At 67.9% G+C, this 57,406-nt stretch carries 54 protein-coding genes (2 of these 54 only partly in view); 4 read left to right on the top strand and 50 right to left on the bottom strand.

Annotated features, from left to right (window positions below; genetic code table 11):
* From purN to RDU83_09620, 39 genes are all read right to left on the bottom strand, one after another.
* On the bottom strand, nt 1-586 hold the 5' portion of the coding sequence (purN, locus tag RDU83_09810; GenBank protein ID MDQ7841308.1) for a phosphoribosylglycinamide formyltransferase. The gene continues 62 nt to the left of window position 1, outside the view; the window shows 586 of its 648 coding nt (coding positions 1-586); its start codon is at nt 584-586; its stop codon lies beyond the left edge, outside the window.
* On the bottom strand, nt 583-1,620 hold the full coding sequence (purM, locus tag RDU83_09805) for a phosphoribosylformylglycinamidine cyclo-ligase (GenBank protein ID MDQ7841307.1): 1,038 nt from the start codon (nt 1,618-1,620) through the stop codon (nt 583-585). Before purM ends, purN begins: the two co-directional genes overlap by 4 nt.
* A 24-nt stretch (nt 1,621-1,644) precedes the next feature.
* Complete coding sequence (purF, locus tag RDU83_09800) at nt 1,645-3,099, bottom strand: amidophosphoribosyltransferase (protein ID MDQ7841306.1); 1,455 nt, start codon at nt 3,097-3,099, stop codon at nt 1,645-1,647.
* A 3-nt stretch (nt 3,100-3,102) separates the two neighbouring features.
* Nucleotides 3,103-5,325 carry a phosphoribosylformylglycinamidine synthase subunit PurL gene (purL, locus tag RDU83_09795; protein ID MDQ7841305.1) on the bottom strand — a complete coding sequence of 741 codons (2,223 nt, stop codon included), beginning with the start codon at nt 5,323-5,325 and terminating at the stop codon, nt 3,103-3,105.
* Nucleotides 5,322-6,020, bottom strand: coding sequence for a phosphoribosylformylglycinamidine synthase subunit PurQ (gene purQ, locus RDU83_09790; GenBank protein MDQ7841304.1), 699 nt, complete (start codon nt 6,018-6,020; stop codon nt 5,322-5,324). The genes purL and purQ overlap by 4 nt, the downstream gene beginning before the upstream one ends.
* Nucleotides 6,017-6,262 (bottom strand): phosphoribosylformylglycinamidine synthase subunit PurS, encoded by a 246-nt coding sequence (purS, locus tag RDU83_09785; protein MDQ7841303.1) that lies wholly within the window; start codon nt 6,260-6,262, stop codon nt 6,017-6,019. Before purS ends, purQ begins: the two co-directional genes overlap by 4 nt.
* Nucleotides 6,263-7,189: a phosphoribosylaminoimidazolesuccinocarboxamide synthase gene (locus RDU83_09780; GenBank protein ID MDQ7841302.1), complete on the bottom strand. Its 927-nt coding sequence runs from the start codon at nt 7,187-7,189 to the stop codon at nt 6,263-6,265.
* Nucleotides 7,186-8,478 carry an adenylosuccinate lyase gene (gene purB, locus RDU83_09775; GenBank protein MDQ7841301.1) on the bottom strand — a complete coding sequence of 431 codons (1,293 nt, stop codon included), beginning with the start codon at nt 8,476-8,478 and terminating at the stop codon, nt 7,186-7,188. The genes RDU83_09780 and purB overlap by 4 nt, the downstream gene beginning before the upstream one ends.
* Nucleotides 8,475-9,785, bottom strand: a complete 1,311-nt coding sequence (locus RDU83_09770) for an adenylosuccinate synthase (GenBank protein MDQ7841300.1) — start codon at nt 9,783-9,785, stop codon at nt 8,475-8,477. Before RDU83_09770 ends, purB begins: the two co-directional genes overlap by 4 nt.
* A 6-nt stretch (nt 9,786-9,791) precedes the next feature.
* The gene (gene purD / locus RDU83_09765) at nt 9,792-11,105 is read right to left on the bottom strand and encodes a phosphoribosylamine--glycine ligase (protein MDQ7841299.1); all 1,314 of its coding nucleotides are present in this window, start codon (nt 11,103-11,105) and stop codon (nt 9,792-9,794) included.
* A gap of 98 nt (nt 11,106-11,203) precedes the next feature.
* Nucleotides 11,204-12,142 (bottom strand): dihydrodipicolinate synthase family protein, encoded by a 939-nt coding sequence (locus tag RDU83_09760; protein MDQ7841298.1) that lies wholly within the window; start codon nt 12,140-12,142, stop codon nt 11,204-11,206.
* Nucleotides 12,129-13,148 (bottom strand): LLM class flavin-dependent oxidoreductase, encoded by a 1,020-nt coding sequence (locus tag RDU83_09755; GenBank protein MDQ7841297.1) that lies wholly within the window; start codon nt 13,146-13,148, stop codon nt 12,129-12,131. Before RDU83_09755 ends, RDU83_09760 begins: the two co-directional genes overlap by 14 nt.
* 218 nt (nt 13,149-13,366) lie before the next feature.
* Nucleotides 13,367-14,980 (bottom strand): chaperonin GroEL, encoded by a 1,614-nt coding sequence (groL, locus tag RDU83_09750; protein ID MDQ7841296.1) that lies wholly within the window; start codon nt 14,978-14,980, stop codon nt 13,367-13,369.
* A gap of 12 nt (nt 14,981-14,992) precedes the next feature.
* On the bottom strand, nt 14,993-15,313 hold the full coding sequence (gene groES, locus RDU83_09745) for a co-chaperone GroES (GenBank protein MDQ7841295.1): 321 nt from the start codon (nt 15,311-15,313) through the stop codon (nt 14,993-14,995).
* A gap of 135 nt (nt 15,314-15,448) precedes the next feature.
* Nucleotides 15,449-16,450 (bottom strand): tRNA (adenosine(37)-N6)-threonylcarbamoyltransferase complex transferase subunit TsaD, encoded by a 1,002-nt coding sequence (gene tsaD / locus RDU83_09740; GenBank protein MDQ7841294.1) that lies wholly within the window; start codon nt 16,448-16,450, stop codon nt 15,449-15,451.
* Nucleotides 16,451-16,470: 20 nt separating this feature from the next.
* Nucleotides 16,471-16,986 carry a ribosomal protein S18-alanine N-acetyltransferase gene (gene rimI, locus RDU83_09735; protein MDQ7841293.1) on the bottom strand — a complete coding sequence of 172 codons (516 nt, stop codon included), beginning with the start codon at nt 16,984-16,986 and terminating at the stop codon, nt 16,471-16,473.
* On the bottom strand, nt 16,987-17,727 hold the full coding sequence (gene tsaB, locus RDU83_09730) for a tRNA (adenosine(37)-N6)-threonylcarbamoyltransferase complex dimerization subunit type 1 TsaB (protein ID MDQ7841292.1): 741 nt from the start codon (nt 17,725-17,727) through the stop codon (nt 16,987-16,989). It abuts the gene before it with no gap.
* 5 nt (nt 17,728-17,732) lie between these two features.
* Nucleotides 17,733-18,194: a tRNA (adenosine(37)-N6)-threonylcarbamoyltransferase complex ATPase subunit type 1 TsaE gene (tsaE, locus tag RDU83_09725; protein MDQ7841291.1), complete on the bottom strand. Its 462-nt coding sequence runs from the start codon at nt 18,192-18,194 to the stop codon at nt 17,733-17,735.
* Between the two features lie 31 nt (nt 18,195-18,225).
* Nucleotides 18,226-19,581: a nodulation protein NfeD gene (locus RDU83_09720; protein ID MDQ7841290.1), complete on the bottom strand. Its 1,356-nt coding sequence runs from the start codon at nt 19,579-19,581 to the stop codon at nt 18,226-18,228.
* A complete protein-coding gene (locus tag RDU83_09715; GenBank protein ID MDQ7841289.1) occupies nt 19,578-20,276 on the bottom strand; it encodes a gamma-glutamyl-gamma-aminobutyrate hydrolase family protein in 699 nt (232 codons plus the stop codon). Before RDU83_09715 ends, RDU83_09720 begins: the two co-directional genes overlap by 4 nt.
* The gene (locus tag RDU83_09710) at nt 20,266-20,952 is read right to left on the bottom strand and encodes a hypothetical protein (GenBank protein MDQ7841288.1); all 687 of its coding nucleotides are present in this window, start codon (nt 20,950-20,952) and stop codon (nt 20,266-20,268) included. The genes RDU83_09715 and RDU83_09710 overlap by 11 nt, the downstream gene beginning before the upstream one ends.
* Nucleotides 20,953-21,006: 54 nt before the next feature.
* On the bottom strand, nt 21,007-21,999 hold the full coding sequence (locus tag RDU83_09705) for a D-cysteine desulfhydrase family protein (GenBank protein ID MDQ7841287.1): 993 nt from the start codon (nt 21,997-21,999) through the stop codon (nt 21,007-21,009).
* A 21-nt stretch (nt 22,000-22,020) separates the two neighbouring features.
* Nucleotides 22,021-23,670: a 5-oxoprolinase subunit PxpB gene (gene pxpB, locus RDU83_09700; protein MDQ7841286.1), complete on the bottom strand. Its 1,650-nt coding sequence runs from the start codon at nt 23,668-23,670 to the stop codon at nt 22,021-22,023.
* On the bottom strand, nt 23,667-24,482 hold the full coding sequence (pheA, locus tag RDU83_09695) for a prephenate dehydratase (GenBank protein MDQ7841285.1): 816 nt from the start codon (nt 24,480-24,482) through the stop codon (nt 23,667-23,669). Before pheA ends, pxpB begins: the two co-directional genes overlap by 4 nt.
* Nucleotides 24,479-25,633, bottom strand: coding sequence for an alanine racemase (gene alr, locus RDU83_09690; GenBank protein MDQ7841284.1), 1,155 nt, complete (start codon nt 25,631-25,633; stop codon nt 24,479-24,481). Before alr ends, pheA begins: the two co-directional genes overlap by 4 nt.
* Nucleotides 25,633-27,216, bottom strand: a complete 1,584-nt coding sequence (locus tag RDU83_09685; protein ID MDQ7841283.1) for an NAD(P)H-hydrate dehydratase — start codon at nt 27,214-27,216, stop codon at nt 25,633-25,635. The genes alr and RDU83_09685 overlap by 1 nt, the downstream gene beginning before the upstream one ends.
* Before the next feature lie 320 nt (nt 27,217-27,536).
* Entirely contained in the window at nt 27,537-27,917 is a 381-nt protein-coding gene (gene acpS / locus RDU83_09680; protein ID MDQ7841282.1) for a holo-ACP synthase, read from the bottom strand.
* A complete protein-coding gene (locus RDU83_09675; protein MDQ7841281.1) occupies nt 27,914-28,090 on the bottom strand; it encodes a Trm112 family protein in 177 nt (58 codons plus the stop codon). Before RDU83_09675 ends, acpS begins: the two co-directional genes overlap by 4 nt.
* 48 nt (nt 28,091-28,138) lie before the next feature.
* On the bottom strand, nt 28,139-29,986 hold the full coding sequence (gene glmS, locus RDU83_09670; protein ID MDQ7841280.1) for a glutamine--fructose-6-phosphate transaminase (isomerizing): 1,848 nt from the start codon (nt 29,984-29,986) through the stop codon (nt 28,139-28,141).
* Nucleotides 29,987-30,015: 29 nt separating this feature from the next.
* Complete coding sequence (locus RDU83_09665) at nt 30,016-30,792, bottom strand: WecB/TagA/CpsF family glycosyltransferase (protein ID MDQ7841279.1); 777 nt, start codon at nt 30,790-30,792, stop codon at nt 30,016-30,018.
* Entirely contained in the window at nt 30,789-32,135 is a 1,347-nt protein-coding gene (gene glmM / locus RDU83_09660; GenBank protein MDQ7841278.1) for a phosphoglucosamine mutase, read from the bottom strand. Before glmM ends, RDU83_09665 begins: the two co-directional genes overlap by 4 nt.
* A gap of 6 nt (nt 32,136-32,141) precedes the next feature.
* Nucleotides 32,142-32,543, bottom strand: a complete 402-nt coding sequence (locus tag RDU83_09655; protein MDQ7841277.1) for a hypothetical protein — start codon at nt 32,541-32,543, stop codon at nt 32,142-32,144.
* Nucleotides 32,540-33,346: a diadenylate cyclase CdaA gene (gene cdaA / locus RDU83_09650; GenBank protein MDQ7841276.1), complete on the bottom strand. Its 807-nt coding sequence runs from the start codon at nt 33,344-33,346 to the stop codon at nt 32,540-32,542. The genes RDU83_09655 and cdaA overlap by 4 nt, the downstream gene beginning before the upstream one ends.
* A 128-nt stretch (nt 33,347-33,474) precedes the next feature.
* A complete protein-coding gene (gene rpsI / locus RDU83_09645; GenBank protein MDQ7841275.1) occupies nt 33,475-33,849 on the bottom strand; it encodes a 30S ribosomal protein S9 in 375 nt (124 codons plus the stop codon).
* Nucleotides 33,850-33,895: 46 nt separating this feature from the next.
* Nucleotides 33,896-34,324, bottom strand: coding sequence for a 50S ribosomal protein L13 (gene rplM, locus RDU83_09640; protein MDQ7841274.1), 429 nt, complete (start codon nt 34,322-34,324; stop codon nt 33,896-33,898).
* A 129-nt stretch (nt 34,325-34,453) separates the two neighbouring features.
* A complete protein-coding gene (locus RDU83_09635) occupies nt 34,454-35,209 on the bottom strand; it encodes a glycosyltransferase family 2 protein (GenBank protein MDQ7841273.1) in 756 nt (251 codons plus the stop codon).
* 36 nt (nt 35,210-35,245) lie between these two features.
* The gene (locus tag RDU83_09630) at nt 35,246-35,617 is read right to left on the bottom strand and encodes a nucleotidyltransferase domain-containing protein (protein MDQ7841272.1); all 372 of its coding nucleotides are present in this window, start codon (nt 35,615-35,617) and stop codon (nt 35,246-35,248) included.
* A 331-nt stretch (nt 35,618-35,948) separates the two neighbouring features.
* The gene (locus RDU83_09625; protein MDQ7841271.1) at nt 35,949-37,076 is read right to left on the bottom strand and encodes a glycosyltransferase family 2 protein; all 1,128 of its coding nucleotides are present in this window, start codon (nt 37,074-37,076) and stop codon (nt 35,949-35,951) included.
* A gap of 24 nt (nt 37,077-37,100) precedes the next feature.
* Nucleotides 37,101-37,319 carry a hypothetical protein gene (locus tag RDU83_09620; protein ID MDQ7841270.1) on the bottom strand — a complete coding sequence of 73 codons (219 nt, stop codon included), beginning with the start codon at nt 37,317-37,319 and terminating at the stop codon, nt 37,101-37,103.
* A gap of 95 nt (nt 37,320-37,414) precedes the next feature.
* Between RDU83_09620 and RDU83_09615 the strand changes: the two genes are divergently transcribed.
* Nucleotides 37,415-37,870, top strand: a complete 456-nt coding sequence (locus RDU83_09615; GenBank protein MDQ7841269.1) for a hypothetical protein — start codon at nt 37,415-37,417, stop codon at nt 37,868-37,870.
* On the opposite strand, the gene RDU83_09610 is transcribed toward RDU83_09615, so the two are convergent.
* From RDU83_09610 to RDU83_09570, 9 genes are all read right to left on the bottom strand, one after another.
* Nucleotides 37,855-40,305, bottom strand: a complete 2,451-nt coding sequence (locus RDU83_09610) for a glycosyltransferase family 39 protein (protein MDQ7841268.1) — start codon at nt 40,303-40,305, stop codon at nt 37,855-37,857. The genes RDU83_09615 and RDU83_09610 overlap by 16 nt on opposite strands.
* A gap of 22 nt (nt 40,306-40,327) precedes the next feature.
* A complete protein-coding gene (locus tag RDU83_09605; protein ID MDQ7841267.1) occupies nt 40,328-41,701 on the bottom strand; it encodes a hypothetical protein in 1,374 nt (457 codons plus the stop codon).
* 385 nt (nt 41,702-42,086) lie between these two features.
* On the bottom strand, nt 42,087-42,323 hold the full coding sequence (locus tag RDU83_09600) for a hypothetical protein (protein ID MDQ7841266.1): 237 nt from the start codon (nt 42,321-42,323) through the stop codon (nt 42,087-42,089).
* A 69-nt stretch (nt 42,324-42,392) separates the two neighbouring features.
* Nucleotides 42,393-44,975 carry a glycosyltransferase family 39 protein gene (locus RDU83_09595; GenBank protein MDQ7841265.1) on the bottom strand — a complete coding sequence of 861 codons (2,583 nt, stop codon included), beginning with the start codon at nt 44,973-44,975 and terminating at the stop codon, nt 42,393-42,395.
* A 17-nt stretch (nt 44,976-44,992) separates the two neighbouring features.
* Nucleotides 44,993-45,910 (bottom strand): methyltransferase domain-containing protein, encoded by a 918-nt coding sequence (locus RDU83_09590; GenBank protein ID MDQ7841264.1) that lies wholly within the window; start codon nt 45,908-45,910, stop codon nt 44,993-44,995.
* A complete protein-coding gene (gene rfbD / locus RDU83_09585; GenBank protein MDQ7841263.1) occupies nt 45,907-46,815 on the bottom strand; it encodes a dTDP-4-dehydrorhamnose reductase in 909 nt (302 codons plus the stop codon). The genes RDU83_09590 and rfbD overlap by 4 nt, the downstream gene beginning before the upstream one ends.
* Nucleotides 46,799-47,824 carry an SDR family oxidoreductase gene (locus tag RDU83_09580; protein ID MDQ7841262.1) on the bottom strand — a complete coding sequence of 342 codons (1,026 nt, stop codon included), beginning with the start codon at nt 47,822-47,824 and terminating at the stop codon, nt 46,799-46,801. The genes rfbD and RDU83_09580 overlap by 17 nt, the downstream gene beginning before the upstream one ends.
* 8 nt (nt 47,825-47,832) lie before the next feature.
* A complete protein-coding gene (locus RDU83_09575; GenBank protein ID MDQ7841261.1) occupies nt 47,833-48,324 on the bottom strand; it encodes a dTDP-4-dehydrorhamnose 3,5-epimerase family protein in 492 nt (163 codons plus the stop codon).
* Complete coding sequence (locus RDU83_09570; protein ID MDQ7841260.1) at nt 48,282-49,526, bottom strand: glycosyltransferase family 4 protein; 1,245 nt, start codon at nt 49,524-49,526, stop codon at nt 48,282-48,284. Before RDU83_09570 ends, RDU83_09575 begins: the two co-directional genes overlap by 43 nt.
* A gap of 131 nt (nt 49,527-49,657) precedes the next feature.
* Between RDU83_09570 and RDU83_09565 the strand changes: the two genes are divergently transcribed.
* From RDU83_09565 to RDU83_09555, 3 genes are read left to right on the top strand one after another with little or no spacing between them, the layout of a single operon-like run.
* Nucleotides 49,658-50,602 carry a glycosyltransferase gene (locus RDU83_09565; protein ID MDQ7841259.1) on the top strand — a complete coding sequence of 315 codons (945 nt, stop codon included), beginning with the start codon at nt 49,658-49,660 and terminating at the stop codon, nt 50,600-50,602.
* Nucleotides 50,599-51,627: a polysaccharide pyruvyl transferase family protein gene (locus RDU83_09560; GenBank protein MDQ7841258.1), complete on the top strand. Its 1,029-nt coding sequence runs from the start codon at nt 50,599-50,601 to the stop codon at nt 51,625-51,627. The genes RDU83_09565 and RDU83_09560 overlap by 4 nt, the downstream gene beginning before the upstream one ends.
* 20 nt (nt 51,628-51,647) lie before the next feature.
* Complete coding sequence (locus RDU83_09555) at nt 51,648-52,796, top strand: hypothetical protein (protein MDQ7841257.1); 1,149 nt, start codon at nt 51,648-51,650, stop codon at nt 52,794-52,796.
* 18 nt (nt 52,797-52,814) lie between these two features.
* Here the strand turns inward: RDU83_09555 and RDU83_09550 are convergent, their stop codons facing one another.
* Together RDU83_09550 and RDU83_09545 are read right to left on the bottom strand one after the other, a co-directional pair.
* Entirely contained in the window at nt 52,815-56,678 is a 3,864-nt protein-coding gene (locus RDU83_09550; protein ID MDQ7841256.1) for a glycosyltransferase, read from the bottom strand.
* Nucleotides 56,675-57,406, bottom strand: the final stretch of a protein-coding gene (locus tag RDU83_09545) for an alkaline phosphatase family protein (protein ID MDQ7841255.1). Its footprint extends 1,203 nt past the window's final position; 732 of the gene's 1,935 nt are visible here — the last part of the coding sequence; the start codon falls outside the window, past its right edge — the gene reads right to left on this strand; its stop codon occupies nt 56,675-56,677. The genes RDU83_09550 and RDU83_09545 overlap by 4 nt, the downstream gene beginning before the upstream one ends.

Genomic DNA, 57,406 nt, shown 5'->3' with positions numbered 1-57,406 from the left:
CCTGTGGGTAGAGCGCGCGCTCCTCGGCCTGCACGCGCGCCGCCAGCGTGGCAGGCGTGTCTCCATCGAGCACCGGTACCGCGATCTGTGCCAAGATCGGCCCTCCGTCCGGAACCTCGTCCACGAGATGTATGGTGCACCCGCTTGCCGCTGCGCGCGCCGCGAGCACTTCCTTGTGCACCCTCTCGCCGTGCATCCCCTTCCCGCCGAAAGCCGGCAGAAGCGCCGGATGCACGTTCAGTATGCGCCCGGCGTGGTGTGCGATGAACGCCGGGGACAGGATGCGCAGGAATCCTGCCAGGCAGATCAGGTCGGCCCCGTGCTCGCGGATGACGCCGGCAAGTTCGGTCTCGAAAGATTCCCGGCTCCTCCCGCGGTGATCTACAAGCACGGTAGGAATGCCGGCTCGATGCCCACGATCTAGGGACTGTGCGCCCGGGGTGTTCACAACGACAACCGCGACCGTGGCGCCGGGCCGAGCCGGGTCGCCCTCGGCGCCGGCGGATACCCCTCCGCCGGGAAACGCATCCAGCAGCGCCTGCAGCGTGGTGCCGCTGCCCGAGGCCAGTACTGCCAGACGCGTCATGCCGGATCCACGCCCCTGGGGCCCTCGATGATCTCGCCGATCTGCAGAGCCGGAATACCGGCGGCCTCGAAGTGCCGCACCGTTCGCGCGGCATCCTGGGCCGCGGTCACCACCACCATGCCGATCCCAAGGTTGAACGCCCTCACCATCTCCTCTTCGGAGATCCGGCCTGCCTGCTGGAGCCAGCGGAAGATCGGCGGCTCGGGCCAGTCCCGCAACACCCTGGCGCGGCAGCCGTCGGGCAAAACGCGCACCAGGTTGTCCACCAGGCCGCCGCCGGTAATGTGCGCTGCAGCGCGAATCTGGACGCTCCCAAGGAGGGACAGCAATCCCTCCGCATAGCACAGGTGGGGCGCTAGCAGCGCCTCCCCCAGCGAAGTGCCCAGATCCTCTAGGTGCTCGTGCAGCGAGGCGCCCGCGGCCTCCACGACGCGTCGCGCCAGCGTGTAGCCGTTGGTGTGCAACCCGCTGGAACCCAGACCGACCAATCGGTCCCCGGGTATGGTTCCTGCCCCGGTTAGGAGACCGTCCGGGGGCGCCCGGCCGATCATGGTTCCCACAACCTCATAGGCGTCGCAGGTGTAGACGTCGGGCATCTCCGCGGTCTCGCCGCCGATCAGCGGCACCCCAAGCAGCGCGCAGGCGCGCGCCATCGCCTCGACCAGAACCCTGATCAGCGGCGGATCCAGCCGCCCCATGGCGACGTAGTCGAGAAAGGCGATGGGCCTGGCCCCGCAGGATACGAGGTCGTTGGCGCAGTGGGCGACGATGTCCCACCCGATTACGTCATCGCGCCCCATCTGCCGCGCGATGAGCGTCTTCGTCCCGACGCCGTCCACCGTGGCCAGGAGAAAGCCGGCACCCGGAGGCGCTAGACGTACCGCGCCGGCAAAGGCTCCGAGTCCGGCACCGACGGCGTCGGTGTAGGTGGAAGCAATCGCCGGCGCGATTGCTTCCAGCAGGCGCGCCTTGGCGCCGACGTCAACGCCGGCTCCCCGATAAGTGAGCCCAGGGGGAGTCTCGCCGGATCTCACACCGGGTTCCTCACAACGTAGCACTCACGGCGGGGTGCTCCCGGCCGCCACGGCCGCCAGTTCGTCGAGGGCCGTACGCCCTGCTTCGGCCTCGGTCGGCACCCGGGTCGGATACCAGCCATCCAGACAGGCCATGCACAGAGTCTCCTGCGGCAGCGCCACGGCCTCCACGAGCCCGGCCTGGCTCAGGTAGCCGAGCGAATCGGCGCCGATGGACCGCCTGATCTCCTCGACATCCAGGCGGGATGCCACCAGCTCCCCCCTGGTGCTGGTATCAATGCCGTAGTAGCAGGCATGCCGGATCATCGGGGATGAGATGCGCACGTGCACCTCACGCGCACCGGAGCTCCTCAGCAGGCCGACTATGCGTCCCGAGGTAGTGCCGCGGACGATCGAGTCGTCCACCAGGACGACGCGCCTTCCGGCGATCACGTCCAGGTTGGGGTTCAACTTGAGGCGGATGCCGAAGTCGCGCGAGGCCTGGTCGGGCTGGATGAAGGTGCGGCCGATGTAGCGGTTCTTGATCAGACCGATCTCGAAAGGCAGGCCGGCCCGTTCGGCGTAGCCCATGGCCGCCGAGGTGCCCGAGTCCGGCACCGCAATCACGATGTCGGCGCGGGCCGGGTGCTCGTGCGCCAGCACCCGGCCCATGCGGCGCCGGGACTGGTGGACGTTCCTATCGTAGAGCACCGTGTCCGGCCTTGCGAAGTAGATGTACTCGAAGACGCAGTGGGCGCGCCGGTCAACCGTAAGGATCTGCCGCCTGTGCATGCCCTGCTCGTCAAACGCCACCAGCTCTCCGGGCTCCACCTCGCATACCGCCTGGGCGCCGGTATGGTCAAACGCGCACGTCTCCGAAGCGATCGCCCAGAACCCCGGCCCACGTCCGATCGCCATCGGCCGGATCCCGTGCGCGTCGCGAAACCCGAACAGCCGGCCCCCTACCAGGGCCGCGACCGTGTAGGCGCCCTCGAGACGGCGCATGCACCAGGCGACCGCGTCGTCCGGAGTGGACGCCGGCGCCCGCGCGATCAGGTGTGCGATCACCTCGCTGTCGGTGGTCGCGCCGAACCCGACCCCCTGCGTCTCCAGTTCGCGCCGGAGCGCCGGCGCATTGATCAGGTTGCCGTTGTGGCTGATCGCCACCGGGCCCCATGGCGACGGCACTATGAAGGGCTGCGCATTCTCGATGCGGGCCGAACCCATCGTGGCGTACCGGACGTGCCCCACCGCGGCCGGACCCGGCAGCGAAGCGACCCGGTCGTCATCGAAGACGCGGGACACCAGCCCCATCCCCCTATGATGCCGCATCACGGCGCCGTTGAACGCTGCGATGCCTGCGCTCTCCTGTCCACGGTGCTGCAGCGCGTAGAGCGCCACGTGAACGATCGGCGCCGCGTCATGCCCGCCGGTGCATAGGACACCGCTGACGCCGCACTCCTCTTTCCAGACCCCGATGCCCCACGTCTCACTCACCATGCGCTAAACCTCCAGGCCCTCCCAGGCCTCGGTCATCTTTGCCAGGGGCAGTTCGATCGGGTCGGTGGGCCCGGCATCACCCGCCTGGGCCAGGCGCAGGGCCGGGCCGCCGACATGGCCGAGAACGCGGACCGACACGCCGTGCCTGCGGGCCAACTCGTCCAGCGAGTCCAGGCGCTCGGGAGGGAGCGACGCGACGAACCGCGCCGGACCTTCCCCGAACCAGACCTCCGCGACAGGACCATCCGGCAGCGTTACCGAGGCGCCTGTTTCGCCCGCCATGCACGCCTCGGCCAGTGCCACGGCGATCCCGCCGTCGCCGGCGTCATGAACCGACGACACCACTCCGGCGCGCACCGCCTCGCGTGCGCAGGCGATCGCGCGCGCCGAGCGCTCCAGTTCAGGATTAGCCGGCCGGCCCCTGACCTCGCCCCCGAACGCGCACTGGTACAGGCTCGCCCCGAGGGTCCCTCCGGGGTCGCCCAACAGGACAACCAGGTCGCCTTCCCGGGCGAAACCCATCCGCCCCGCGCGTGCCACGTCGTCGAGCAGCCCGACCATGGCCACCACCGGCGTCGGGAAGATCGCACGGCCGGGACCCTCCCCGCCCTCTGCCTCGTTGTAGAAAGAAACGTTGCCGCCTATCACCGGAACCCCGAGGCCCTCGCACGCCTCCGCGATGCCCTCGATCGTTTCGCGGAAGGCCCAGAACACCTCGGGCCGCTCCGGGCTGCCGAAGTTGAGGCAGTCGGTGACCGCCAGCGGCTCCGCGCCCACACACGCAAGGTTGGCCGCCGCCTCCAGCACCGACAGCGCTGCTCCGCGCCGTGGGTCGGACGCGCACCACCGGCCGTTGCCGTCGGAGGTCAGCGCAAGCCCCAGCGGCGGCGCGGTGATAAGGCGCAGCACCGCGGCGTCGGCCCCGGGCGGGGTAACGGTCCTGACCCCCACCATGTGGTCGTACTGTTCGTAGATCCCCCGCTTGCTCGCCACGTCGGGATGGCGCAGGAGAACGAGCAGCGCCTCCACTGGGTCGTGGACAGGAACAGCCGCGGGATCGAGCCTCCACCGCGCCTCCAGTTCGGCCGGCACCGAGGCCTGGGGATCATAGATCGGGGCGTCCGCCAGACTCTCGGGAGGAAGGTCCACTATGGTCTGCCCGCCGGCGGTCACGCGCAGGCGCGCTTCGGCGGTAACCTGTCCTATCACCTCCGCGGCCAGCCCCCACCGGCGGTAGGCCGCGGCGGCGCGTTCCACCTCTTCCGCGCGCACCACCAGGAGCATCCGCTCCTGCGACTCGCTCAGCAATATCTCCTCGGGCCGCATCCCGGCCTCGCGCAGCGGCACCCGGTCCAGGTCTATCGCCATGCCCACGCGGCCTCGCGCCGCCATCTCGCTTGTCGCGCAGGTGAGCCCGGCCGCGCCCATGTCCTGTATGGCCAGCACGGCGCCCGTGGCAAGGGCCTCCAGCGTGGCCTCTATCAGCAGCTTGCCCGTGAACGGATCGCCCATCTGCACCGAAGCCCGATCCGCCTGCGCGCGTCCCTCGTCCAGCTCGGTCGAGGCGAACGCCGCACCGCCGATTCCGTCACGGCCGGTGCGCGCGCCGGCGTACAGGACCGCGCTGCCAGCCCCCTCTGCCGCGGATCGGGCCACCTGGTCCGCGCGCACCATGCCCAGACAGGCGACGTTCACCAGCGGGTTGTCCCGGTAGCACGCGGCGGTCAGCAGCTCCCCGCCCACCGTCGGCACGCCCACCGCGTTGCCGTAGCCGGCAATCCCGGCAACCACCCCGCTGCAGATCCTCCTGGCCCTGGGCTCGTCCAGAGGACCGAACCGCAGCGAGTTGAGCAGCGCCACCGGCCGCGCGCCCATGGCCAGCACGTCCCGGATAATGCCGCCAATGCCGGTGGCGGCGCCGTTGTATGGGTCAACGGCGCTGGGATGGTTGTGGCTCTCCATCTTGAACGCCAGGGCCCATCCCCTGCCGATGGAGACCACGCCGGCGTTCTCACCAGGACCGGTCAGCACGCGCGGTGAGGATGTGGGCAGCCGGCGCAGGGCTGCCCGGGAGTGCTTGTAGCCGCAGTGCTCCGACCACATCACGCCGTACATCCGCGCCTCTACCGGGTTGGGATCGCGGCCCAACCGCCGGCAGATCTCGCGGTAGTCCGAGGCCGGGAGCCCGCAGAGGGCGGCGGCGTCAACCGCAGCGGCCCGCGTCATCCCGCACCCACCAGCGCGCCGACCACGGATTCAAACAGCCGGCGACCGTCTATCGAACCCAGCAGCGCTTCCGAGGCGCGCTCCGGGTGCGGCATCAGACCGACCACGTTGCCCGCGTCAGAGGCCACGCCCGCGATCCCTGCCACCGAGCCGTTGGGATTGGCCTGGGGCGTGACCCAGCCCAGGGGATCGCAGTAGCGAAAGACCACGCGCCCCGCTTCCTCCAGCGCCGCCACCTCGGCCGGCGGCGCGAAGTACGCGCCCTCGCCGTGCGCCACCGGCATCCGCAGCACCGTCCCGGGCCGCATGCCCGCGGTGAACGGCGTCCGATCGGACTCCACGCGCACCCACGCCGGGTGGCACCGGAACCGCAGCGAGGCGTTGTGAAGCAGGGTGCCTGGAAGCAGGCCTGCCTCGGTCAGGATCTGAAAGCCGTTGCAGATTCCCAGCACCGGCGCGCCGCGTGCCGCGATCTCGCGCACGGCCCGCATCACGGGCGCGGTCGCGGCGATCGCCCCGGACCGCAGGTAGTCGCCGTAGGAGAACCCTCCCGGAAGGACCAGCGCGTCTATCCCCTCCAGCGACCGGTCCTCGTGCCAGACTTCCTCGACATGCTGGCCCAGCACCGACCGGAGCACGTGCACGCAGTCCCTGTCGCAGTTGGAGCCGGGGAAGAACACCACGCCCCAGGTCACGGACCCGACCCCCCTGGGATCTCCTCGATCGTCCAGGTCTCGATCAGCGGGTTGGCCAGGAACCGTGCGCACATCTCGTCCACACCCGCACGCTCTTCGTCGGGAAGGATCATCTCGACCACCTTGCCCATGCGCACCTGCTCCACTCGATAGCCCAGCGCATCCAGTCCGCGCTCGACCGCCTGGCCGGGCGCGTCCAGCACGCCGGGCTTCAGCATGATGGTGACTCGAAACGAGCGCATCTACGCAATCTCCTCCCCGGTCAGACGCCGGTACGTTTCCAGGTAGCGCTGGCGCGTGGCCTCTACCACCTCAGACGGCAGGGCCGGCGCCGGTGACTCACGGTTCCATCCGGCGCGCGTCAGGTAATCGCGCACTATCTGCTTGTCAAATGACGCCAGTCTTCCGGCCGCGTACTCCGCGGCGTCCCAGTAGCGCGATGAGTCCGGGGTGAGCGCCTCGTCAATCAGCATCAACGCGTCGCCCGCCGCATCGCCCGGCGCGCCGCGGGCCAACCCGAACTCGAACTTGGTATCGGCGAGCACAAGGCCGCGGCCCTCCGCGTGCACGGCGGCGTGGAGGTAGAGCGCCAGACTGAGATCGCGCAGGCGCTCCGCCAACGCCCCGCCCACCATGCGCACGACCTCCTCGAACGCGATGTTCTGATCGTGCCCTGAGGCGGCCTTGGTCGCCGGCGTGAAGATCGGGTGTGGCAGGCGGGCGCCGTCTGCAAGACCATCCGGCAGCCGCACGCCGCAGACCGCGCCGTCCCGGCGGTATTCCTGCCAACCGGATCCCGTCAGGTATCCCCGCACCACGCACTCCACGTCAATCCGGTTGGCCCGCCTCACAAGCATGGCCCGGCCGTCCAGGAGCCGAACCTGCTCAGCGACCGCCGGCGGCAGGCGCATCTGGTCCTCGTCCGTGGTCATAAGGTGATTCGGGACAATGGATCGGGTTCGCGCGAACCAGAACGCCGAGAGCCGCGTCAGGATGCGGCCTTTTCCGGGCACCGGTGAGGGCAGCACGTGGTCGAATGCGGACAGGCGGTCGGTGGCCACGATGAGAAGGTGCTCACCCAGATCGTAGACGTCGCGCACCTTGCCCCGCGCAAACACCGGCAGGGGAAGATCGGTGGTGACGACGGCCGGCGCGTCCGAGAGGCTCATCGCGGGATACCGGCGCGCTCCAGAATCACGTCCACGTGGCGCAGGTAGGGCGCCGGATCGAAGCATGCGTCCCGTTCCTCCGGCGCGAGCACTCCGCGGGCCACCAGCAGATCCCCAAACCTGCCCCCGCCTTCCAGCGCCGCGGTCGCCGTCTCCTGCACGATCCGGTAGGCCTCATCGCGGCTGTGGCCTCTCTCCATCAGCGCCAGCAGCACCCGGTGGCTAAAGACAAGGCCCCCTGAGGCCTCGAGGTTGCGCCGCATGGCCTGTGGGTGGACGCGCAGCCCGGAGAGCACACGGTGGAGGATTCCCAACATGTAGTGCACCAGCCCGGTCGCCTGCGGCAGGATCAGCCGCTCGGCCGAAGAGTGACTGATGTCGCGCTCGCCCCACAGCGCCTGGTTCTCCAGCGCAACGGGCACCGCGCCGCGCACGGCGCGCGCCAGCCCCACCAGCCGCTCGCACAGGATAGGATTGCGCTTGTGGGGCATCGCAGACGATCCTGTCTGGCGCTCCCCAAAGGGCTCTTCGACCTCTCCCACCTCGGTGCGCTGCAGAGAGCGGATCTCGGTGGCGATCTTCTCGATGCTCCCGGCCAGTATGGCCAGGGCCCCCACGTACTCGGCGTGACGGTCGCGCTGCAGGATCTGGCTGCTCACCGGCGCCGGCTCCAGGCCCAGGCCCGCGCACACCGCGGCCTCTATCTCGGGAGGACTGTGGATGAAGGTCCCCACCTCGCCCGAGAGCTTGCCCACGCGCACCGCCTCTCGGGCCGCGCGCAGCCGGGCCTCGGCCCGGCCCAGCTCCGCGTGCCAAAGCGCCACCTTGACCCCGAAGGTAATGGGCTCGGCCTGCATCCCGTGCGTCCGGCCGGCCATGAGCGTGTAGCGGTGACCGGAAGCGATCGCGGCGGTGACCCGGCGCACCCCGGCCAACGCTTCCAGAATCAGATCGGCCGCGCGCACCAGCAGCACCGACTGGGCTGTGTCCACCACGTCCGACGAGCCCAACCCCCGGTGGAGGTGTGAGGCGTCGGGGCCGGTCAACTCGGCCACCGAGCGCAGGAAAGCGACTACGTCGTGCTGGGTTTCCGTGCGCTCGATCTCGTCAATGCGCGCGGGGGTCCCGCATCTTGCCGTGCGGCGCAGCCGCGCCGCGACCTCGTGGGGAACCAGTCCGTGGGCGGCCTGGGCCTCCACCGCCAGCAACTCGATCTCCAGCCACACCGCGAACTTGGTCTCGGGAGCCCACAGCGCCCTCATCTCGCTGGTGGAGTAGCGCTCTATCACCGCCGGCCCTCTGATCCGGCCGGGGTCCCAAAGCGCAGCAGGGCCTCGCGTTCCCTGCCCACGCCGACCATCGTCACCGGCACCTCCACCAGGGCAACCAGGCGGTCCAGGAACAGGCGGGCTTCCACCGGAAGATCGCAGGGAGCCTCAATCCGCTTGGGAAGCCGCCAGCCGGGAAGCGTCTCGTAGACGGGCTCGACCTCCTGCAGCGCCACCGTGTCCGGCATGCCGTCCAGCAAGACGCCGCGCAGACGGTAGCCCGAGCAGATCCTGACATGGTCCATGCCCGACAGCACGTCTAGTTTCATCACAGCCAGTTCGGTGAAACCTGCCAGCTCGGCCGCAAACCGTGCGGCCACCGCGTCAAACCACCCGCACCGCCGCGGCCGGCCGGTGGTCGTGCCGAACTCCTGCCCTGCCTCGCGAATGAAGTCCGCGGTGGCGTCTTGGATCTCGGTCGGCATGGGCCCGGCACCCACCGCGGTTGTATAGGCCTTGACCACCCCTACCACGCGCGTGATGCTGGATGCGGGAATGCCGGCGCCGGCGGCTGCTCCGCCCGGCAGGCAGGTGGATGAGGTCACATAGGGGTAGATCCCCCAGTCCAGGTCGCGCATCACCCCCAGGTGCCCCTCCACCAGGATGCGCGCCCCTGCGCGCAGGGCACGCTGCACCATTCCGTGGCTGTCCACGATGCGGGGAGCCAACGCCTCGCGCCATCTGGCACAGCGCTCCAGCAGATCATCCGCGTCCACGGCACCGCCGCCCACGGTCCCGCCGTTTCCGGTCCCGGCCAGCACACGGTTCGTCCTGGCCACCTGGTACCGGACCGCTTCATCCAGATATGCGGGATGCAGGAGATCGCCCACGCGGACGCCTACGCGGGCAACCTTGTCCGCATATGCCGGCCAGATCCCCTGCTTCGTGGTGCCGTGACTACTGCTGCCGCGAAGCGCTTCTTCGCGCACGTCCAGCATCAGGTGGTGGGGCATCACAATGTGCGCCCTGTTGGATACAAACACGTTGTGCGTGGAGACCCCGCTGGCTTTGAGCATCGCCAGCTCCTCGATCAGCGCGTCCGGGTTGACCACCACGCCTGGGCCGATCAGGCAAACAGCCGACGGGTAGAGCACGCCCGAGGGCACGAGATGCAGCCGGAAGATGCCGTAATCGCTGACAATCGTGTGCCCGGCGTTGGTTCCACCGTTGTAGCGGATGACGAGATCCGCCTCGGCGGCCAGGGCGTCCACGATCTTGCCCTTGCCCTCGTCGCCCCAGTGACCTCCGACGACCGCGGTTACCGACACCTGACTCTACCTCCTGCCCGCGGGCACGACGGCGCTTCGGGCCTGGGCTGCGGCTTCCAACCTGGCGCCTATGTCCCGCCGGTAGTGCATCCCATCGAACCGTATCCAGTCGGTGGCGCGGTAGGCGCGTGCACGCGCCTCACGCAGCGTCCCGCCCTGCCCGACCACCGTCAGAACGCGGCCGCCGCCGGTTGCAACGATTCCATCTCGGAAGCTCGTGCCGCTGTGAAAGACGAGAGCCTCTTCGGCGGCCCGTTCGAGGCCGGAGATGGGAACTCCGGTCTCATACCGCTCAGGGTAACCGCGGGACGCCATCACGACCCCGACCGCCGCGCCGCGCGTTTCCGAGAGGCCGCCGGAAACCAACCGGCCTTCCCGCAGCGAGGCGAACGCCTCCGGCAGCGCGGTCCCCAGGAGCGGCAGGATCACCTGTGCCTCCGGATCTCCCAGCCGGCAGTTGAACTCCAGCACCCTGGGACCGTGGCGGGTCAGCATCAGCCCAGCGAAGAGGATGCCGCGATACGGGCGGCCTTCCGCGCACATCGCGCGCGCGGTGGGTTCGATGATCTCGGACAGGACGCGCTGGCGCAACTCCCGGTCCAGAGGAACCGGCGCAGCCGCGCCCATACCTCCTGTGTTGGGCCCCTGGTCGCCGTCGTACGCGCGTTTGTGATCCTGCGCCGCCGGTAGCAGCGCAACGGCCTCGCCGTCCACCAGGGCGAAGATGCTTACCTCGTCGCCCTCCAGACGTTCTTCTATGACGATCTGCCGGCCGGCGTCGCCAAAGGCACGATCCACCAGCATCGTCTCCACGGCGCTCCGGGCCTGAGCGAAATCGTCGCAGACGATGACGCCCTTGCCCGCGGCCAAACCGTCGGCCTTCACAACCACCTGGCCGGGAAAGTCCTCAAGATACCTGAGCGCGGAAAACGGATCGTCAAACGAGGCGTGTTCCGCGGTTGGAATCCCATGGCGCTGCATGAGGTCCTTGGCGAATACCTTGCTGCCTTCCAGCGCAGCAGCCGGCGCGGTCGGGCCAATGATGTTGAGGCCGCGCGTCTCGAAGAGGTCCACTATGCCCGCAACAAGCGGCGCCTCAGGACCGACTATCGTCAGGTCAATCTCGAGCGATGAAGCAGCGTCCGCGAGCGATGCCAGGTCGGTGACGGAGATCGGCAGGCAGGTGGCGAGTCCGGAGATACCCGGGTTTCCTGGAGCGCAATAGAGGACGGCGTCAGGGTAATGCCGACGCAGGTGCCAGGCGAGCGCGTGTTCTCGCCCTCCACCTCCAATAACGAACATTCGCAACAGGTTTGGCATCTAATGTTCGGGTTTTCGACCTGCTATCGGTGCTATTTGAGGCTTCCCGCCCAAACGCTACCACAAATATCGCACAATGGCAAGCGGGATGGGCGGTTTCATCCAGCACGGCCGGGCTCCAACAGCCCCGCGCGCTCCAGGGCCAGCCGGATCCGCCCGCGTTCGTCGTCGCCCACGGGAAGAAGCGGAGGCCGCACCGCGGCGCTGCCGATCACGCCGAGCATGCGCAGCGCCTCCTTGGTCCGAACGCGGTAGTTGGGAACCGGCGGGGCAAAGATCGCGTCGGCCAGCGGCTGCACTATGCCGGAAAGCCGAAACGCCTCGTCCCAGTCGCGGCGGCGGGCGGCCTCGATCATCTCCACCTGCATCTGCACGGCCAGCGTCCCAAAGCCGATCAGCGCGCCCTCGGCGCCCAGCACGAACGAGTGGCAGATGAAGTTGTCGTTGCCGGTCAGGAGCGTGATCCGCCGCTGCGCCTGGTCCAGGATCGAGCGCATCTGAACGAACTTCATGGCATCGAAGGAGGCCTCCTTGATCGCCACGACGGTATCAATCTCCAACAGGCGCGCCATCGCCTCGGCCGTGAACTCCACACCACCGAGGGCGGGCTGCAGTTGGAACAGGATCATGGGTAGATCCACGGCACGGGCGATGGCCCGGTGGTACTCGTACGGGATCTCCGGATAGAGAGGGCGGCCGAAGAAGGCCGGGATGGGAAAGACCAACAGGGCGTCCGCTCCCGCGGCCTTCGCATCGCGCGCCTGCGCAACGGCCTCCTCGGTATACGGGCCGCCGATCCCTGCAATAACCAGCGTGCGGCCCGCCACCGCCGCCACCGCGGCCTCGAGCACCGCCCGCTTCTCGCCCCGCGACAGGTGCGGGCCCTCGCCGGTATCGGCGTTGATGGCCAGTCCCACCGGTCCCTGGCGGACCACCCAGTCGAGGTAATGCGTCAGGGTTTCCAGATCGGGCCGGGCGTCGCCCGCCATGGGCAGGACCGTGGCCGGAATCAGACCGTTGAGGTTAGGTGTCATCATGAGCCACCTCCAGATCGCCGGTCGCGAAGGCCGGCATCACTTCCTTCGCCAGAAGTCTCAGTTCGTTCATGATGTGCTCGTGAGGCATGCCCGGGAAATACGTCCGGAAGATCAGGTGGTCCACGCCAAAGGTCTCCCGGAACCGCTCGATCTGCCGCACCACCTGGTCGGGCGTCCCGATGAGGAATCGGTCGCGGCCCAGGTCATCCAGTCTGTCCACCGGGGTTCCGTCCTCCCGACCGATCAGCGGGTGCGACCAGTCCTTGCCGTACTCGTCGCGGTAGTTGACGAGCAGGTGGCGTTCGGCCAGCTCGCGCGCCCGCGCTTCGGTCTCCGCGATGACCAGCTCGCGGGTAAGGGGCGTGGGAACCCCGCCCGGATCGCGCCCGAACTTGACCAAGTGGCGCCGGTAGGTGGCCTGGGCGTCGAGCAGCTTCTCGAGGCGGGCCGTGGGTCCTGGAATCCAGGCATCGCCCAGTTCAGCCGCGCGTCGCAGAGAAAGATCCCCCCACCCTCCTATCCAGATCGGCACCGGGCGAAGGGGCCGCGGTTCGATCCGCGCGTCCGAGACAGCATAGTGCCGGCCGGTGAAGGTCACAGACTCTTCCGTCCAGAGGCGCTGCATCAGCCGGATCGCCTCGGACAGTCGGGCTCCACGGTTCTCCAACTGCGCTCCGTATAGGGCGAACTCCTGCGGGCGGTAACCGATCGCCACGCCGAAGATTGCGCGGCCGCCCGAGATGATGTCCAACATGGCCACGTCCTCAGCGGCACGCACCGGGTGGTAGAAAGGCAGGACCGCGATGTTGGTCCCCAGCAGAATCCTTGAAGTCCGCGTCGCAAAACCGGCCAGGACTACCAAAGGTGAAGGCCAGTAGTGGTTGGTGACGCCGTGGTGCTCCTCCATCCACGCCGAATGGAAGCCCAGCTCCTCGCCCAGCAGTACCTCGCGCAGCGCCTGCGCGAAGAAGTGGCCGCCTTCGGTCGGAATGAACCCGAATCTCATGATTGGCTCCTTGGACGCACTCGTGGTGGTTGTGCGGTCGAACGGCGAACGATGGTACAGGCGGTGTCCCCTGCTGCCCGGGATTCGTCTCGCGGAAAGCGCTTTCCTCCAACGCGCCGGCCGGCCTTGTCCGCCAAGCAAGAAGGGGAAGCCGCTGGCTCCCCCTCTTGTGTAACTCTTGCCGAAATTCCGTGCGGCCGGAGGCCGCGCAGAGATGCCTACATCATCGGCATCTGCGGCGCCGCGGGCCCCTGCTTCTCCTCCTCCGGCTTCTCCACAACCATGGCCTCGGTGGTCAGCAGCAGCCCGGAGATGCTGGCCGCGTTCTGCAGCGCGGAGCGCACCACCTTGGCGGGATCCACGATGCCTGCCTTGAACATGTCCACGAACTCGTTGCTCATGACATCGTAGCCCCAATCCGGCTTCTGTTCCCTGAGGTGCTCTACGATGATGGACCCCTCCTGCCCGGCGTTGATGGCGAGCTGCCGCGCGGGCTCGGTCAGAGCACGGGCTACGATCGAGGCGCCGACCTTCTCGTCGCCTTTCAGCCCCAACGACTTGATGGCCTTGCTGGCCACCACCAGCGCGGCGCCGCCGCCGGCCACGATGCCTTCCTCGACGGCCGAGCGCGTCGCGCGCAGAGCGTCCTCGGTGCGGGTCTTGCGGTACTTCAACTCCGCCTCGCTGGGCGCCCCGACCTTAACCACTGCCACGCCTCCGGCCAGCTTGCCGAGCCGCTCCTGCAGCTTCTCACGGTCGTAGTCGGACTCGGTTTCCTCGATCTGCTTGCGCAGCTGCTGTACGCGCTTCTGAATCTGCTTCTTCTCGCCTGCGCCCTTGATGATGATCGTCTCATCCTTGCGGATCTTCACCTGCCCGGCGCGGCCCAGGTGGATCATCTCGGTGTTCTCCAGTTTGAGGCCCACCTCTTCGCTGATGACCTGACCGCCTGTGAGAATCGCGATGTCCTCGAGGATCGCCTTGCGCCGCTCGCCGAATGCGGGGGCCTTGACGGCAACCGCCTGCAGCGTTCCTCGGAGTTTGTTGACTACCAAGGTGGCCAGTGCCTCGCCTTCGAGGTCCTCGGTGATGAGCAGCAACGGCCGGCCCAACTGCACGACCCGCTCCAGGACCGGCAGCAGGTCCTTGATCGCGCTGATCTTCTTGTCGGTCAGCAGGATGACCGCGTCGTCGAGAACCGCCTCCATCTTCTCGGGGTCGGTGATGAAGTACGGCGAGATGTAGCCCTTGTCGAACATCATCCCCTCGACGACCTCTACGGTCGTCTCGATCCCCTTGGACTCCTCGACGGTGATGACCCCGTCCTTGCCGACCTTGTCCATCGCGTCACCGATGAGCTGGCCGATTAGGGCGTCGTTGGCGGCAATGCTGGCGACCTGCTCGATCGCCTCTTTGGTCTCTACCGGCCTGGCCGCCTTGTGAATCTCGGCGACTACCGCGGCGACCGCCTTGTCAATGCCCCGCTTGAGCGCCATGGGGTTGGAGCCGGCGGAGACCATCTTGAGTCCGGCGCGCATGATCGCCTGAGCAAGGATGGTAGCCGTTGTCGTGCCGTCGCCGGCCACGTCCTCGGTCTTGGTGGCCACCTCTCGCACGAGCTGCGCCCCCGCGTTCTCGAAGGGGTCCTCCAGCTCGATCTCCTTGGCCACCGTTACGCCGTCGTGCGTGATGGTGGGCGAGCCGAACTTCTTCTCGAGCACCACGTTGCGCCCCTTGGGGCCCAGCGTGATCTTCACGGCCTCGGCCAGCTTGTTGACCCCGCGCTCCATCGCGCGCCGGGCATCCTCGTTGTAAGCCAGAATCTTCGGCATCGTTGGTCTCCCTTATCCCTTGGCCTTGGTCTTGACCGAAAACTTCTCGACGATGGCCAGCACGTCGCTGGCGCGGAGGATCAGCAGGTCACCGTCGTCGGTCTTGACCTCGGTACCCGCGTACTTGGCGTACAGCACCCGATCGCCCGGCTTCACATCCAGGGGGATGCGCTTCTTGCCGTCCTCATCCCACTCGCCCGGTCCCACGGCGATTACCTCGCCGTGCTGCGGCTTCTCCTTGGCGGTATCCGGCAGGACGATGCCTCCCTTTGTCCGCTCCTCCTCTTCCAGGGGCTTCACGACCACGCGGTCGCCCAGTGGCTTGAGCTTCATCGTTTGCGTCCCTCCTTGCGGGGTGTTTGTGGATTTGGCACTCTAGGTAGCCGAGTGCTAACCACCCTCTATCTTATTCCGAAGGACCGCCGCGGGCAAGACCCTGGGGAAAGATCGTTCCGCAGCGCCGGGAGGTCAGCCCTGCAGGGGCAGGTCCGCGGCCGCGCCCAGGTCCCAGGAGTCCCGCTCCCCTCGGGCCAGGCGGGAGGCGCCGCAGGCCGCAACCATGGCCGCGTTGTCGGTGCAGAGTTCCATCCGCGGGATGAGCAGGGGAATGCCGAGACGGCCGGATTCGTCCTCCAGGCGCGCGCGCAGCACCGAGTTGGCCGCCACGCCACCCGCCAGCAACAGGGCCCGCGGCCGGTGCTCGCGGGCTGCGCGCGCCGTCTTGGTCGCCAGCGCCTCGGCAACGACGCGCTGAAGAGATGCCGCGAGGCCGGCGATGAACGCCGGGGAGGGCGACGGTTCTGCCGCCAGCGCCCGGAGCGCGGCGGTCTTCACGCCGCTGAAGCTGAAGTCAAGACCGCCGCCGAGAAACGGTACGGGTAGCGGCACGGCCGAAGCATCGCCGGTGCGGCCCAGCCGGTCCAGGGCAGGACCCCCGGGATAGCCCAGACCCATGGCGCGCGCCACCTTGTCAAATGCCTCGCCGGCGGCATCGTCGCGCGTCCGTCCCAGCATCACATAGCGGTGGTGACCCTCTATCAGCACCAAATCCGTGTGGGCGCCCGAAACGATAAGCGCCAGGGAGGGCACTGGCAGCGGACCCCGGTCCAACACGTTGGCGAACAAGTGCGCTTCCAGGTGGTTGACGCCCACGAGCGGCAACCCGTGCACATAGGCGAAGGACTTGGCAGCGGCCACGCCGACCGCCAGCGCTCCGAGCAGGCCCGGTCCGCGCGTAACGGCTATGCCGCCGAGGTCGGACCAGCACACTCCGGCCTGCTCCAGCGCCAGGTCCACAACCGGGAGAATCCGCTCGAGGTGCCTGCGCGAGGCCAATTCCGGAACGACCCCGCCATACATCCGGTGGAGATCCTCCTGTGAGGCGATGACGTTGCTCTGGATCCGCACACCGCCGGCGACTACAGCCGCGGCGGTCTCGTCGCAGGAGGTCTCGATACCCAGCACCAGCACGGCGACCGGAACGGTATCCCCTACTCCCCCAGGCTGAGCCGCAGCGCATCGAGCCGGGCCTGCGCTTCGGGATCCCTGAGGTTGCCGGTCCACATCACAACCGCGTCTTCTCCGTTGTCGCTGTAGTACCGCCGGCGCAGGGCTACGTCGCGGAGGCCGAACTTGCGGTACAGCGCGAGGGCATCCACGTTCGACGGCCGGACCTCCAGCGTCAGCCAGCGCGCCCCGCGCGCCAGGGCCGCTTCAACGAGGGCCAGCAGCAGCCGGCTGCCGATGCCCTCACGGCGGCGGTGAGGGTCCACGGCCAGCGTTGTTATGTGCGCTTCATCAAAGATCATCCACATGCCGGCGAAACCCACGACCGAACCCATCTCGTCTCTGGCCACCACGTAGAAAGCGGACTTGTTGTGCTGCAGCTCGGAGCGATAGGCGTCCTTGGGCCACGGTAGCGCGAACGCGTCCTGCTCGATCGCGCACACGCGCGGCAGGTCTGCCAGCACCATGGGTTCGACGCGCACCCGCGTTATCTGCTTCATTTACGCGTCACCTTTCTCGACCACGGAAGACCGTTCCTCCCACGCCCGCGCCTCGGGCCCGCGCGCGTAGATCGGCACCAACTGCATGGGGTCGTGGCGCTCCCCACGCAGTAGCCGCGCCCGGCCGATCGCCCCGAGCACCGATGCACGGGGCCACCGGCGATCGGGCGAATCCTGGGAGGCCCACGGATGAAGGGCCTCCAGGATCGCCGGCGCGTGTAGCCGGAGCCCATCGCCCGCCACAACGATGGGCTCGTCAATCGGGGGCAACAGGTCGCGGATCGCGCTCGGAGCCACCAGCAGGTCGGGGGTCAACCTCACGAGATCCGCGGACCCTGTCCCGCACCGGTAGAGCGCCGCGGCCACCTCGCCGCGCCGGGCATCGGCGACGGACAGCACCAGGCCGGCAGAACTGGAGCCCGCGTCCGCAACGGCGCCCGCGGCGATCACATCGAGTGTCGGGACCCCGACCAGCGGGCGGCCGGTTGCATGGGCCCAGGCCGCGGCGGTGGCCACGCCGATGCGCAGCCCGACGAAGCCGCCCGGTCCCAGCGACACGGACAGCGCGTCCACGTCCCCGGACCCCATGTGGGCATCGCCCAGGACCGCGGTAACTGCGCCCAGCAGCCACTCGAGGTGGGCACCGGGCACGTCCGCCGACCGCTCGGAGATGGTCCCCTGTGGGCCCACGACCGCCACGCTCCCGCGCGGCGTACTGACCTCGATGGCGAGCACGCGCATCGCGCTCACTTCTCCGCCGCGAAGGCGACTCGGTCTGCCATCCCAATGGGCGCGCTCAGGACGAACGTGCGGTAGGTGTCGGATTCACCGAAGGCGCACTCAATCCAAAGGTGATCCGCCGGCAGGATCCACGGAGCACGGTCGGCCCATTCCACGATGACGATGCCGTCCCCGTCCATCAGATCCTCCAGGCCCAGGTGAACCAGATCGCCGGGGTGCTCCAGGCGGTAGAGATCGGCGTGGTAGACGCGCACCGGACCGGCGTACTCGCGGATTACCACAAAGGAGGGGCTGGCCATGTGCCCGGTCGCCCCGGCGCCGAGCGCCAGGCCTCGGGCCAACACGGTCTTGCCGGACCCCAGCGGGCCCACCAGCGCCACCGTATCCCCCGGGCGCAGCTGCGCGCCGATGCGTCGCCCCAGGGACTCGGTGGCCTCGGGTGAGGAGGTCTCGACGGCTACGCGCATGGAACCAGGGTATGCCGGAGCAGGCGCGGCGTTATCCCGGAGGATCGGGCTCGGGCTTGACGCGCACGCGCAGGCCGTCCAGCTCGACCACGCGCACCCGCCGGCCGTCCTCAATGGGACCCGCGACGGACACTGCGCTCCACATCTCGCCCTGCACGTGTACCTGGCCCTCGGGATCCAACCGCGACCGGGCTACGCCTATCGCATTGACCAGGCTCTCCTGGCCGCTGCGCGGCTTGGCCCGCTGCGCGCGGATCCCCGCGCCCACGGCGAACAGGAAGAACGCGGCCAGCAGCGCGGCGATGGTCAGAATCAGCCGCAGCGAGATCTGCAGGAACGGCGCCTGATGCTCGGTGAGCAGAACTGCGCCGATGATGAAGGCGATGACGCCGCCGGCGGTCAGCACGCCGTGCCCCGGCACCTTGAGGTCGGCGATGAAGAGCAGCATGGCGAACGCGATCAGCGCCAGACCGGCGACGTTCACCTGCACGATGGCGAACGAGGCCAATCCCAGGATCAGCGCGATGCCTCCGACCACCCCGGGCAGTATTGCCCCGGGGTTGTAGAGCTCGACCATGATGCCCAAAATCCCGATGTTCATGAGGATGAATCCCACGTTGGGGTCGCTGAGCGTGGACAGGAACCTCTCGGTCAGGTCCATCCTGTGATCCACTATCCGCGCCCCTGCGGTGCGCAGCTTCTTCGGACCGAGGTCGGTCTCGACGGTCCGACCGTCGAGCTTGCGCAGCAGGTCGTGTATGTCTGAAGCCACCAGATCCACTACCCGCTCCGCTACGGCCTCCTCATCGGTGATGGAAACCGCCTGCCGTACCGCCTTCTCTGCCCATTCGGCGTTGCGGCCCCGGCGCCGGGCCATGGCGCGCAGGTTGGCCACCGCATCGTTGGTGACCTTCGCCATCATGGCCTTGTCCGGTTCCTTACCCTCGCCGGTCCCGACGGCCACCGGGGTTGCGGCGCCGATGTGGGTGGCCGGGGCCATGGCCGCGACGTGCGCCGCGTAGGTGATGAACACCCCCGCTGAAGCCGCCCGCGCGCCGTGGGGCGCTATGTAGACGACCACCGGCACCCTGGCGTTCAGGATGGACTTGGTGATCTCGTCCATGGAGCGCATGAGACCGCCTGGGGTGTCCATCTGAACAACCAGAGCCTCGACGCGCGCAGGGTCGGCATCGCGCACGACGCGCAGGATAAACCGCGCCGTGGCCGGTCCGATAACGCCGTCCACGGTGATGCGGTGCACCTCGGTGCCGCCCTCAACCGCTACGGGCGGCGCGACCTTCACGGGCGAGGCGTCCGCAGTCACGAACGCCGCCAGAATCGCAGCGAGCAGGACAATTACGGTCAACCGCGGGCGCGGGCGCCTCATGAGCGACGGGCCTCCTCCACCAGATGCGTGAAGAGCTTCAGGTGAACCGGGTGGTGTCGCACAAGACGCTCAGGATGCCACTGGATGACCATCACCCACCGGTGCCTTTGACTCTCCAAGCTCTCTATCGTGCCGTCGAGGGCGCGGGAGGTGATCGCGAACCCGGGCGCGGCTTCCGCGACCGCCTGGTGGTGATAGGAGTTCACGGGCAGGGGACCCGCGCCCAGGATCGCGGCCAGACGGTTCCCAGGCTCCACGATAACCTCGTGAGATGTCTCCCAGTAATCCCCGCCGCTCTGGTAGTGCGTTGAGGAAGGAATCCCTGCCAGGGAGAGATCCTGCCACAGCGTGCCACCGGCTGCCACGTTCATAACCTGTGCGCCCCGGCAGATGCAGAGCACCGGCAGATCGGCCCGAAGCGCGGCGTGCGCCAGGTCCAGCTCCATCAGATCGCGCGCCTCATCGATCTTCACCGTCTCCGCCACAGGAGCGGCGATCTCCTGTCCGTAGTGCCTCGGATGCACATCCTCGCCGCCGGAGAGCAGAAGCCCGTCGAACGCCCGGGGAAGCGGATCGCCGGGGCCGACCACGCTGGGATCCCCGCCGGCGAGACGGACCGCGTCCACGTACCGATGGGGCACGCTCCCCTGCTTCGCCGTTATCAGTATAAGGGGTAACCTGCTCTCAGGGTGCATAGGCCGGCTGCTGCCCTCCTCCGTACCCCGGCCCCGCGCCTTCGCCCTGACTGCTGATCGTCAGTGACTGCGCGTCCAGCCGAACCGAACGGATCTTGAAGGTCACCGGCCAGAGACGCTGGTGCATTACCGGATTCAACTGCCGTTCGAGGTCGCGGATGGCGGCCGAGGGCACCGGCAGCGCGCCGGCGTGGAGCGTGTCGAAGTAGAAGAAGATCTCCGTGGTGCCGGACACCGCAAAGAACCCCTTCATGCGCAGCCTCGTCGGCTGGCCGCGTAACAGCACCGTCCCGGAGCCCAGCAGATAGCCGTCCTCTGCCCTGAGTCGTATGTCGTCGAAGGCGTTGCCGGCATTGAAGTAGTCCTGAAGGCTGCGCAGCAGCACCCTGACTTGAAGGGCGCTGTCGCGGACGTCCAGGACCTTCAGCGTGCCGGAGCGGAGCGCGGCAGGCTCGAGGCTTACGCCGACCAGCCGGATCATCGCTTCATCAACGCGCAGGCCCTCGTTCAACAAGAGGCGCCGGCCGACCGCGGTGATGCGGGCGTACCCTCCATCGTACAGGTCGGGAATCGCCTCAATCCGCATCTCCTCCGCGGACTGGAGAAAGGCGCCAAACGCGCGGCGAAGCAGCGCCTCGTCCGCAACTGCCGGCAGCGCCGCAAGCGCAGCGGTCACGAACGCCACGGCGAGGACAACGGGTGCGGCCCGGCCGGACAGCGGAGTTTCCCCCTATCCCTCGGCGAGCCACCCGGCGTACGCGAAGAGCGCTGGCTGGCCGCCGGTGTGCCAGAACACAATAGTCTGGTCCGGCCCGAACTGCCCGCGCCGGACCATGTCAACAAGCCCTGCCATGGCCTTGCCCGTGTAGACCGGGTCCAGCAGTATCCCCTCGGTCCTGGCCACCAGGCGGATCGCGTCGAGGCCCGCGGGTGTGGGTACCGCGTACCGCTCGCCCACGTATTCGTCCGTGACCACGATGTCGTCTGGGTGAGGCCTCCAGTCGAGGCGCAGGAGCTTGACCAGTTCCTCGGCCAGGCCGCGGACACGGTTTGTTACGACCTCTCGTGTCGGCCCGACGCTGATGCCCTGCACGCGTATCCCGGACTGCGTGACCTTCATCGCGGTGTAGAGTCCGGCCTGTGTACCGCCCGAGCCGCTGGCGTGCACGATGGCATCGGCGCGGATCCCCCGGCCGTTGAGCTGCTCCAGCAGCTCGAGCCCGGCGTTGGCAAACGCCGCCGCGCCCAGCGGGGTCGAGCCCCCAAGTGGAATGATGTAGGGAGTGCGTCCCTGCCTACGAAGGTCACGCGCGATGTCTTCCACCACTCCCATGAGGACGTAGTTGTCATCGGTGTTGATGATGCGTACGTCCGCCCCGAGGATCACATCAAGCAGCAGGTTGCCCTGCCGCTCCGGCGGCTCCTCGCCGCTCAGCACGACGATTGCGTCCAGCCCCAGGCGGCGTGCTGCGGCCGCGATGGCCCGGGCGTGGTTCGACTGCACCGCGCCCACGGTGATCACCACGTCGCAGCCGCGGTCCACCGCCTCGCCCATCAGGTACTCGGCCTTTCGGGCCTTGTTTCCGCCGAACGCCAGCCCGGTGATGTCATCGCGCTTGAACAGGATGCGCGGTCCCCCCAGGTAGGCCGAGAGCGACGGCGCTTCCTCCAGTGGCGTGGGTAGTGAGGTCAGCTTGATGCGTGGCAGGCGTCCTAGCTGCACTGGGTCCCCCTTTCTATCTCGCTATCGCGTGCGGCACGCCACCCCTGCGTGCTCTCTGATCACGGCGTGAGCCGCCTCAACCGCAACGGCCTCGAAGCGAAGCTCGGTTCCCGGCCCGGCCTGAGCGAGGCGGCACAGATCGGGTTCAATCACCCAAGCTATCTTCGGATAACCGCCCGTCGTCGGGCCGTCGGCGAGGATCACCAGCGGCCGGCCGTCTGCCGGAACCTGGACGGCGCCGGGAAGAAGACCATCGGACATTATCTCGGCGCCGGCCCGGTGTCCCAGGATCGAACCTGCCAGCCGCGTTCCGCTGCGGTCGCGCTGCGCGGTGGCCGTGTACGCCCGGCCCAGGAAGGCCGCCTGCGCCTCGGCCGTGAAGGCACCGGACTGGGGACCGAGAACCACCCGGACCGGACCATTCCTTGTTGTCAAGGGATCGCCGGGCCGTCGGGCCCTGCGCCGGGCGTTGCATGTTTCTCCCAGCCCGAGAACATCTCCTGCCCTGAGCGCGCGTCCCAGCGGAGCGCCCGGACCACCCCGGGCGTAGGCAGAACGGCTGCCCAACAGCGGCGGCACCTCCACTCCGCCGGCCACCCCCAGGTAGAGCCACTGGCCCTGCCGCGGCGGTTCGAACTCGAGCAGATCGCTGGGACGCACACGAACCGGCTCCCCCGGGTCAAGCGCGGTCCGGTTGACCAGGGCGGTGAGGTCGGCACCGGCGACGGCGATCTCGGCCTCGGAGAGAACGCGCAGCCTCGGGCCGGGAAACGTCAACTCAAGAGCCGCGGCTCCCGGCAGGTTGCCCAGCACGCCGTTGACCGCGTCCAGCGCCGGGAGATCCAGCGCCCCGGACGAGGGAACTCCAAACCTCCGCCACCCCATCCTGCCGCGGTCCTGCACGGTCGTCATCAGCCCGCTCTCCAGCACCTCGAAGACCGGTCGGCCGGAGGGGCTGATGGGCGTCACGCCGCTGGATTTCGCGTCCGGTGCGGTCGCCTCCCATGCTGCGGAACCGTTGGGAACCGGCACGAACCGCACCCGGTCGCCCGGCTGCAGCAGGCACGGCTGAGCCCTGCTGGGATCGAACAGGCGCAGCAGGGTACGACCCAGGAGGTGCCAGCCGCCCGCGGTATCATGGGGGTAGATGCCGCTGAACGCGTCGGCGACGGCCACGCTGCCGGCAGGCACGCGGATACGGGGTGTCGGGCGGCGCGGCATGCGCAGTTGCGGCGCCAGGAGCCCCAGATATGGAAAGCCGGGGGCGAACCCGAGCATGTAGACCAAGTAGTCCGTCCCACTGTGCAGCTCGATGGCCTCGGACTGCCTGACCCCGCAGGCCAGCGCAACCGCCTCCAGGTCCGGCCCTGCGGTGCCGCCGTAGATGACCGGGATCTCCACCAGGGCCCCTTCCGTGGCAGGCACCGGCTGCGCCGCCCGGGCAGCGGCTTCGGCGCGCCCGGCGATCTCGTCAAAGGAGACCGCCGACGGATCGTATACCACCAGCACCGACCGGAGCCCTGGGACCGTCTCCACCACGCCGGGCAGATCTCCCAGGAGGCGGTGGGCGCAGTGGACCCGTGCGATCACATCCGGCGGGAGCTCAGGGGCAAACTCCACAAGGAGCCCGCGGTCTCCGGCAGGCGCCACGCGAGGCCAGGCGGCGCTCAACCCTCTGCCCTTGGGTAGGATCCCAGCACGCGGAGGAACGCGGACACGCGGGCCAGGTCGTCCAGCGCGGCGCGGCCCTCGGGCGAATCACGGTGCGTCTCGATGTCCACGTAGAATAGGTACTCCCATGGGCGGTCACGCCGCGGACGCGATTCGAGTTTCGTCAGGTTGATGCCGCGCTCGGCAAACGCCCCGAGCGCACGATAGAGCGCGCCGGGCACATTGGCCGTGGAGAACACGACCGATGTCTTGGCGCGGCCGACAGGAGGCGTGGGCGTGAGAGAGAGCGCCAGGAACCTAGTGTAGTTGAGGGGGCTGGTCTCGATGCCCTCGGCCAGCACCTCCAGACCGTAGATCTCGGCCGCGTGCCGGCCGGCGATCGCGGCCACACCGGTGCGGCGATCCACGGCCACGAGCTGCGCGCTCCCCGCCGTGTCATAGGTGGCCACGGTCTCCCACCCACCGCGAGCCAGGAACGCGTCGCACTGAGCCAGCGCCTGCGGGTGCGAGAGCACGGTGCGAATCGAGTCCAGCGTCTCGCCTGGCAGGGCCAGCAGGCAGTGCTCTATACGCTGGTTGTGCTCGCCCACTATGTGCAGGGGATGACGCACCAGCAGATCGTAGGTGTCGTTGATGCTGCCTGCCTGGGAGTTCTCGACAGGCACCATTCCCCGAACCGCGGTGCCGCGCTCCACCGCGTCGAAAACCGCGGCGAGCGTCCGGCAGGGCAGGGGTTCCAGCGGTCCGAAATGGGCGATTGCCGCCGCCTCGCTGTAGGCGCCGCGCTCCCCTTGGAACGCCACGCGCATCATCCTGCCTCCATACCGGCCACCGCCACCGGCCGCCCATTGCGTAGGTAGACGCGCGGCACGCGGCGGCTCACGCGGCAGAACAGCTCGTGGGGGATCGTGCCCGCGGCCGCGGAAACCTCGTCCACCGGCAGCCCCGGGCCGAAAACGATGACCTCGTCGCCCTCCCGGACCGGCGCGCCGCCCGCGTCCAGCATCGTGTAGTCCATGCACACGCGGCCGGCCACCGGCAGGCGGCGGCCACCCACGAGCATTTGACCTACGTTGCCCAGCAGCCGGGGGTAGCCGTCGGCGTAGCCCAGCCCAACCGTGGCGATCGTGGTGGTACCAGGGGTTCGATAATTACCGCAGTAGGACACCGGGGTCCCCTCAGGAACGCGCCGCGTGCGGGTCACGCGCGAAGAGAGCGTCATGACGGGTCGTAGCTCGGGAGCGGTCAGGTGCGGGGCAGGCGCAATGCCATAGAGGGAGATGCCGATGCGCACCATGTCCAGATGGGCCTCTGGATAGGCGAAGGTGGCGGCGCTGGCCGCGGCGTGCGCGATCGCCAGAGGGAACCGCTCCCGGACGAGCGCAACCGCCCGCTCAAAGGCGGCGAGCTGTGCTTGGGTCGGCGCGGGGTCGGGCGCATTGGCACAGGCCATGTGCGTGAGAATGCCTTCCACCTCCACCTTCGAGGAATCCACGCGGTTGAGCAGGCCGGCCAGTTCCTCCACGGTGACGCCCATCCGGGTCATGCCGGTGTCCACCTTGATGTGAACGCGGAACCTGGCCTTCCCGGCGAGCGACTGCACGGCCTCCAACGCGGGGATCGTGCCCACCGTCAGCCTGCACTCAGAGTCCGCGAAGCGCGGCAGCCAGCCGGATGAGACCGGTCCGAGGATCAGGATGCGTGCGCGCACGCCGGCGGCGAGCAGCTCGGCCGCTTCGCCGGGAGTCATCACACCCACCCAGGACGCACCGGATGAGAGCGCGGCCTCGGCGACCGGGACGAGCCCGTGGCCGTATGCGTCCGCCTTGACCACCGCCATGAACGCGGTCTTCCCCGGGAGCAGAGAGCGGATTGCGCGCACGTTGTGCGCCACGGCGTCCAGGTCCACCGTGACCCACGTTCGCGACCGTGCCCGGGACAGGGCAGAGTCGAGCTCGTCCATCAGCCGGCCAATCCCAGCCGGGTAACCACCTCGGTTACCGACCCTGAACGGACGGCTGCCAGAGAGCCGGGCAGTTCGTCCGCCACCTCGCGCGCCATCACTCCCACAGGACCTCGGGAGGCCGCGGCCCGGTCCCCGGCCAGGCCATGCAGGTACGACCCTGCCCAGGCCGCGGCAGCGGCCGGAAGACCTTGACCCACCAGCGCGGCGATTACCCCGCAGAGCACATCGCCCATGCCCCCTGCGGCCATGGACGGATTGCCGGTCGGAATCACGAACGCGGCCCCGGTGGGATCGGCGACGACGGTGCGGGCCCCCTTCAGGACAACCACTGCCCGGAACCGTCCGGCTGCCGCGCGCGCCGCCTGCAGCCGGTGTCGCTGGATCTCGTCCACGGTGCACTGCAGCAACCGCGCCAGCTCGCCGGGATGCGGTGTCAGGATGCGCGCGGCCCTGCCGGCGGGCAGCTCCCCGGGGAGACCCGCCAGGATGGTCAGGGCGTCGGCATCCAGGACCAACGGAAGAGGACATTCCGCGATCAGGCGTTGCACAACGGCCGCCGGCCCGGGGAGTCGCGAGATGCCCGGCCCGCACGCCACGACATCGGCCGAACCCGCCAGGTCCATGACCTGGCCGGCGGCCTCGGCTGCCAGCGCGCCGTCGCAGTCGGTAAGCGGCAGCGGCATCCCCTCGATGATCGCCGGGCCCACAATCGGGTAGATCGCGCCGGGCACGCCCAGCGTCACCAGCCCGGCGCCTGCCCGCAGCGCCCCGAGCACCGTCAGGACCGCGGCGCCGCTGTGCCCGATAGAGCCGGCAACCACCAGGACCCGCCCGGCGTCGCCCTTGTGCGCGTCGAGGCGGCGCAGGGGAATCGCCGCATCCACCATGCCGCGGGTGACCAGGGCGGTTAGGATCCCGGGATCGTTGATCAGGCGCTGCGGGTGACCTACGTCGGCCACCCAGATGCGTCCGGCGTGGACGGCGCCCGGGACAAGAACGAGCCCTGCCTTGGGGAGTCCCATCGTCACGGTTGCGGTGGCGCGCACGGCGTGGCCGTCCACGGCGCCGGTGTCACCGTTCACTCCGGAAGGGATGTCTATTGCCAGAACCGGCCGGCCGCAGGCGTTGATAGCCTCGATCGTCTTGGCGGCGAGGCCGATCGCCGGGCCGCGAAACCCGGTCCCGAAAAGACCGTCGATAATCAAGTCCGCACCTGCGAGCACCGCCCGCAGGCCGGGCATCGCGGTGCTGTCGAGGTTGGTGATCTCCACACCGGAGCGGCGCGCGACCTGGAGGTTCACCGCGGCGTCGCCGCTGACCTCGGCATCACGGGCGAGCAGCACCACAAGGATCCGCCACCCGGCCGCCTGCAGGACTCTGGCGGCGACCAGCCCGTCACCACCGTTGTTGCCTTTCCCCGCGACCACGACGGCCCGCTCGCCGCCGCGTCCTGCCAGCCGCGCGGCCGCCTGGGCCACGGCGCGGCCCGCCGCCTCCATGAGGAGCAGAGTCGGCACACCGAACTCCTCGGCCGCCCGTCGGTCGAGCGCGGCCATCTCTTCGCTCGTTGGTAGTCTCAAGCGTCGCCTCCGGCTATACCGCTGCGTGGTTTCTTGCCGCTGCCGCCGGTTTCCTCTCGGATCTTGTCCACATTATCCACAGCCCGGGAACGGCCGTTGGGGATTGACGGACCTGGATGCCGGTGGTAGATTCCCGGCTAGAGGAGCGCAAGCCCAACGGCAAAGTAGCCGAGTCAAACGTCGCGCACGTGGACTCAGAAAGCCGGACGGTCTTCTCAGGAGGTAACTCCCGAGAATAGCCTACCGAGCGGTACGAACCGGCGACGCGACTGAAGACGGTGAAAAGTCGGAAGAAGCGAGCGCTCCTCTTCTATTTCCCCTCAGTTACCCAGCGCCACCGCGCTGGCCACGGCGTGGTCGTGCGTGTGGGAGAGCGTGACCAACACGCTGACCACGCCCTGCTGGTCGGCAATACGCTGTGCGCCGCCGTGCAGGCACACAAGCGGCCGTCCTTGATCGTCGTTTAGGATCTCTATCTCGCGCCACGCCATCCCCCGCCGGCCGACGCCGAGGGCCTTCATCACCGCCTCCTTGGCCGCGAAGCGCGCGGCCAGCCGCGGCCCGCGGACCAGCAGGGGCCGCGCGCGTTCTATCTCCGCCGTAGTGTAGATGCGACAGACGAACGCTTCACCCCAGCGGGCAACCGCGCGCTCGATTCGATCCACCTCGACCATGTCGGTCCCGAGTCCGAGCACCCTCACCCCGGCAGCTCCGCCTCGTCGGCCAGCATGATGGGGATCTCCGCGCCCTCAATCTGCCGGATCGGATACCGGCGCCCACAGGCGGTGCAGACGATGCGATCGCCGTCGCGCACTACAGCAGCGTGATCCACCGGACACGCCAGTACCTGCAGGAACTCCTGGTCAATCGCCATCTTCGCACCCCCACGGGGGGACCGGTTCGGCCCGGCACCCCTTCCTCCCTACTCGACCGTCACGCTCTTTGCCAGGTTCCTTGGCTGGTCAACGTCGTGGCCGCGCAGCACGGCCACGTGGTAGGCAAACAACTGGAGCGGAATGATCGCCAGCGCCGGCGCCAGTATCTCATCTACGGAAGGGATGCGCAGCACGGTGTCGGCGTACCGGCCTATCTCCTGGTCGTCGTCGAAGGCGACGGCGATCACCTCCGCGCCGCGGGCACGCACCTCCTGGATGTTCGAGACCGTCTTCTCGAACACCGCGCGCTGCGTCACGAGCGCGAAGACCGGGGTCTGTGATGTGACCAGCGCCAACGTGCCGTGCTTGAGCTCGCCTGCGGCCAGCGCTTCGCTGTGCAGGTAAGAGATCTCCTTGAGCTTGAGCGAACCCTCCATGGCCACCGCGTAGTCGAGCCCCCTGCCGATGAAGAACGCGTGCTCGGCCCCAGCGAGGCGTTGGGCCAGGGCTTCAATCTGGGTTGTGTTGGAAAGGATCTCCTGCGCCAGCACCGGAAGATGGCGCAGCCCGGCGATCAGCGCCGACGCCCGCGCGGGCGAGAGCGTCCCCCGGCGGACGCCCAGGTCAACGACCAGCATCTGCAGCGCCGCCAGCATTGTGGTGTAGGCCTTCGTGGACGCAACCGCGATTTCCGGCCCGGCGCGGACGAAAAGCACGTCGTCGGCTTCGCGTGCCAGGGTGCTGCCCACCACGTTGGTTACCGCCAGCACGCGGCTGCCGCGGGCGCGCGCCTCGCGCGACGCCGCCAGCGTGTCGGCCGTCTCCCCGGACTGGCTGATGGCCACGGCCAGCGTGGTTCCCTCGATCAGCGGATCGCGGTAGCGCAGTTCAGATGCCAGGTCCGCCTCAACCGGCACCCGGGCCAGGTGTTCGATCGTCCACCGGCCCACAAGCCCGGCGTGAAAGGCGGTGCCGCAGGCAACGATCCAGATCTTGTCCAGGCGCTCGACGAAGCCCTCGGGAAACGACACCCCATCCAGCTCGACCCGGTCGTCAAGGTCCAGCCGGCCCATGACCGTCTCGTGTAGGGCGCGCGGTTGCTCGTAGATCTCCTTGAGCATGAAGTGCGCGAACCCGCCCTTCTCGGCCATCGTCGCGTCCCAGGTTATGCGCTGAACCGGGCGTGCTACAGTCCGTCCCTCCAGGTCGGAGATCGCCATACCATCCGACCTGATAACGGCCAGCTCGCCGTCTCCGATCACGACCACGTCGCGCGTGTACGGGAGCAGGGCCGGGATGTCAGAGGCCAGCAGCATCTCGCCGTCCCCGACACCAATGATGAGCGGGCTGACCATCCGGACAGCCACGATGTGATCGGGATGGTCGGCGCTCAATACGACGACCGCGTAGGCCCCCCTCGCCTGGTGCAAAGCCTCCCTGACGGCGGCTTCCAGCCGGTCCGGCCGGTCGGCCGCCAGATGCGCATGCGCGGACTCGATCAGGTGTGCGAGCACCTCGGTATCGGTGTCCGACCGGAACCGGTGTCCCTCCGCCTCCAGCCGCTCCTTGAGAGGCAGGTAGTTCTCGATGATGCCGTTGTGGATAACAACGTGCCGCCCGGTGCAGTCGCCGTGGGGGTGAGCGTTGGCATGGCTTGGGATACCGTGGGTCGCCCAGCGCGTGTGGCCGATGCCGACGCGGCCGGCGGGTGGATCGGCCTCCAGCGCCGCCTCGAGCACGCCGAGCTTGCCGGCGGCCTTGCGCACTGCGATGCGGCCGCCGTCAAGCAGGGCCACGCCGGCGGAGTCGTATCCCCGGTACTCCAGCCGCCGCAGCCCGTCCAACAGGATCGGCAACGCCGGATGCGGTCCAACATAGCCCATGATGCCACACATAGCCTGCCTCCAAATAGGCGGCCTTTGCCTCAGATGTGCGGATCCCGTGCGCGCCGCCATCGTTCGCGAATCGCCATCAAGAACAACGGCGGTATCGTGCGCACGACGCTCCACCTCCGCGGCTCGCGCAGAGTTCTGTAAAGCCATTCTAGACCGACCCGCTGCATCCACCGGGGTGCGCGCGGCACCCGCCCGGCCAGCACATCGAAGGAGCCCCCCACCCCGATCGAAACCGGAACGCTCAAATCCGCGCTGTGGAGCTGCATCCAGCGCTCCTGCCGCGGCGCGCCCAGCGCCACCAGCAGGAGATCTGGACGCGCCTGCCGGATCTGCGAGCGCACCGCCTCTTCCTCCTGGTAATCGAAGAACCCGTGGTGAGTCCCGACGATCTGCAACGCCGGATGGTGCCGTCGCAACGCCACGGCAGCGGCCTCAGCCACGCCCGGCGCGCCCCCTAGCAGGAAGACACGGTGCCCGGCGGCGGCGGCGCCGGCGCAGAGGGCAAGCGCCAGGTCAATCCCTGCCAGGCGCCCGGAAAGCGGCACTCCCAGAATCCGTGCCGCAAGAATCACCCCGATCCCGTCCGCGGTAACAAGCGCGGCGCCGTTTACCAGCGCACGGAGCGCCGGATCGCGGGCCGCCTGCACCAGCAGCGAGCCGTTGAGCGTCACCACGTAGCCCGGTTGGCGCGAGGCGATGCGATCGCGCGCCCACCGCAGCGCCGCTTCCAACCCCACGTCGTGCGCCTGGGTCCCAAACAGATCCCGCCGTGAAGCCGCGATGTCTACGAGAACCGGAACCGTCACGACGGCACGCCGAGCCGGCCGGCAATAACCGCCGCGACCTCTTCTGCAACTGCACGGGCTTCCTCGTGACTGGCGGCCTCGACCATGACACGGACCAGGGGCTCAGTACCCGACGGCCTCACCAGGATACGGCCGCGCGAAGCGAGCCTGGCCTCGGCCGCAGCCACGGCCTCCTCCACCTCCGGCGCGTCAATCAAGCCGTTGCGCGCGCGCACGCGCACGTTCACCAGCACTTGGGGAAGACGCGGGATCCCCGCCCGCAGCTCGGAGAGCCGGCGCCCGGTCGCGGACATCACATTGGTCAGCGCGATCGCGGTCACCAGGCCATCCCCGGTTGTGGCCTGATCAAGGAAGATCAGGTGCCCGCTCTGCTCGCCCCCAAGGGTGGCGCCGGTCTCCACCATGCGCTCCAACACATAGCGGTCGCCCACCGGGGCCCGCTCCAGCCGGATCCCCTCCTGCGCCAGGCGTTGCTCCAGGCCCAGGTTGCTCATCACGGTGGCCACCACGATCCCGCCGGCCAGAGTGCCCAGGCGGTGGCGGTCCAGCGCGCAGATACCCATCAGCGCGTCCCCGTCCACGTCTTCGCCCAGTTCGTCCACCGCCAGCACACGGTCGGCGTCGCCGTCGTGCGCGAACCCAACGTCGGCGCCGCAAGCCAGCACGGCCTGCCTCAACGGACCCAGATCTGTGGAGCCACATGCGACGTTGATCCGGGAACCGTCGGGCTCGCCGTGGAGGATCACTACGTCGGCGCCCAGCATCTCCCACAATCGCGGTGCCACGCGCACCGCGGCCCCAAAGGCGCAGTCCACCACGATCTTCATCCCGTCCAGCCCGCCGGTGGAGAGGTCGGCCAGGTGACGCATGTAGCGGTCCACGCCGTCCGGGATCGCCCCGATCGTTCCCATGGCGGTGCCGGTCGGGCGGGGCAGGTCGTCGCGGTCGAGAAGGGCTTCGATGGCGGCCTCGCGCGCGTCCGGCAGCTTGAAACCGTCACCGCCAAAGAGCTTGATGCCGTTGTCCTCAACCGGGTTGTGCGATGCGGAGATAACCACGCCACACGCGGCGCCCAGGTCGCGGGTCAGGTAGGCCACCGCCGGCGTGGTCAGAATGCCGCCCAGTCCAACGTGAACGCCCACGGAGCAGAGCCCGGCTGCGAGGGCGGCTTCCAGCATCGGGCCGGATAGGCGGGTGTCGCGGCCCAGGACGAACGTTGCGTCCGCCCCACCCAACTCGGCGCCGGCCGCACGGCCCACGCGGAACGCCAGTTCCGGAGTGAGATCGGCGTTGGCAACCCCGCGGATCCCGTCCGTTCCAAAGAGCCGCCGCAACTGTGCCATGCCTTTCTAGGGCCGCGCGATCGTGACCATCACGACCGGAGGAGACGCCTGAGCCAGGGTGACCCCGGGTGGCACCGGCACATTGATCGTCACGCGGTACATCCCGGGGTCCATGGCACCCACAGGCGCGATCGCGCGCACGTCGGAGGGCTTCACCGACAGCACGGCAGGGGTCGGTCCGCGGATCTCCAGGTCCACGGTTCGCGGTTGCGCCGTTGCCACAAGATCGGGAGGCAGCTCCGTGAAGGTCACCTCCACGTTGCGGACGACCAGCGAGGCCACCATTGCAGGCTCGGGCCTGGGGCCCTGCGCGCTTCCCACGTAGTGCCACATCGCGGTCGCGATCGCCAGCGACAGCAGCAGCAGCCGCGTGCGCTCGGAAAGCAGGGCGGCGAGGCGGGCTTTCACGAGTCCGCCTGGGTCCGGCGCCAAGGCCACAGGGCCGGCCCGCGCGGCCCACCATGGGCCAGCAATCCCAGGAGCGTCACCTTCAACTCCTCTTCGGACAGAGGGGGACTCAAAGCGCCGGAGCGCGCCAACGAGATCAAGCCGGTCTCTTCGGAAACGACCACCGCCACGGCATCGGTGACCTCGCTGATCCCCACAGCCGCGCGGTGCCTGGTACCCATGGTCCGACTGAGGAGCGGGCTCTCGCTGAGGGGGAGCAGGCAGCCGGCCGCCATCAGCCGGTTACCGCGGATCACGACGGCCCCGTCGTGTAGCGGCGTGTTGTGAAAGAACGTCGTGATCAACAACTGCACCGACGCCAGCCCGTCAATCTTGATTCCCGACTCGATGACGTCGTTGAGACCCGTGCGCCTCTCCAGTACGATCAGCGCGCCCGTCTTGCGGCTCGCCAGAACGCGGCACGCCCTCGCCACGTCGTTCACGAGCCGGATCGTCTCCTCGCGTCCCAACCCCGGGCCCAGCCCCGAAACGAACACCCCGCCGCGGCCGAGCTGCTCCAGCATGCGCCGCAACTCCGGTTGGAAGATCACGAGAACGGCGATCGGGATGACCACGCCCAGGTAGGAAAGCACCCACTGCAGCGTGTTCAGCTTGAGGAGCCTGCTGGCGGTGTAGACCACGAAGAGCACCGCCAGCCCGGTCGAGAGCTGCACCGCCCGCGTCCCGCGCACGAGCCAAAGGACCTGATAGATCAGCGCCGTCACGATGGCGATGTCCAGCAGGTCCAGGGCTCGTATCGGCATTGGTGGCGACTCGCGGCGCTCTCTATATAGTCAGTACCATCAGGGCTTTCTGTGCAGAACCGCCACGCCCGCGGGCCGGGGGCCGAAGCCCACCGCCGGCACCGGTGGTCGTGGCGGCCTTGACGTCTCTAGCGCTTGCTGTACTGACCGGCCTTGCGCGCGCGCTTGAGTCCGTACTTCTTGCGTTCCTTCTCGCGCGGGTCCCGCGTCAGGAACCCTCCCTGACGCATCGCCGGGCGCAGCGTCTCGTCCGCCTTCAGCAGTGCCCGTGCTATGCCGTGGCGTACCGCCCCGGCCTGCCCGGAGAAACCGCCACCGGCCACGCTCACGATCACGTCGAAACGGTCCTCGGCCTTTGCCGACAGCAGCGGCTGGCGGACCATCACCTGCAGCGGGGAGGTCGGGAAGTAGGCGTTCAGCTCCTTGCCGTTGATCGTGACCTTGCCTGCGCCGGGGATCAGGCGCACCCGTGCGACCGCCGTCTTCCGGCTGCCTGACGTCATCGCGACTACCTGCACACCTGCCACGTGGACTCCCTCGCTCCCTCTGCTACCAGGCCAGCGGCGCCGGCTTCTGGGCCTGCTGTCGGTGCTGCGGGCCTCGGTAGACCTTGAGCTTCTTGATCAGTTGGCGCCCCTGCCGGGTCTTGGGCAGCATCCCGCGGACCGCCTCGGTGATCGCCCGCTCGGGACGCGTCTTCATCAGTACCTCGTAGGTAATCTCCTTGAGGCCGCCCGGATAGCCCGAGTGCCGGTACTGACGCTTCTGCTGCAGCTTGCGCCCGGTCAGGCGCACGCCTGCGGCGTTCACAACCACGACGAAGTCGCCGACGTCAATATGCGGCGTGAATGTGGGCTTGTGCTTACCGCGCAGCAGCGTAGCGACGCGCGTGGCCAGCCGGCCCAGCACCCTACCGTCGGCATCTATCAGGTGCCAACGGCGGTCAATCTCGGCAGCGGTCGGGATGACGGTCTTCATGCAACCCTCTCTAGTCCGGTCTCTGCGCGGTCTCTGCTCGATCCGGGGGCGCGTCAATAACGCCGGGGACCGCGACGGTCACCCGGCGAGCGAGCCACGGCCTAGTCTAATATGGGCGGAAGAAGGGTGTCAAGCGCGCGGACCGCGCAGTCGCGCATCGCCGCCGGCCCGGGTGAACCGCACGCGCAGAAGCCCCTTGACGTCCTCCCAGGCCGTGCGAGCGATCCGGACCCGGCTGTCACGACCTTCTATCCAGACAACCGGCACCTCGTGGATACGATAGCCGAACTGCTCTGCACGCAACAGCAGCTCGGTGTCGAAGAACCAGGCGTTGTCCCGAACCAAGGGGACTAGTTGCTGCGCCGCCTGCTGGCTGAGCGCCTTGAACCCGCACTGGGCATCGGAGAACCGGCGCCGTGGGAACAGCAGGCGGATCATCAGGTTGTAGCCGCGGGAGAGCACCTCGCGCAGGGGGCTCCGCTCGATGCTGCTCCCGGGATGCAGCCGCGTCCCGGTGGCCACATGGGCGCGGCCCTCCAGCAGTGGCTCGACCAGGGGCGGGAGCGCGGTCAGGTCGGTGGAGAGGTCCACATCCATGTAGGCCACGACCTGCACCTCGGATGCCAGCCATGCCGCGCGCAGGGCGCGACCGCGCCCCTTCTCCGGGATGCAGAGGCACCGCACCTGGGGCCACCGCGCGGAGAGGCCTTCAGCGACCTCGGCGGTCCGGTCGGTGGAGCCGTTATCGGCCACCACCACGTGGTACGCGCCGGGATAGCGGGCGTCGAGAAATGGCACCAGCGCCGCCAGGCAGGCCTCGATCTTGGCCTCCTCGTTGTAGACAGGGATGACGACGTCGAGGCGAACCGTGCTCTCGGAAAGCAATGCTACCCCCTCACACGCCCGCTCTGAGCGTTCGCGTCAATCCGGGCGCTCGGCCAGCAGCAGCCCTCGCTCCATCGCGCGCCTGGCCACGGGATTCGCCTCGGCCTCTTCCACCGTGTAGCAGAGCAACTCAACCGGCAGCCCCAGGCCCTCGAAGTACGACGAGTAGTCGAGCGGACGGTCCAGCCACCGCCGGTCGGATCGCTCGAGCAGGATCAGGAGGTCGGCGTCGCTTCCGGGCACGGCCCGGCCCTCGGCAAGGGAGCCGAACAGGTGGATCGCCAGCACCTCGGGACGAGCGGTGATGGCCTTGCCGGCCGCCTCGCGCAGCCGCCGCAGCGCCTCGGCCCTATCCAGCCAGAAGACCGTGACAGAACCGTAGGATCGCTTCTCCACAATGGAGCGCATGCTCCGCGTCCTCCCTCAAGCCTGCCAGCGGGCGCTCTGAAGGTCACGTTCGGCCTGGCCCAGCCAGTCCTCATGCCGGGACGCCATGTCCCGATCCCCTCCCGGTGGAGCGACAGATCGAGGTGCACGGAATACGATACCAGATACCCGGCTCAGCCGCCACACGACCAGTGCCGGCAGATGCCGCGGGAAGTACCAACCAGGGTGTAGGTTGGCCGTTCATCCGTGGCACTGGGACGCCAGCCGTTCCCCCATGCGCCCTATGGGATCTGGGCATTCAGGCTGCTGTGGGGCCGGTGGTGTCGGCGCCACGCCGATCACCCCCATGCAATCACTCATCTCTGCTGCGCAGCTCCTCCGCGAATATTACGATGAACCCGGCCGAAAGCAGAAGCTGGAACCCGAAGATCACCAGGAACGACACGAGCTCGGCTTCCTGCGTACGGACGAAGTCGCCGAAGCCGCCCTGCACCCAGTCCATGACCAGCCGGAACCCGTAGGCGATGCCGGCACCAACCGAGAGCAGCCCCGACGCCGCCAGCGCCTTCCGCACTCCGGGACGCATGGCCAGATCGGTCACCAGATCGCCCATCGTGAACTTGTGCGCCAGAGCATACAGCTTCACGGCCACCCCAAAGACGATCGCCTGGGAGCCAACCAGCCCGAGCATGACGGCTATCAGGGTGGTGTGCATGCCGAAGGCGATCCGGCCGAGCTCCACCGGCCCCAGGAGGAGCACCCCCATCAACGCCACGCCCAACACGAGACATGCCAGGCCCGGAAGGATGAACGTCACGGTTGGGTTGTAGAGCATTATGAAGCCGAGAATCGTCCTCAGGATCCTGTACCCATCCCGCAGGGGGTGGAGCTTGGCCCTGCCGATGCGCCCGCGGTACTCTATGGGCAGGTCGAGAATCCTCAGCCCCATGCGGGCCGCCTTGATGGCGATCTCGGACTCGACGCCGAACCCGGTCTCGCCGAGCCGCATCCGTTCCATGGGACCCTTCCTGATGCCGTAGAGTCCCGTGAGCGGATCGTGCCCCTTGAAGCCGTAGAGCAGGCGGATCGCCGCCCGGAACAGGAAGCCGCCGATCCGGTTGAACGTCGGGATGTGCTGCTGGCCCAGGCTCCGCGAGCCGACTACCAGGTCGTACTCATCCAGCGCCTTGGCAATGCCGGGAACCACTTCCGTGGGGTAGGTCCCGTCCGCATCAATGAGGACGATCTTCTCACCCCTGGCGTGGGCCACGCCGGTTCGTATGGCAGCGCCCTTGCCCCGGTTCCGGGCGTGCGCAACCAGGCGGCACCGGAACCCGCGCGCCACCTCGGCCGTCCTGTCGGTGGACCCGTCGTCTACAACGACGATCTCGAACGTATCGGCCGGCAGTGCCTGCAGCCCCTCCAGCACGACGGACAGGCCCTCTTCCTCGTTGTAGGCGGGGATGATGATCGTGGTCATGGTACCCGGCTCAGGTGCCATCTGTCAGCGACCCCGCACGGAGTGCCCGGGGAGGATGCGAGAAGGCTGAGCCACCGCCACCAGCGACAGCCCAAAGGGCGGGGGCAGAATGCGCTCGATGATCTTCAAAGCCGGCACGATCCGGTCGAACACCCCCAGCGGCCCCGGGCGGTGCACGCGGCGCCGCAGTACCTTCCCTTCCCACCACCAGCCGATCAGTCCCACCATGTTCATGTACCGCATCTCCAGGATCTCGTAGCCTGCATTCTTAAGCGCCGACGCCAGCCTGGGGCGCGAGTAACGGCGGCAATGACCGTCCGCCTCATCCAGAGACCCGAATGCGGTCTCGCCGCCGGCACGATGAGGAGCAGCCGGCCGGCCTCATCGAGCATCCGCCGCGCGTTCTGGAGGGCACCGATATCGTCCTGGATGTGCTCCAGTACATTGACACAGACGACGGCATCGAACCGCTCGGCCATGCTCGCGCGGGCAAGATCGTCCGCCACGGTCCGCACGCCCGGCACCCTCGCCGCGAGTTCCCTGAGGCTGCCTTCGTTGACGTCCGTGCACGTGACGTCATACCCGCCTCGGAGGAGGTGCACCGTGAGGTTCCAAACACCCGCCCCCACCTCGAGGACCCGGTGGCCGCGAAGGTGCGGCCTGAGCTGCTCATAGATCCACGCGTGGTACCGGTGCGCCCCGGACATCAGGCGAAGGTTCATCTCTTCATCACTGCAACCCGCGGAGTTCATCACATCTCGCATGTGGCTCGTATGGCTTACCGCAGCGTGTAGAACTGCGCTTTGCTGAATTCTACCTCGCTTCCCTGATCCGCGATCAACCTGACCTGGGCGCTGCGTGCGGTGCGCGGGGCCGTGCAGGCCATGGCGTAGCGTTTCCAGCCGGGACCAACCGTCACCCGCCGCCAGGTGGCGTAGTCCAGCACTTTGCCGCCCTCGCCGAACCACTGGATGAAGAGCCGGGCGGTAGCCGAAGAGCCCGCCGACCGGATCCCAGCCTCCAAGGCGTGCAGCGTGTCAGGGGTAGCGGCGACTCGCTGCACTAGGTAGGCTCCAGAACCAAGCCATACGCGCATGCCCGCCCCTTCCGGGCCGCCGGCTGCCTGCGCAAGACGTACCGTACCATGACGGTCCCATCCCGCCGGTGCACCCGCGGGACCGGGCGCCATCTCCGGATTTCGAAGCAGCTCCTTGCCGCGCCGTACTTCGGTTCCACGCGGCGCGGATAACTGGAAGAGGTAGTACTCGCCGTGAGCGTGCTCAAGCCGCGGGCCATCTTCCCACAACGCCTCTCTGGCCAGCCACCCGTCCGGGTGGCGCCATTGGGCAATCACCGGGTAGTCCCGGTTCAGCACAAGGTGGCTGAACCCGGCTTGCCTCAGGATGGTCTGGATCTCGTAGCCCGTGCGGGCGCCGAGTACCGCGTCCGGAAGCGCTGGGTCGAAGAGCCGTCCGAGCCACGAGATGGGCACGAAGAAGCGCTCGTAGTAGAACGCCATGTCCTCGCCCGCGCCAAAGATCCGCGCTGACTGCGGAAGCGAGCGTCTGGCATACTCCGCGACCCGAAAGCCTGCGACGTGCGCCGCCGCATAATCGGACCTGGCGATGCTGCCACGCGCAACGGCGATCGGGAAGTCGGGAGGTCCGGAGGTGACCCAGGTGGCGGCTGTCACCATGACGGCCGCCGCCAGAACAAGACCTGCACGGAAAGCGGTGCTGCCGGGCGTGGCCTTTCCCAGCAGCCCAGTTGATCCAATGATCGCTGCGAGGGGAAGCAAAGGCAGTAGATACCGGAGGTACTGCGCGTTGAAGAACCACAGCAGCCCGCCAGTCAGAAGTATCCCCCATGCCCACGGAGCGACTAGCCTGCGAACGATCGCCCACAGCGCAAACGGGAGCAGGACCAGGTAGATCAGTCCGATGCTTCCATCCTCGACGAAGCGGTTGGGATGCAGACTGAGGTTCCACAGCAGACGCACGAGATCCCACACCGACGTGCCCATGCCAAAGAGGTGCATGTTGAACCTGGTGTTCTCTGCGGGCCAGTAGGGGCTCTTGAAGACGGCGTTGAGCATCGGGAACACAGGGTTTCCAGTCAACACCCATGCCCGCCCATACCAGAAAGAGCCGGCCACCACCGCCCCGAGCGTGAACGCTCCGAGCAGGCTCAGACGCACCTTCAGCCGCGGGAACGACAGGCCCCCGATGAGGGGCAGCGCCACCGCAACGGGGATGGCGACTACCATGCTGATCAGCTTGAATCCGACGGCAGTGCCTGCCAGCAGCCCTGTTACGAGGGCCCGCCTATGGTTTGGGCGAGAGGCGAAGCAGGCCAAACCGGCTAGGGCCGCGGTGGCGAAGAGCACCGACCATAGGTCGGTGTAGGCGGTTCCCCCGGTCCAGTAGACGAGGGGTGTGCTCGCGAAGATCGCCGCGGACGCCAGGCCGACCCAGGGTGTTGACAATCTGGCCCCCAGACCGTACGCCAGCAGGCTGACGTGCACGCCCGCTGCGTAGTGCATGAGCTTGGGCGCCGCTTCGCCCGGAACAAAGAGCATGCCAGCGGAATAGAGGACGTGCGCGTTCAAGGGGAAGTAGCTCTGGATCTGCTGCCGCATCTCCACAATCGCCCGCTGCACGGCGAACTCGCGAGCAATGGGGAGGTGCATTCCCAGAGCGTCATGGCGCACCTCGGGCGCCACGGCGCCGACCATACCTATCAGCATCAGCACTGCCAGGCCCCACCACCAGACTGCAGCAGGCGAGCCCGCGGTGTCCAGCATCGCGGGCCGGTTAAGCGCAGGCAACCGCTGCGCGTAGAGAACGGCCAGGACGACTCCGGGCAGGAAGATGGCGGTGATCGCCGCCCGATTCAGCGCGTCTGCAACGCCGGAGAGGGTCACGAGCAGGACCAAGACCGCCAGTCCCACGGCGGCAACAAGCGGAATGCTCTCCCACGAACTGCGCACATCCTCGAGATCCAGCCACCCGGCCGCCAGCGCGCCGTACCCGTATGCCGCGACCCAAAGCAGGATCGTGACAACCAGTGCTCCAAGGACACCCGCCGAGGCGGTGAGGAACAGGGTACAGGCTGATGCCAGCAACACAAGGCCCGACAGGGCAGCACCATGTCCACAGCGGCGCTGCAGACCCCAGATCGCTGCCCCGGGCATCCCAAACGTGACCAAGATGATCAGGATCTGCGCCACACCGGTCCTCAAGCTGGAACCATCAGGGCTCCGACAGTCGCCGCCCGTGCACGTGTCGAATCGTCCAAGCCATCCATGTGTTGGCCAGGCGAGAGCCTGGGCCTCGAGCCGGAGCGAGGAACATGTCCCTGAGCCGATTTACCGTCCACAGCACAGCAAAGATGAGACACACGTCAATCAGCACATTGAACAGGTGGAGTTGCCTTCCGGTGTCAAGCTGGCCGTCACCCATGAACTTCGTAACGTACTGCACAGCCGCCATGAGACCGAGAATGACGAAGAGCTCCGCCAGCAATCGTGAGGTTGTGCTGGCAGACCGCCTTTGGACCACCACCCCCGCCCCAAGTTGGACAACGAAGAAGCCGACAAGAAATCCCAAGTTGACTGGACAGCGTGCCTTCAGATTGCTCCAGACAGCAAACCGTTGACTTCGGGCCCGAGGCGGATAGCCGCTTTCCTTCAGGAAGTTACCATGTCCCCGTGGCCTGGTGAGAAAGGCGTAGCGAGCCTGGCGGGCCGCCGCTCGCTGGAGTCGGCCGGGATGGGTTACGTAGAACCGGACGATGCTACTCTGCCTTACCGACCCGAAGAAAGCGCCTGCGAACTCGGAATCCCGAATGGGTGAACCGGGCTGGAAGGCGTTCGTGTTCGCCAGAATGGCCAACCGACGGTCGAGCCCCAGCGCCGACAGGTCTTCCTCCGGCGAGGGCGACTTCCTCAAGATCCCAGAGAAGACGGCGTTGTACAGGTACGCCTCGCGGATGTAGGTAGGTGTAGCGAGGTAGTGCCAATAGGAGAAGGCGACCAAAGCAGTGGCCGCAGATAGGACCCCAAGGCGCCATGACGGTTTGGGCCAGCGCCAGAACAAGCGCACTCCCCAAAGAGCCAATAGCCACCCGAGCGTGCTGTTGTGAGTTCTCGCGCTGATGAAGAGGGCGGCGGCCACCGAGTAGAACGCCAGAAGGCAGAGGCTCGGTCGCAAGGACGTTATGGCGAGAAGCGATGCTGCAAGGGTCAGAACGAAGAAGATGAGACTCGCGGGCTCGCTGTAGATGGAATTGAAGTAGGCCACGTATCCAACGTCCGTGAAGATCAGTGCCACAAGTCCGAGGAGTACAGCCCGCGAAGCAATCGAGAGGGACCGACTGGCGTGAAGGGCAAGCCACACACTCCCCAGGAAGAACACAGCGTTCACGGCGCCTATGACTCGCAGATCCAAGAACCCGTCCTTCGAGAGCACCCGGTTGACCGCCAGCGCGACTTCCAGGAGGGGTTGTTGCGACGAAATCACCCCGCTGTCCCACCACGGCTCCCCTACCTTGAACCTGCCGTTGATGTAGCTGAAGTACTTGTCGTTATAGTCCCGCACAGTGTACTGGAGACCGACGCGCCCCATGAGGCGCTCAAAGTCCCCATTGTCGGCCAAGCCAACGATGGGTGGGAGGAGAAGCTGGTAGCCAATCGCGCAAGCCATGAGCAACACAACGATGGCGTCCCATCGGGAGCACAAGGGGGTCTCGCGCAGAGCGGGCGTGTTGCTAGTAGGCTGGAGCGCTACGGTTGACGGCATCCTCATCGTTGTCGTCGGTCGGAGAGGGTGTCCTCATTCAAGTTGAGACCCAGAGAGCAACCCCTGGTATTCATTCGAAGGCCGCGCTCGGCTGGTAGATGGCTGATTCCATTCGCCCCATCGCACCACCCGTCCTCCCGATATCGGTCAAGTTCTGAACTGCATGCAAAAGCGATCACGGCCAGAGCCCCTCAGGCAGCCACTTCCCTAATCAAGTCCTTCCGCGCCGCCGCTCCAGGCGCGCCAACAGAGCACCCGGCACGCCGACAACCAGCACGGTCGCCAGCAACATCAGCCCCAGTAACTCCGGGACCGACCGTACCTTCAGGACAACCGCAGCATAGTGCCAGACCAGGAACACCGCCCAGGCCAGCAGGAACCAGCCCAGCACTATCTGGCCCTGACTGCGGTCCTCCCCTAAGTGGTCGCCTGACTTCGCCCCAGGCATCTGTTGGTGATCCTCACTCATGAGGACTCTCTAGTACGAATCCGCGTGATCTCCGCAACGGCCCTAGGCTCACCGCAGTTCATAGAAGGCCGCGTTGTCGAATTCCACATCGCCTCCCTCCGCGGCGATCAACCAGACCTGGGCGCTGCGTGCCGTGCGCGGGGCCGCGCAGGCCATGGCGTAGCGTGTCCAACCGGGCCCGACCGTCACCTGTCGCCACGTGGTGTAATCCATCACCCTGCCACCCTTGTCGAACCACTGGATGAACAGCCTGGCGGACGTGGACGAAGAGGCCCCGCGTATTTCCGCCTCAAGCACATACAACCGATCCGGCGTCACCGTGAGCCGTTGCACGATGTATCCGCTTGGGGCGATGCGCGCGTGCGTCCCGGCGATTCCGGGCCCTGCCGGCTCCAGGCTCACGGGCCCATGCCTGTCCCATCCGGCCGGCGGGGCACCCACCTCGCCCGACATGCCGCCGTTCTGCAGCAAGTCACGTCCCCGAACGCGAGGACCGCCCCCGGAGTCCGAACCCAGACCGAAGAGGTAGTACTCCCTGTACGCGAACTCCAGCCGCGGGCCTTCCTCCCAGAACGCTTCTCTAGAAGCCCAACTACCGGTTGTGCGCCGCCGCACGACCGAATCGTGCTCTCGGTTCACGACCGCGTGCGTATAGCCGAACTCAGACAGGATCCGCTCTGCTTCCGCCCCCGAGCGGGCACGCAGGACGCGCCCTCGAAGCGCAGGGCTGATCATTCGACCGAGCAACGCACTGGAAACGAAGTAACGATCGTAGTAAAACGGCTGCGGTACGCCCACGCCGTAGATACGGGCTGATCTGGGAAGCGAGTGCTGCGCGTACTCGGCCACACTGTATCCGGCGACACGCACAGCGACATGCGCAGTCCGTGAGATGCGTCCCAGCGCCACTTCAATCGGAAAACGAGACGGGCCCGCTGCTATCCACCCTCCTATGCCAACGGTGACTCCCAAGGCCAGAGACGCAACCAGCAGCTTCCACCGGCCGAGAGATCCTCGATCAGCCAGCAGCCCCGCGGCTCCGGCAAGTGCGGCAAACGGCAGGACCAGGAGGAAGTACCGGACGTACTGGTTGATCAGAAACCACAACAACCCCGCGGCAAGAACGCCTCCCCACATCCAGACCGGAACCTGCCGGCGCGCCGCGGCAAGCATGGCCACCGGCAGCAGGAACAGATAGGCCACTCCGATGTCTCCGCTCTCGACGAACCGTTGCGGGTGGAAGGTTATCCTCCATGGGAGCAGCAGAGCATCTCGCAGCCCGGTGCCCATGCCGAACACGTCCATGTTGAATCTGAAGTTTGTTGCATCCCAGTAGGGACTCTTGAACACCGCGTTCAGCATGGGGAACACCGGGTTGCCTGTCAGCAACCATGCACGGCAATACCAGAACGAGCCACCCAACAGGAACCCGAGGCCAAGAGGGACGACCACGCGCCACCGGCCGGCACGCGAGGATTCCGCTGGTCTCATGAGGACAAGTGCCGCCATAGGGAGTACTACAACGAATGCCGTGACCTTGACCCCCACGGCTGCACCTGCCAGCAACCCCGCTATCATCGCCCACTTCTGTGAGAGGGGGTGAAGGCGCAGCAGAGACCCCGCGGCACCTAGCACAAACAGAACGATCCAGAGATCGGTGTAGCTGCTCCCTCCGACCCACAGCATCAACGGGGTGGAGGCCACCACCGCCGCCGCTGCCAGTCCCACCCTCGGCTGCCAGAGCCGCGCACCGAGATCATACGTCAGCAGACCGCTGAGCACACCCGCCGAGAAGTGCAGGAGCTTCGGGACCGCCTCCCCGGCTACCAGCGTCATCCCAAGGGCATATAGGATCGTCCCGTTGAGTGGGAAGTAACTCCCCATGTTCTGCCGCATCTCAACGATCGCCCCGCGGACGGCGAACTCGCGGGCGATCGGCAGATGGGCCGCCAGGGCGTCGTGGCGGATCTCAGGGGCGACGGCCCCCACCAGGCCGATTAGCACCAGCACGATCCAACCCCACCACCACTGCATCCCCACCGGCTCCGGCTCCGGCGGAGATTCGGCGCCGCAGCTTGCTGTCAGTCGCCGCAGCCCCACGCCCGCCAGGATGATCCCAAAGGCGCCGACCGCCACGGTCACGGGCCTCACCAGCACCCCAGCCCCACCGGCCCAAATCGCCAGGACGACAAGCACCGCCAGCCCGACTGTCACCGCCAGTGGCGCGCCCTGCCAGCCCCGCTGCCTTTCGTCAAGCCCTGCCCAGCCGGCCACCGCCGTCCCAAAGCCGTAGGCCGCGGCCAGCAGGAAGAGCGTCGCGGCAGCGGCCTCGGCCACGCCGGACGCCGCCGCCAGGTACGCCGCCGGTGCGCCTCCCAGCACCAGCAGGACCGAAAGCGCGATGCGGCGGCCACGGCGTCGCTCCAGGTGCGCCAACAGAGCACCTGGCACCCCGACAACCAGCACGGTCGCCAGCAACGTAAGCCCAAGGAACTCGGGGACCGAGCGGACCTTCAGGACGGTCGAGGCATAGTGCCAGACCAGGAACACCGCCCAGACCAGCAGGAACCAGGCCAGGGCTGTAACAAACCGGTCCGAAGACCTGCTTACCGATCCGCGCTCAAACAGCATACACCGCGCCCCTGCACCTATGTCCGACGAAGACCCAGGACGCGCCTCGTCAGACGATCCAGCCAGCCGCTGCGGCCCCTGGGATCCGGCGGTCGAAGACTAGTCGCACCGCGTTTATGGGGATGCGCGCTCAAGAGCCCCTGCGCCTCCGCTTCGAGGCGGTCCAGATCGTCCAGACGAGGGGGCCTGGGTTCCCAGGTCCGTCCGCAGCTACGGCACTCCCAGCCAGGGCCGGCCTCGCCAGCCGGAAGCTCCTCCACCCCGCCGCTGCCACAGTAAGTGCAGACCCTGGCGACGGTCCGGTAGCCGATCCCCTCCATCTTGCGGAACGCCATCATGAAGTTCGATCGGAGCGCCAGGTCGGCCCTGCCCGACCGGCGCAGTGCTGCCACCAGGGCCAGCGTGAACTGGCGTAGGCCTTCCCGGCCCTCGAAGAAAGTGAAACCCGCCGGCCAGTCGGCAAACGCCATCAGCTTAAGCCCGGTGTGCGCGTACACCTTCCGCAAGATCCCCGGCAGCCCAAACCTCTGGAGGTGGCCGCCGCCGGCAAACAGCGCCCGGTACAAATCGTCCTCGAAGCTCTTCGCGTTGGGGACCGACAGGTAGACGGTCCCTCCTGGTACCAGCACCCGCTCGGCCTCGACGATGGCCCGCGTGAAGTCCTGCGTGTGCTCGTAGACGAAGTTAGCAAGCACCAGGGCGAAGGTATCGTTAGAAAAGGGTAGGGCCTCGGCGGAACCCTGCTGGAACCGTACGTGCTGCGGCCACGCATCGGCCTCAGCCGGCCGCTCCAGGTCCAGGGCAGCTATCTGGAGGTGCGCGAAGTCCGCGTACCGGAAGCTGCCGCCGCCGCATCCCAGATCCAGCACGCGCGCGCCTGGCTCCAGCGCCTTCAGGTGCTCGTGCATAAAGAGATCTGTCGGAGGCGCGCTCACGGTTCTCCCCTGGCGCTCAGGTATCCCTTCGCCTCCAGGTACCGCCGGAGCGCGTCCTCCCACGGCGCCTGCACCAAGCCCAAAGCCAGCAGCCGCGACGACTCCAGGGCCGAGTACCGCGGCCGCCTCGCCGCCGCCGGCTGATCGGCCGAGCGTTGGGGCTGCAAGTCCACCTCCCAGCCGAGCAGGGCGAAGATCGCCCGCGCGAATTCGAACCAACTGCAGGCGCCCGCGTTCGACGCGTGTGCGATCCCGGTGTGCCCGCCCGCGATGAGTCCGCGCAGGGCGGCAGCGGCATCGGCCGTGTAGGTCGGCGACATCACGATGTCGTCCACCACCCGGATGGCCTCCCCGGCCCGGGCCTTGCGGATCATCGTCTCGACGAAGCTCCCTCCCTTGCCGCTGGCCCCAGCGACCCCGAACAGGCTGGAGACCCGCACGATCAGGTGGCGGGGCGCGACCGCGGCCACCAGGTGCTCGCCGGCCAGCTTGGATGCGCCGTAGACATTGATCGGGCGTGGCGGGTCGCCTTCCACGTACGGTCGGCCGGCCTCGCCGCCGAAGACGTAGTCGGTGCTGATGTAGACGGCCAATGCCCCCAGCCTGGCGCAGGTCAGGGCGACGTTCCGCGCGCCGAGCGCGTTGACCCGAAACGCCTCCTCGGGGCGGACCTCACACTCATCAACGCGGTGAAACGCCGCGCAGTTGATCACAACATCGGGCGCGATGGCCGCCAGCCGATCAAGGACACACGGCCCGTCCGTCACCTCGATGTCGGCATGACTCAACCCAACCGGCGCCCGATCTTCCATCGCGCGGACGAGGTCTGACCCAAGTTGCCCCGTGGCGCCGATGATGGCGACGCGGGGACTGGAAGGGGCTGGGGGGCTAGAGGATGCGGCCACGCTGGACCACCCCGGCCAGCCGGTCTTGCCACTCGAGCAGAGCCTTGTACCACGCGACCGTCAGCGTGCGGGGGCCGTCGGTCACGCGCCCCTCCTCGAGCGCGGCCATCACCTCCTGCGCGCCCTGCTCAGGCGTCCACGCTGGCAGGAAACCCATCGCCTCTCGGGCCTTACCGAAGCTGACCCGGTACGAGCGGTGGTCGGGTAGCCCGTACCACTCGGTCGCGCCGTCCCGGCCCACAGCGCGAGCCACCGTCTCGGCCAGCGGAAGGATCTGAACGTTCTGGTCGTCCGAGCCGATGTTCAAGATCTGGCCGCTGACACGCTCGACGGGCGCGTCCATGGTCAGGACGAAGGCCCGCGCGGTGTCACGGACGTGCACGAACGGCCGCCACTGAGTGCCGTCGCGCAGGACCGGGATCCTCCCGTGCTTGTGCAGCCCTAGCACCATGCCGTTGATCGCCAGGTCGAACCGCATCCGCGGGGACAGGCCGTAGACGGTGGCCTGGCGCAGGACCGTGACGGCAAACCCATCCCCGGCCAGCGGCAGCGTATCCTGCTCGGCCAGCAGGTTGGCCTGCGCGTAAGTGGTCAGTGGATTGGGCGGCGACGCCTCGTCGAGCACCACTCCCTCGTGAAAGCCATAGATGCTGCACGACGACGCCAGGATGTACCGGGCCGCGCCCCGCTCGCGCGCGATCCGGGCGATCCGCACCCGACCTTGATGGTTGATCTCCAGGGTCCGCTCGGGATCGAGTTCGCCGGCGGGGTCGTTGGAGAGCGCCGCCAGATCCATGACCACCTCGATCCCGTCGAGCACCTCGGGCGCGCACCAGCGGATGTCGTCCTGCACGATGCGCAGCCGGGGATGGCCTGCCACGCCATCGAGGGCCTCGCGTCCGAAGAAGAACCGGTCGAGGACGGTTACTGCGTGGCCGGCATCCAGCAGGGTCTCGACGAGGATGGACCCTATGTATCCCCCGCCGCCGGTGACAAGCACGTTGGCCATGGGGCGGCCTACTTGTGGACCGGCCGCAGCCAATCGTAGGGCCGGCCGCTGCGGGGGTCCACGATCGCGGGATCGTTCCAGGGCCGGCGCTCCTCGTCCGGCCGCTGGTAGTCGTACAGGCGGGTCGTGAAGTACATCGTCAGCGACGGCTCTACGCCGAGCGCCATAGTGCCGTGCCAGTAGTGCCCCGGGATGCGCACCACCTGGGGAACATCGCCGCTGGCCGCCACCTCGGTGAGATCGCCACAGGTGGCCGAGGCGGCGTCATCGTCGTAGGCGCAGATGCGCATCGCTCCCCGCAGCACGAGGAAGTAGTCCACCTGCCCCCGCAGGTGCCGGTGCCAGGCCCGGATCATCCCCGGGTAGCTCAGGGACAGGTTGGCCTGCACGATGGTATCGTCGCTCAGCAGGTCCTGCCAGTCTGCCCGCAGCGCCTCCATGAAGAACCCGCGGTCATCTACGAGCTTCTTGAGGGTCCGGATGTGGATCCCGGGCAGCATGATGCGCTCCTTCCTTCCATGGCTTCCACATCGAGACGGTCGGCGGCCCCGCCTTCAGGCGCGAGGGTCGCGCGAACCATCAGCCGGGCCGTTGCTTCCCACGTGCATCCCAGGACTCGGGCCTGGCCGGCGCGTCCGATCCGCCGCGCTGCCTCGGGGTCGCTGGCGAGCAAGACCACCGCCGCGGCAATGGCCGCCGCACTGCCCGGCTCCACCAGCACCGCTTCGATCCCAGGCGTGAAAAGGTCGCGGATGTTGGGGAGTGCCGGCGCAATGATGGGACGCCCCATCGCCGCGTACTCCGAGAGCTTCATCGGTGCACCGGTGGCAAGCGTCGAGGGCAGGACCGCGATGTCGCACTCAGCCATCGTCGCAACCGCGCGATCATGGGAGAGCGGACCCCGCCACTCCACGAGGTGCGCGACCCCCAGGCGTTCGGCCTGGTCCTTCAGGTGCGCCTCTTCCCGGCCGGTACCTGCGATCACCAGCCGATATGCCGTCGTCCCGTTCATCGCCACCAGGCGGGCCAGCGCGTCGAGCAGCAAGTCCACCCGGTGCCAGTCCGAGAGGCTCCCGACGAAGCCCAACACGCACACCGGCCCGCGCGCCAGCGGGGGCGAAGCGCGCACGGCCTCCAGGCCAAGTCGGAGGTGGCGATCGAAGACGCCGTTACGGCGCACCAGGAGTTTGCCGGGCGGTATTCCCACCTCGCGGTAGTAGTGCCGGACCGGCCTCGAGGGCGTCACGACGAGCGTCGCATGCCGGCCCAGCAGAGCCATGGCCCGCTCGTGCAGCCACCGCCAGTACGACTCCGAGCGATACCGGCGCTCGACCGGGACATGCGCGTCCAGGTGCGCCACGAGCGGCACCCGCAGCAGCCACGCCAACGCCACGCCCACCAGATCGTAGGTGGTCGCCCTGTGCACGATGAGATCCGCCCCATGACGCCGGGCCGCGCGCCACGCCTGCCAGACCGTGACGCCGCTGAGGACGATCTCGATGCCGTCACGGATCCACCAGGGGAGGCGGCGCACGATCCCTCGCAGCCTGGCCGTTGCGGTGCCGGTGCTGTATGGTCTGATGACGTTCGCACCGGCGAGGGTCACGGCGTGGCCCTCCAGCCGGAAGCCCTCGGCCAGCGCCAGCCACTGGACGGCATCGCCACCGCGACCGATGGTTACGTACGTGAGAAGGATTCTCATCTGAGAGGGTTGATCTCCCTCGTGCTGTCGCCCGGTAGTTCTGTGCGCCATGCCGGGTCACCTCTCCATGGACGGCGAAAGATCGCCTGCGGGAGGGACCCACGGTAGCAGAGGCCGAATGAGTATCCGGCATGGTCTCGGTAATTGTCTGCACCCGCAACCGCGCCCCCAGCCTGGGGCGCGCCCTCCAGAGCCTCGCGGCCATGGAGATTGCCCCTGGCGTGGCCTGGGAGTTGATCGTGGTGGATAACGGGTCGAAGGACGCCACGCGCGAGGTCGTCGAGGAGTTCGCCTGGGCAACGGGCCTGAACGTCAGATATGCTTTCGAGGCCGCGCAGGGCATCTCCCATGCCAGGAATCGAGGATTGCGAGAAGCGCGGGGAGAGATCATAGCTTTCACGGACGACGACGTGCAGGTGGACCGCTCCTGGCTGCGGGAGATCCTGGCCGAGTTCACTACCGATCCGGACCTGGCACTGCTGGCCGGGCGGACCCTGATGCTCTCCCCGGAGAAGCCTGAACTGAGCACGCGGAAGTCGCTGTCCAGGACGTATCACGCGTTTCCCTGTCATCCCCGTCAGATAGGAACAGGCAACAACATGGCTCTGCGCGCCTCGCTTCCCGCTCGGGTCGGGACGTTCGACGTGGCCCTCGGAGCGGGGAGCTTGGCAGGATCCGGGGAGGACACGGACTTCAACTACCGCGCGGTCAGGTCGGGCCAGAAGGTGCTCTACAGTCCCCTGCCCCTCGTGTATCACGATCACAACCGGGCCTCGCCGGATGCCCACCGCCGGTCGAGATTGAACTACATGCGCGGGTGGGGGGCGTTCCTCTGCAAACAGGCGCTGCGAGGAGATCGGTGGATCGCCCGTCTCCTTCTGTCCGAGATGAAAAGGCTCATCGTCGTGGTCTTCAACAATCCGCAGGAGAGGAAGCTGACGCTCCTGCGCCTGGGGTCCATGCTGCAAGGGGTACTGCTAAGGGTCGGCATCGAGATTCAGCAGAGGCTGGCGACGCTCCGCAACGGCCGGCGTGGGCCTCGGGCCGGCGTCAGAGGAGGCCACGGCGGGCAATGAGCAGCGTCTCACCAGTGGCTTCGCTGTGTCGCCGGATTGACGAGGTCCTCCGGCCGCTGATCCCTGACGGCGCCGCGTGCGCGCTAGTCGAGTTTCCGGACTACGGCAACGTGGGCGACAGCGCGATCTGGCTGGGGGAGAGAAGGTGGCTGCGCCGGTCGGGCATCCGCACCGCCTACGGATGCACCATCGAGACCTATGACCGGGAGTTGCTGGCTGCCCGGGTTGCGGACGGAGTCATCCTCCTGCAAGGAGGGGGGAATCTCGGGGATCTATGGCCGCACCACCAGCGGTTCCGCGAGAGGGTGATCGCGGACTTCCCCGACCGCAGGATCGTCCAGTTGCCGCAGACGATCACCTTCCAGGATTCGGAGAACCTCCGGCGCGCCCGGGCTGTCTTCGACGCCCATCCCAACCTCGTGCTCCTGGTGCGGGACAGGCGGAGCCTCGATCTGGCGCGGAGCGAGTTCCGGGCCACGAGCCTGCTCTGCCCTGACATGGCGCTCGTCCTGGGCAACCTCAGACGACCCGCGCAACCAGAGGTGGACGTGCTGCTGCTGGCACGAAGCGACAAGGAGACTCGAGGGGCGTTGCCCGGAATCGAGGAGCCGGGGGTAGAACGGCTGGACTGGCGGTGCGATCAGGCCTCGAGGCTGGTGGCTGCGGCGCGCCTCACTACGCGGCAGACAGCCCGCAGGGGGCGTTCGGTTGGACCGGCGTGGGCACTCCAGGCCTGGCTGTTCGATCTCATCGCGGGGCATCGGCTCGAGCGGGGGTGCAGGACGCTCTCCAGGGGCAGGGTCGTGATCACAGACCGGCTGCACGGACACATCCTCTGCCTGCTGTTGGGCATTCCGCACGTGCTCCTGGACACCCGCTTCGGGAAGCTCAAGGCATTCCATGAGACCTGGACGCAGGGCTGCGCGTTGACGCACTGGGCCAACTCGCCCGAGGAAGCGCTCGCGAAGGCGAGAACTCTGGCCTCTGGGCCAGTCGGCGGCTGGGCGCCGGCTCCGCGGCGCTGAGGGGTGATCACGAGGTGCTGGTGACGCGCATCGAGTTAGCAGACGCCGGGGACGAGGTGGAGCTCCGGGCGCTGGTCCAGAGCAGCATGCTGGAGCAGCCGTTCCTTCTCTGGTACCGCTTCCCGGCCGCGCTCAAACCGTTCCTTGATCCGGAGAACGGCGACCCGTTCCTGGCGGCGCTGCTGGCCCCGGCTATGAGAGCCGGAGAGCCGCTGACAATACACGCCGCGGTTTCGCCCAGACTCCTTCGCGCCGCGCGTGAGATTCAGACGATCTACCACTTCTGGGACGGCCGGCTGTCCCCTGTCCCGGTTGAGGCCCCTCTCCGCACCGAGTTGACGCCACCGAGAGCCGGACCGCCGCGCGCCGGGCTGTTCTTCACGCTGGGCGTGGACTCATGGTACACGCTGCTCAAACACGAGGATGAAGGAGCCCGCACCGGACCGGCAGTCAATGATCTGATCATCGTGCGCGGTTTCGACATCCCCCTTCGCGGGCCGAAGGCTGAGTTGATCGGCGAGGTCTTCCCACGAACCGCAGCGACGGCAAGGGCGTTCCGCAAGAGACTCGTCCCTGTTGCGACCAACATCCGCGACCTCAGCGACGGCCGGCTGGCGTGGGGCAGAATTTACCATGGAGCGGCAATGGCCAGCATCGGCCTCGCCCTGGAGGGTCTCCTTGACCCCATCTACTTCGCCGGAGACCAGACCTACGCGCGCATCTACCCGTGGGGGTCACACGCTCTCCTCGATCCGCTCTGGTCCACGGAACGGCTGAGGTTCCGCCACGACGGGGCCGAGGCTACGCGGATCGAGAAGCTCCGACTCATCGGGCGCTGGCCGGCCGCGCTGGACCAACTGCGCGTGTGCTGGGAGAACCCCGACGGTGCCTACAACTGCGGCCAGTGCGAGAAGTGCGTCAGGACCCTGATCTGCCTGCAGGCGGCGGGGTTACTCGGGCGTTGCCCGACGCTGCCGGCATCCCTGGATCTTTCTCTGCTCCGCCGCCTCCGGCTGGAGACACACAGGGTACAGACAAGATACATCGAGATCGTGAACCGCCTGGGGAACTCAGATCTGGACCGGACGATCAAGGAGATCCTCGAGGAACGGATCCGCGAGGGCATGGCGGCAGCGGCCCTGAAGGGTATTCCCCGGCGGTGGTGGTAGTCCCAAGCTGAACCTGGATCACCGCTGCCAGCGATAGCGGTGAGGAGCCCAGCGCACCCCCCATTTTTGCTCGAACTTCGCCCGGTTGGTCTCGAACATGCGCAGGTACTCCTGCTCGCTGAACCGCCGCATCGTCGCGCTGTGGAAGTGGTGCACGAACGCGCCGTCGGTACACACCAACCGGTACCCGGCCTGCCGCACCCGGCGAGAGTAGTCGTCGTCCTCGAACATCCCAATCCCAAACCGCTCGTCCAGCAGGCCCACCTGGTCTAGCACGCGGCGCGGGATCACCACGCAGAAGAACCCCAGCATGGCAGGCTCCAGCACCTCCCCGACGTGCTCGCGGACATACCGCTCGGCGAACGCCTCCATCTCGTCCGCGTTGGTGTAGTCCACGACGATCCTGGCCTCGTTGCCCGCTAGGTTGGTGGCCGGCCCGATCATGCCGGCATCCGGGTGCGCCTCCAGGTACCGGATCATTGCGGTCAGCCATCCGCGGGTGACCATTGTGTCGTTGTTGAGCAGCACCAGGTAGTCTCCGGTCCCGGCCGCGATGCCCTGGTTGTTGGCCCGCGCGAACCCCTCGTTCCGTTCGTTGAAGATGCAGCGCACGTTGTCGTGCCGGCCCTCCAGGTCCCGCAGATAGGCCGACGTCTCGTCGGACGAGGCGTTATCCACGATGATGATCTCGTAGTTGGGCCACGAAGTGTTGCGAAGGATCGCGCCGAGGCACAACCGGGTCAGGTGCAGGTTGTTGTGGGTGGGAATGATGATACTCGCCCTGGGATGGAGCCGGCGGATCGCTTCCTGCAGTTGCAGGTAACGCGCGCCCCAGGTGTGCTGCCCGGCGAACCGCATCCGACGCCCGATGGCATCAGGCGAATCCGTGGCCAGCGCCCGCTCGATTTGATCGGCGAACTCCGGCGCCGTCCCGGCGAAAGAAACCAGGCCTTCCGCCTCGTATTCTTCAAGTTCCGGCAGCGGCGTGACGATGACGGGCTTCCCCGCGCTCAGATACTCGTAGAACTTCACAGGGTTCGTCGCCTCGGTGAGGGGGAGCCGTTTGAACGGGATGAGGCATGCGTCAAACGAGTGTAGGAAGGCCGGGAGTTTGGCGTAGGGCTGCTCCCCGGGGAGGTGGACGTTGTGCAGCCCCTCCAGCGGCCGCAGGTCCGCGGTGAAGGTGCTGCCGACCAGCACGAACGTCCACTGGGGCCGAAGGCGGGCCAGGTCGCCCACGAGCGCAGTGTCGAACCAGTCGGCGATCGCGCCATAGTAACCGATCACAGGCCGGCGCAGGTTCTGGAGCCAGGCCGGGGCTTCACCGACAAGGACGCTGAAGTGCACGAAGTCTGCCGCGTTCGGCACGAGGAGGCACCTCGCGTTGTGCGCCCGCTGCTCCTCGTAGAGCGCCCGCGAGGTCGCCACCACGAGATCGCTCTCCCGGACCAGGGTCACCTCATCGGCGAGCATGGACGTGTCGTTGGTCGAGAAGCCACCGTGACGGTCCATGCAGTCGTAGATCATCTTCCATCCGAAACGCTCCCGCAGGCGCGTGGCCAACGGGCCCCAGAACGGGAGATCAACGAGGCTGACCGCATCCGCGATCCCCTGCTCCTCCCGGAGCCGCTCGAAGGCCGCGACGAAGCCTTCGAGGACCCCCCCCTTCAGGCGGTCGCGGTAGACGCTCAGCGTGGATGGCCCGCGCAGGCGCAGCTCATAAACATCGGGCCGGAGGGAGGTAATGCGCGGGCCTTGTTCCGCTCGTCCGTCCGGGGCGTCGTCGAACGTGATGCTCACATAGAAGACCCGGTGCCCGTCGGCGGCGAACTGACACGCGAGCTGCTGGGGGCGCTGGAACCGGAACTGCCAGTCGATCACCGCGAAGACGATCAGATCGTACCCGGCCCGCCTCGGAAGCGGGGCGCCCACCACAAGCGGCGGTCCAGCATGGGTGGGAACCGGCGGAGCCGGAGTCGGGGGGGCGGCCGCCGCGGCTGACCCGCTCCCGATGGGCAAGACCACCGGCGTCCCCCAGGCATCCTGCGGCTGCCTCAGGACCGCCCGCTTGACCCACCGCTTGACCGACGTTGGGAGCAGGGTGCGCCCCCAGTGCCAGACCTGGTTCTGGATCCTGGCAGCCACGTACCTCGGGTGCGTCGCCAGCCTCCAGGAGACGGCCAGCAGATGCCCGAGCCGGTACCACCTTGACCGCAGCACCTGCTGCAGCGAAGCCTCGGCGCGCTCCCAGGCGGCGTGGGCGGCCCCCTTCGCGGCCTGCAGCGCGGTCCGCTCTGCCGCCCAGGATTCCTCCCGTCCGCGCCATGCGGCCTCCCGGGCCGCCTGATCCTCAAGACGCGCCTGCGCGTCGCGTAGCACCCCGACGAGCTGGTCGGTCCGCTTGGCAAGCTCCTCCCGGTAGAACACCGCGTCACGCCAGAGCGCCTCCCGCATCAGGCCGAGCAGGGCGCCGGACGGGCCTTCCTGGCCCTGTTCGATCGCGGCCATACCCTGTTCCGGGCCGATGCCCGCGAGCATCCGCGACCCCGTGACGACGAGGACGCGCGCGAGCATCTGTAGGTCCCGCGTCGGGATCCCTGTGCGTTGCACAAGCGCTTGCAGCACACCGGACCCGAATGTCGCCTTCGTCTCCTCGGCTGTGTGGTCAGCCAGGTACAGCAGGCATTCCATTAACCTGGTGCCCGCCGCGGGGTCTCCGACTGGCAGCGCCATGCCGAGATCGCGCAGCCGCCGCCCAAAGAGCGACGTTTCACCCGCGGCCAGTCCGAACTCATCGAGCAGGCGGACGGTCGGCGTGAAGTCCACGTCCGCCCCGAGCATCATCTGCACGAAGACCTCGCGGGGCAGGTCGAGGAGCGCGGCGATCTCCTCGTCGGTACGGACCCGGCGCGCCTGGACCGCGGCCCGCTTCTCGATCAGGCGCGGGAGGTGTCTGATCATGTCCATCACGGCCGCGATCCCGGCCAGCGATCCTGGCGGCACCGCCTGCGACTCAATCCGCGTGGACGGGTCGTTGCCCGGACGGTATTTCGCGGGATCCAGGCGCAGGTACAGTCCGGTCCGCTCGACCAGCCACAACAGGAGCAGCGGAAGCAGTCGGGCCAGCCGTTCGTCTCCGGTGTTCTTGATCACGGTGAACAGGGCGTTCCGCTCATTGAGGAAGTACAACTGCGCCGGGTCACCGCGCGAGGATCCGCCCAGCCTGTGGTACACGACGGCATCGGGAACATACTCTACGCGGTACCCCAGGAGCCAGAGGCGCCATCCCAGGTCAACATCCTCGTGGTACATGAAGAAGTCCGCGTCGAACCCACCCGCGTCTAGGAAGACATCGCGCCGGACCGCCATAGCGCCGCCAGAGGGGAACAGCAGCGCACCCGGTCGCGCATAGTCCTCCGGCCGGCGGTGCCGGCGGGCCTCCCGCGAGGCATACGGCATGCCCAGGAGGGTGGCGTACACCGGGAAGTCGAGGTGCGCGCCTTCCCAGTCGAGCATCTTCGAGGCAGTGGCGGCGATGTCCGAATCGCCTCCTGCCAGGGGCGCCACCAGCGCGTGCAGCCAGCCGGGGGTGACCCTGGTGTCTGTGTTCAGGAAGACCAGGAACTCGCCCCGGGCCTCGGTGGCACCCCGGTTGTTCCCCTCGGCGAAGCCGAGGTTGGCACCCAGCTCCACAACGCGCACATCTGGGTGGTGCTGGCGCACCCATTCTACTGACCCATCGGTGGACCCGTTGTCCACGACCAGGATCTCCAGGCGATCGCGCGGGTAGTCGAGGCCAACCAGCGAGCCCAGGCAGTCGGGCAGGTGTTCGCGGCCGTTGAAGTTGAGGATGACGACGCTGGCGGAGGGCGCGGCCGTCATTCGATGTATCCCAGCCGCCGGAGGCGTTCCTCGACCTTCAGGCGGTCCTCGTTGCTGTATGCGTCGTTGACCTCTGGGGCGGCGGCCTGCGGAACGGCCGCCGATGGCGCGGCGTCCGGGGCCTGAGCGGCGGACAGCATCCCGGGCGGGATCCGGCCGTCGAGATCATCCAGCGCCTGCACGCCGAGCAGGGTCAGGACGAGCGGGCATATGTCCACGATGTCCAGGGACAGCGCCTGCCCGCGGGCGATGCCGTTCCCCCTGGCGACGAAGATCCCCTCGGGGCGGTGCTTTCCCGACATGCGGCCGGACGCGTCCTGGACGACCGGCCCGTCCAGCGCATGGATGCGGGTGGGGGTATCGTGACCTGCCCCGGATACATCGTCCTCGTAGATGATCAGCAGATCCCCGCCGTCCTCTCCGTAGGGACCGCGGTAGACCTCTTCCCATCGGTGGACAGCCCTCACCACTGGCCGTCCGTCTGGCCCCCGCAGTTTGAGAAGCCCCTCGGCGATCTCCTGCCGCAGCCACTCGTACTCTCCACCTGGCTCGACAATCCCCTGCGGTTCGCGGCCCCTCACGTTGAGCCGGATGCGCTGCGACTGGGGCGCCTCGCTGGCATCCAGCACGTAGGCCCGCGTGCGCGACCAATCCTGGACCTCATCGAGCGTCAGCGACTCCAGCGTCACTCGGCCCGACGGGTTGCCGTTGTGGGTCGTCAGACAAAC

The sequence above is a fragment of the bacterium genome (assembly GCA_031082185.1).
GTDB lineage: Bacteria > Sysuimicrobiota > Sysuimicrobiia > Sysuimicrobiales > Humicultoraceae > VGFA01.
The sequence above is the reverse complement of the archived record's forward strand: the minus strand, read 5'-3'. Positions and strand labels throughout refer to the sequence as shown.

What these genes read in the sequence shown, in the direction of transcription:
- RDU83_09605 (MDQ7841267.1), bottom strand. Translation starts at nt 41,701, where the DNA reads ATGGGGCGCGTCGGTCTCCAGTACACTGTGCGGGACTATAACGACAAG.
- RDU83_09720 (MDQ7841290.1), bottom strand. Translation starts at nt 19,581, where the DNA reads ATGAGGCGCCCGCGCCCGCGGTTGACCGTAATTGTCCTGCTCGCTGCG.
- RDU83_09570 (MDQ7841260.1), bottom strand. Translation starts at nt 49,526, where the DNA reads ATGAGAATCCTTCTCACGTACGTAACCATCGGTCGCGGTGGCGATGCC.
- tsaB (MDQ7841292.1), bottom strand. Translation starts at nt 17,727, where the DNA reads ATGCGCGTGCTCGCCATCGAGGTCAGTACGCCGCGCGGGAGCGTGGCG.
- RDU83_09615 (MDQ7841269.1), top strand. Translation starts at nt 37,415, where the DNA reads ATGCGGTCTCGCCGCCGGCACGATGAGGAGCAGCCGGCCGGCCTCATC.
- RDU83_09565 (MDQ7841259.1), top strand. Translation starts at nt 49,658, where the DNA reads ATGGTCTCGGTAATTGTCTGCACCCGCAACCGCGCCCCCAGCCTGGGG.
- glmM (MDQ7841278.1), bottom strand. Translation starts at nt 32,135, where the DNA reads ATGGCACAGTTGCGGCGGCTCTTTGGAACGGACGGGATCCGCGGGGTT.
- RDU83_09780 (MDQ7841302.1), bottom strand. Translation starts at nt 7,189, where the DNA reads ATGAGCCTCTCGGACGCGCCGGCCGTCGTCACCACCGATCTTCCCCTG.
- groES (MDQ7841295.1), bottom strand. Translation starts at nt 15,313, where the DNA reads ATGAAGCTCAAGCCACTGGGCGACCGCGTGGTCGTGAAGCCCCTGGAA.
- groL (MDQ7841296.1), bottom strand. Translation starts at nt 14,980, where the DNA reads ATGCCGAAGATTCTGGCTTACAACGAGGATGCCCGGCGCGCGATGGAG.
- rimI (MDQ7841293.1), bottom strand. Translation starts at nt 16,986, where the DNA reads ATGAAGCAGATAACGCGGGTGCGCGTCGAACCCATGGTGCTGGCAGAC.
- RDU83_09620 (MDQ7841270.1), bottom strand. Translation starts at nt 37,319, where the DNA reads ATGCGGTACATGAACATGGTGGGACTGATCGGCTGGTGGTGGGAAGGG.
- purD (MDQ7841299.1), bottom strand. Translation starts at nt 11,105, where the DNA reads ATGCCAAACCTGTTGCGAATGTTCGTTATTGGAGGTGGAGGGCGAGAA.
- RDU83_09600 (MDQ7841266.1), bottom strand. Translation starts at nt 42,323, where the DNA reads ATGCCTGGGGCGAAGTCAGGCGACCACTTAGGGGAGGACCGCAGTCAG.
- purF (MDQ7841306.1), bottom strand. Translation starts at nt 3,099, where the DNA reads ATGGTGAGTGAGACGTGGGGCATCGGGGTCTGGAAAGAGGAGTGCGGC.
- RDU83_09760 (MDQ7841298.1), bottom strand. Translation starts at nt 12,142, where the DNA reads ATGATGACACCTAACCTCAACGGTCTGATTCCGGCCACGGTCCTGCCC.
- glmS (MDQ7841280.1), bottom strand. Translation starts at nt 29,986, where the DNA reads ATGTGTGGCATCATGGGCTATGTTGGACCGCATCCGGCGTTGCCGATC.
- rplM (MDQ7841274.1), bottom strand. Translation starts at nt 34,324, where the DNA reads ATGAAGACCGTCATCCCGACCGCTGCCGAGATTGACCGCCGTTGGCAC.
- RDU83_09560 (MDQ7841258.1), top strand. Translation starts at nt 50,599, where the DNA reads ATGAGCAGCGTCTCACCAGTGGCTTCGCTGTGTCGCCGGATTGACGAG.
- alr (MDQ7841284.1), bottom strand. Translation starts at nt 25,633, where the DNA reads ATGGACGAGCTCGACTCTGCCCTGTCCCGGGCACGGTCGCGAACGTGG.
- cdaA (MDQ7841276.1), bottom strand. Translation starts at nt 33,346, where the DNA reads ATGCCGATACGAGCCCTGGACCTGCTGGACATCGCCATCGTGACGGCG.
- purS (MDQ7841303.1), bottom strand. Translation starts at nt 6,262, where the DNA reads ATGCGCTCGTTTCGAGTCACCATCATGCTGAAGCCCGGCGTGCTGGAC.
- rpsI (MDQ7841275.1), bottom strand. Translation starts at nt 33,849, where the DNA reads ATGACGTCAGGCAGCCGGAAGACGGCGGTCGCACGGGTGCGCCTGATC.
- RDU83_09575 (MDQ7841261.1), bottom strand. Translation starts at nt 48,324, where the DNA reads ATGCTGCCCGGGATCCACATCCGGACCCTCAAGAAGCTCGTAGATGAC.
- RDU83_09715 (MDQ7841289.1), bottom strand. Translation starts at nt 20,276, where the DNA reads ATGCACCCTGAGAGCAGGTTACCCCTTATACTGATAACGGCGAAGCAG.
- RDU83_09625 (MDQ7841271.1), bottom strand. Translation starts at nt 37,076, where the DNA reads ATGACCACGATCATCATCCCCGCCTACAACGAGGAAGAGGGCCTGTCC.
- RDU83_09630 (MDQ7841272.1), bottom strand. Translation starts at nt 35,617, where the DNA reads ATGCGCTCCATTGTGGAGAAGCGATCCTACGGTTCTGTCACGGTCTTC.
- RDU83_09550 (MDQ7841256.1), bottom strand. Translation starts at nt 56,678, where the DNA reads ATGACGGCCGCGCCCTCCGCCAGCGTCGTCATCCTCAACTTCAACGGC.
- RDU83_09580 (MDQ7841262.1), bottom strand. Translation starts at nt 47,824, where the DNA reads ATGGCCAACGTGCTTGTCACCGGCGGCGGGGGATACATAGGGTCCATC.
- pheA (MDQ7841285.1), bottom strand. Translation starts at nt 24,482, where the DNA reads ATGATGCGCGTGGCGTTCCAAGGGGAGCGCGGCGCCTACAGCGAGGCG.
- RDU83_09675 (MDQ7841281.1), bottom strand. Translation starts at nt 28,090, where the DNA reads ATGGCGATTGACCAGGAGTTCCTGCAGGTACTGGCGTGTCCGGTGGAT.
- RDU83_09755 (MDQ7841297.1), bottom strand. Translation starts at nt 13,148, where the DNA reads ATGAGATTCGGGTTCATTCCGACCGAAGGCGGCCACTTCTTCGCGCAG.
- purL (MDQ7841305.1), bottom strand. Translation starts at nt 5,325, where the DNA reads ATGACGCGGGCCGCTGCGGTTGACGCCGCCGCCCTCTGCGGGCTCCCG.
- RDU83_09595 (MDQ7841265.1), bottom strand. Translation starts at nt 44,975, where the DNA reads ATGCTGTTTGAGCGCGGATCGGTAAGCAGGTCTTCGGACCGGTTTGTT.
- tsaE (MDQ7841291.1), bottom strand. Translation starts at nt 18,194, where the DNA reads ATGCGCGTAGCCGTCGAGACCTCCTCACCCGAGGCCACCGAGTCCCTG.